Source organism: Nodosilinea sp. E11 (assembly GCF_032813545.1).
Taxonomy (GTDB): domain Bacteria; phylum Cyanobacteriota; class Cyanobacteriia; order Phormidesmidales; family Phormidesmidaceae; genus Nodosilinea.
In genome coordinates this window covers 1,043,184-1,099,411 of sequence record NZ_CP136520.1, presented here as the reverse complement: position 1 = coordinate 1,099,411, position 56,228 = coordinate 1,043,184, and the positions used below count along the sequence as shown (strand labels likewise).

General features: G+C 56.5%; 51 protein-coding genes (1 of these 51 only partly in view). 29 read left to right on the top strand and 22 right to left on the bottom strand.

The genetic code is table 11. The features are described from left to right. Positions 1–558 precede the first annotated feature (558 nt). Genes RRF56_RS07260 through RRF56_RS07245 form a run of 4 tightly spaced genes read left to right on the top strand, consistent with a single transcriptional unit; the run spans position 559 to position 8,795 of the window. Positions 559–1,485, top strand: coding sequence for a hypothetical protein (locus RRF56_RS07260; protein ID WP_317036969.1), 927 nt, complete (start codon positions 559–561; stop codon positions 1,483–1,485). Further along, positions 1,482–5,024 carry a TonB-dependent receptor gene (locus RRF56_RS07255; protein ID WP_317036968.1) on the top strand — a complete coding sequence of 1,181 codons (3,543 nt, stop codon included), beginning with the start codon at positions 1,482–1,484 and terminating at the stop codon, positions 5,022–5,024. Before RRF56_RS07260 ends, RRF56_RS07255 begins: the two co-directional genes overlap by 4 nt. Further along, complete coding sequence (locus RRF56_RS07250; RefSeq protein WP_317036967.1) at positions 5,021–7,105, top strand: OmpA family protein; 2,085 nt, start codon at positions 5,021–5,023, stop codon at positions 7,103–7,105. Before RRF56_RS07255 ends, RRF56_RS07250 begins: the two co-directional genes overlap by 4 nt. 55 nt (positions 7,106–7,160) lie before the next feature. Then, positions 7,161–8,795: a DUF11 domain-containing protein gene (locus RRF56_RS07245; RefSeq protein WP_317036966.1), complete on the top strand. Its 1,635-nt coding sequence runs from the start codon at positions 7,161–7,163 to the stop codon at positions 8,793–8,795. Positions 8,796–8,877: 82 nt separating this feature from the next. Here RRF56_RS07245 and RRF56_RS07240 read toward each other — a convergent pair whose 3' ends face one another. From RRF56_RS07240 to RRF56_RS07230, 3 genes are all read right to left on the bottom strand, one after another. Further along, entirely contained in the window at positions 8,878–9,576 is a 699-nt protein-coding gene (locus tag RRF56_RS07240) for an ATP-dependent Zn protease (protein WP_317036965.1), read from the bottom strand. A gap of 130 nt (positions 9,577–9,706) precedes the next feature. Further along, the gene (locus RRF56_RS07235) at positions 9,707–12,937 is read right to left on the bottom strand and encodes a DUF748 domain-containing protein (RefSeq protein ID WP_317036964.1); all 3,231 of its coding nucleotides are present in this window, start codon (positions 12,935–12,937) and stop codon (positions 9,707–9,709) included. 312 nt (positions 12,938–13,249) lie between these two features. Further along, positions 13,250–14,047: a D-alanyl-D-alanine carboxypeptidase family protein gene (locus tag RRF56_RS07230; protein WP_317036963.1), complete on the bottom strand. Its 798-nt coding sequence runs from the start codon at positions 14,045–14,047 to the stop codon at positions 13,250–13,252. A gap of 196 nt (positions 14,048–14,243) precedes the next feature. Between RRF56_RS07230 and RRF56_RS07225 the strand changes: the two genes are divergently transcribed. The 3 genes from RRF56_RS07225 to RRF56_RS07215 all read left to right on the top strand — a co-directional run bounded on the left by RRF56_RS07225 (position 14,244) and on the right by RRF56_RS07215 (position 16,473). After that, the gene (locus tag RRF56_RS07225) at positions 14,244–15,200 is read left to right on the top strand and encodes an AEC family transporter (RefSeq protein ID WP_317036962.1); all 957 of its coding nucleotides are present in this window, start codon (positions 14,244–14,246) and stop codon (positions 15,198–15,200) included. Positions 15,201–15,204: 4 nt separating this feature from the next. Then, positions 15,205–15,783, top strand: a complete 579-nt coding sequence (locus RRF56_RS07220; RefSeq protein ID WP_317036961.1) for a peptidoglycan-binding domain-containing protein — start codon at positions 15,205–15,207, stop codon at positions 15,781–15,783. 291 nt (positions 15,784–16,074) lie between these two features. After that, positions 16,075–16,473: a CBS domain-containing protein gene (locus RRF56_RS07215; protein WP_317036960.1), complete on the top strand. Its 399-nt coding sequence runs from the start codon at positions 16,075–16,077 to the stop codon at positions 16,471–16,473. 64 nt (positions 16,474–16,537) lie between these two features. Here RRF56_RS07215 and malQ read toward each other — a convergent pair whose 3' ends face one another. Continuing rightward, positions 16,538–18,046 (bottom strand): 4-alpha-glucanotransferase, encoded by a 1,509-nt coding sequence (gene malQ, locus RRF56_RS07210; protein ID WP_317036959.1) that lies wholly within the window; start codon positions 18,044–18,046, stop codon positions 16,538–16,540. 109 nt (positions 18,047–18,155) lie between these two features. Here malQ and RRF56_RS07205 point away from each other — a divergent pair, with 109 nt between their 5' ends. The 4 genes from RRF56_RS07205 (at position 18,156) to gshB (ending at position 21,059) form a co-directional block, all read left to right on the top strand. Then, a complete protein-coding gene (locus RRF56_RS07205; protein WP_317036958.1) occupies positions 18,156–18,602 on the top strand; it encodes an NUDIX hydrolase in 447 nt (148 codons plus the stop codon). A 227-nt stretch (positions 18,603–18,829) separates the two neighbouring features. Then, a complete protein-coding gene (locus RRF56_RS07200) occupies positions 18,830–19,219 on the top strand; it encodes a RidA family protein (RefSeq protein WP_317036957.1) in 390 nt (129 codons plus the stop codon). A 199-nt stretch (positions 19,220–19,418) separates the two neighbouring features. Continuing rightward, positions 19,419–20,024 (top strand): Uma2 family endonuclease, encoded by a 606-nt coding sequence (locus tag RRF56_RS07195; RefSeq protein ID WP_317036956.1) that lies wholly within the window; start codon positions 19,419–19,421, stop codon positions 20,022–20,024. Positions 20,025–20,099: 75 nt separating this feature from the next. Beyond that, positions 20,100–21,059 (top strand): glutathione synthase, encoded by a 960-nt coding sequence (gene gshB, locus RRF56_RS07190; RefSeq protein ID WP_317036955.1) that lies wholly within the window; start codon positions 20,100–20,102, stop codon positions 21,057–21,059. Between the two features lie 2 nt (positions 21,060–21,061). Here the strand turns inward: gshB and msrA are convergent, their stop codons facing one another. Continuing rightward, entirely contained in the window at positions 21,062–21,517 is a 456-nt protein-coding gene (gene msrA, locus RRF56_RS07185; RefSeq protein WP_317036954.1) for a peptide-methionine (S)-S-oxide reductase MsrA, read from the bottom strand. Positions 21,518–21,972: 455 nt separating this feature from the next. On the opposite strand from msrA, the gene RRF56_RS07180 reads away from it, so the two are divergent. After that, positions 21,973–22,767: a hypothetical protein gene (locus RRF56_RS07180; protein ID WP_317036953.1), complete on the top strand. Its 795-nt coding sequence runs from the start codon at positions 21,973–21,975 to the stop codon at positions 22,765–22,767. An 18-nt stretch (positions 22,768–22,785) separates the two neighbouring features. Here the strand turns inward: RRF56_RS07180 and RRF56_RS07175 are convergent, their stop codons facing one another. After that, a complete protein-coding gene (locus RRF56_RS07175) occupies positions 22,786–23,010 on the bottom strand; it encodes a hypothetical protein (RefSeq protein ID WP_317036952.1) in 225 nt (74 codons plus the stop codon). A gap of 232 nt (positions 23,011–23,242) precedes the next feature. Here RRF56_RS07175 and RRF56_RS07170 point away from each other — a divergent pair, with 232 nt between their 5' ends. Further along, positions 23,243–24,001: an IS5 family transposase gene (locus tag RRF56_RS07170; RefSeq protein ID WP_317036951.1), complete on the top strand. Its 759-nt coding sequence runs from the start codon at positions 23,243–23,245 to the stop codon at positions 23,999–24,001. 155 nt (positions 24,002–24,156) lie between these two features. Here RRF56_RS07170 and RRF56_RS07165 read toward each other — a convergent pair whose 3' ends face one another. After that, on the bottom strand, positions 24,157–24,684 hold the full coding sequence (locus RRF56_RS07165) for a hypothetical protein (RefSeq protein WP_317036950.1): 528 nt from the start codon (positions 24,682–24,684) through the stop codon (positions 24,157–24,159). Positions 24,685–25,096: 412 nt separating this feature from the next. Beyond that, positions 25,097–25,315 (bottom strand): helix-turn-helix transcriptional regulator, encoded by a 219-nt coding sequence (locus RRF56_RS07160; RefSeq protein WP_317036949.1) that lies wholly within the window; start codon positions 25,313–25,315, stop codon positions 25,097–25,099. A 263-nt stretch (positions 25,316–25,578) separates the two neighbouring features. Between RRF56_RS07160 and RRF56_RS07155 the strand changes: the two genes are divergently transcribed. Both RRF56_RS07155 and ilvC read left to right on the top strand, forming a co-directional pair. Then, the gene (locus RRF56_RS07155) at positions 25,579–25,737 is read left to right on the top strand and encodes a hypothetical protein (protein ID WP_317036948.1); all 159 of its coding nucleotides are present in this window, start codon (positions 25,579–25,581) and stop codon (positions 25,735–25,737) included. Between the two features lie 138 nt (positions 25,738–25,875). Then, complete coding sequence (ilvC, locus tag RRF56_RS07150; RefSeq protein WP_317036947.1) at positions 25,876–26,871, top strand: ketol-acid reductoisomerase; 996 nt, start codon at positions 25,876–25,878, stop codon at positions 26,869–26,871. Positions 26,872–27,037: 166 nt separating this feature from the next. Here the strand turns inward: ilvC and RRF56_RS07145 are convergent, their stop codons facing one another. Then, the gene (locus tag RRF56_RS07145) at positions 27,038–27,325 is read right to left on the bottom strand and encodes a DUF427 domain-containing protein (protein WP_317036946.1); all 288 of its coding nucleotides are present in this window, start codon (positions 27,323–27,325) and stop codon (positions 27,038–27,040) included. Positions 27,326–27,551: 226 nt separating this feature from the next. Between RRF56_RS07145 and RRF56_RS07140 the strand changes: the two genes are divergently transcribed. The 3 genes from RRF56_RS07140 (at position 27,552) to RRF56_RS07130 (ending at position 30,426) form a co-directional block, all read left to right on the top strand. Then, a complete protein-coding gene (locus RRF56_RS07140) occupies positions 27,552–29,030 on the top strand; it encodes an aminotransferase class I/II-fold pyridoxal phosphate-dependent enzyme (RefSeq protein WP_317036945.1) in 1,479 nt (492 codons plus the stop codon). A 148-nt stretch (positions 29,031–29,178) separates the two neighbouring features. Next, positions 29,179–29,946 carry a hypothetical protein gene (locus RRF56_RS07135; protein ID WP_317036944.1) on the top strand — a complete coding sequence of 256 codons (768 nt, stop codon included), beginning with the start codon at positions 29,179–29,181 and terminating at the stop codon, positions 29,944–29,946. A gap of 237 nt (positions 29,947–30,183) precedes the next feature. After that, complete coding sequence (locus RRF56_RS07130) at positions 30,184–30,426, top strand: hypothetical protein (RefSeq protein ID WP_317036943.1); 243 nt, start codon at positions 30,184–30,186, stop codon at positions 30,424–30,426. A 4-nt stretch (positions 30,427–30,430) separates the two neighbouring features. On the opposite strand, the gene RRF56_RS07125 is transcribed toward RRF56_RS07130, so the two are convergent. From RRF56_RS07125 to RRF56_RS07115, 3 genes are all read right to left on the bottom strand, one after another. Then, complete coding sequence (locus RRF56_RS07125) at positions 30,431–31,585, bottom strand: beta-ketoacyl-ACP synthase (RefSeq protein ID WP_317038345.1); 1,155 nt, start codon at positions 31,583–31,585, stop codon at positions 30,431–30,433. Then, on the bottom strand, positions 31,578–32,309 hold the full coding sequence (locus RRF56_RS07120) for a peptidylprolyl isomerase (RefSeq protein WP_317036942.1): 732 nt from the start codon (positions 32,307–32,309) through the stop codon (positions 31,578–31,580). The genes RRF56_RS07125 and RRF56_RS07120 overlap by 8 nt, the downstream gene beginning before the upstream one ends. A 108-nt stretch (positions 32,310–32,417) precedes the next feature. Further along, positions 32,418–32,984: a photosystem I assembly protein Ycf4 gene (locus RRF56_RS07115; RefSeq protein ID WP_317036941.1), complete on the bottom strand. Its 567-nt coding sequence runs from the start codon at positions 32,982–32,984 to the stop codon at positions 32,418–32,420. 524 nt (positions 32,985–33,508) lie between these two features. Here RRF56_RS07115 and psbD point away from each other — a divergent pair. Beyond that, positions 33,509–34,567, top strand: coding sequence for a photosystem II D2 protein (photosystem q(a) protein) (psbD, locus tag RRF56_RS07110; RefSeq protein ID WP_317035180.1), 1,059 nt, complete (start codon positions 33,509–33,511; stop codon positions 34,565–34,567). After that, entirely contained in the window at positions 34,551–35,933 is a 1,383-nt protein-coding gene (psbC, locus tag RRF56_RS07105; RefSeq protein WP_317036940.1) for a photosystem II reaction center protein CP43, read from the top strand. The genes psbD and psbC overlap by 17 nt, the downstream gene beginning before the upstream one ends. A gap of 180 nt (positions 35,934–36,113) precedes the next feature. On the opposite strand, the gene RRF56_RS07100 is transcribed toward psbC, so the two are convergent. Both RRF56_RS07100 and RRF56_RS07095 read right to left on the bottom strand, forming a co-directional pair. Further along, positions 36,114–36,356 carry a DUF6761 family protein gene (locus tag RRF56_RS07100; RefSeq protein ID WP_317036939.1) on the bottom strand — a complete coding sequence of 81 codons (243 nt, stop codon included), beginning with the start codon at positions 36,354–36,356 and terminating at the stop codon, positions 36,114–36,116. 476 nt (positions 36,357–36,832) lie between these two features. Continuing rightward, positions 36,833–37,699 carry an alpha/beta hydrolase gene (locus RRF56_RS07095; RefSeq protein WP_317036938.1) on the bottom strand — a complete coding sequence of 289 codons (867 nt, stop codon included), beginning with the start codon at positions 37,697–37,699 and terminating at the stop codon, positions 36,833–36,835. Positions 37,700–38,098: 399 nt separating this feature from the next. Between RRF56_RS07095 and RRF56_RS07090 the strand changes: the two genes are divergently transcribed. Beyond that, a complete protein-coding gene (locus RRF56_RS07090) occupies positions 38,099–38,929 on the top strand; it encodes a hypothetical protein (protein WP_317036937.1) in 831 nt (276 codons plus the stop codon). On the opposite strand, the gene RRF56_RS07085 is transcribed toward RRF56_RS07090, so the two are convergent. Continuing rightward, a complete protein-coding gene (locus RRF56_RS07085) occupies positions 38,919–39,419 on the bottom strand; it encodes a histidine phosphatase family protein (RefSeq protein ID WP_317036936.1) in 501 nt (166 codons plus the stop codon). The two genes, RRF56_RS07090 and RRF56_RS07085, sit on opposite strands and share 11 nt — an antisense overlap. A gap of 310 nt (positions 39,420–39,729) precedes the next feature. Here RRF56_RS07085 and RRF56_RS07080 point away from each other — a divergent pair, with 310 nt between their 5' ends. Then, positions 39,730–39,951 (top strand): DUF4327 family protein, encoded by a 222-nt coding sequence (locus RRF56_RS07080; RefSeq protein WP_317036935.1) that lies wholly within the window; start codon positions 39,730–39,732, stop codon positions 39,949–39,951. Between the two features lie 138 nt (positions 39,952–40,089). On the opposite strand, the gene RRF56_RS07075 is transcribed toward RRF56_RS07080, so the two are convergent. Continuing rightward, the gene (locus RRF56_RS07075; RefSeq protein ID WP_317036934.1) at positions 40,090–40,986 is read right to left on the bottom strand and encodes a DUF72 domain-containing protein; all 897 of its coding nucleotides are present in this window, start codon (positions 40,984–40,986) and stop codon (positions 40,090–40,092) included. 132 nt (positions 40,987–41,118) lie between these two features. Between RRF56_RS07075 and RRF56_RS07070 the strand changes: the two genes are divergently transcribed. The 3 genes from RRF56_RS07070 (at position 41,119) to RRF56_RS07060 (ending at position 43,257) form a co-directional block, all read left to right on the top strand. Next, a complete protein-coding gene (locus RRF56_RS07070; protein WP_410510580.1) occupies positions 41,119–42,009 on the top strand; it encodes a polyphosphate kinase 2 family protein in 891 nt (296 codons plus the stop codon). A gap of 173 nt (positions 42,010–42,182) precedes the next feature. Next, positions 42,183–42,572 carry a 6-carboxytetrahydropterin synthase gene (locus tag RRF56_RS07065; protein WP_317036932.1) on the top strand — a complete coding sequence of 130 codons (390 nt, stop codon included), beginning with the start codon at positions 42,183–42,185 and terminating at the stop codon, positions 42,570–42,572. Between the two features lie 46 nt (positions 42,573–42,618). Then, positions 42,619–43,257: a 7-carboxy-7-deazaguanine synthase QueE gene (locus RRF56_RS07060; protein WP_410510579.1), complete on the top strand. Its 639-nt coding sequence runs from the start codon at positions 42,619–42,621 to the stop codon at positions 43,255–43,257. Positions 43,258–43,542: 285 nt separating this feature from the next. Here RRF56_RS07060 and RRF56_RS07055 read toward each other — a convergent pair whose 3' ends face one another. The 3 genes from RRF56_RS07055 to RRF56_RS07045 all read right to left on the bottom strand — a co-directional run bounded on the left by RRF56_RS07055 (position 43,543) and on the right by RRF56_RS07045 (position 46,929). Further along, a complete protein-coding gene (locus RRF56_RS07055; RefSeq protein WP_317036930.1) occupies positions 43,543–44,913 on the bottom strand; it encodes an AtzE family amidohydrolase in 1,371 nt (456 codons plus the stop codon). After that, entirely contained in the window at positions 44,910–45,107 is a 198-nt protein-coding gene (locus tag RRF56_RS07050; protein WP_317036929.1) for a DUF4089 domain-containing protein, read from the bottom strand. Before RRF56_RS07050 ends, RRF56_RS07055 begins: the two co-directional genes overlap by 4 nt. Positions 45,108–45,180: 73 nt before the next feature. Then, positions 45,181–46,929 carry a dynamin family protein gene (locus RRF56_RS07045; protein ID WP_317036928.1) on the bottom strand — a complete coding sequence of 583 codons (1,749 nt, stop codon included), beginning with the start codon at positions 46,927–46,929 and terminating at the stop codon, positions 45,181–45,183. Between the two features lie 269 nt (positions 46,930–47,198). On the opposite strand from RRF56_RS07045, the gene RRF56_RS07040 reads away from it, so the two are divergent. After that, positions 47,199–47,807: a Uma2 family endonuclease gene (locus RRF56_RS07040; protein WP_317036927.1), complete on the top strand. Its 609-nt coding sequence runs from the start codon at positions 47,199–47,201 to the stop codon at positions 47,805–47,807. A 169-nt stretch (positions 47,808–47,976) separates the two neighbouring features. Here the strand turns inward: RRF56_RS07040 and RRF56_RS07035 are convergent, their stop codons facing one another. Then, positions 47,977–49,827, bottom strand: coding sequence for an RNA-directed DNA polymerase (locus RRF56_RS07035; protein WP_317036926.1), 1,851 nt, complete (start codon positions 49,825–49,827; stop codon positions 47,977–47,979). A 167-nt stretch (positions 49,828–49,994) separates the two neighbouring features. On the opposite strand from RRF56_RS07035, the gene RRF56_RS07030 reads away from it, so the two are divergent. Then, positions 49,995–50,783, top strand: a complete 789-nt coding sequence (locus tag RRF56_RS07030; RefSeq protein WP_317036925.1) for a hypothetical protein — start codon at positions 49,995–49,997, stop codon at positions 50,781–50,783. Between the two features lie 98 nt (positions 50,784–50,881). Here RRF56_RS07030 and RRF56_RS07025 read toward each other — a convergent pair whose 3' ends face one another. Together RRF56_RS07025 and alaS are read right to left on the bottom strand one after the other, a co-directional pair. Then, positions 50,882–51,457, bottom strand: a complete 576-nt coding sequence (locus RRF56_RS07025) for a Uma2 family endonuclease (protein ID WP_317036924.1) — start codon at positions 51,455–51,457, stop codon at positions 50,882–50,884. 431 nt (positions 51,458–51,888) lie between these two features. Beyond that, positions 51,889–54,543, bottom strand: coding sequence for an alanine--tRNA ligase (alaS, locus tag RRF56_RS07020; protein WP_317036923.1), 2,655 nt, complete (start codon positions 54,541–54,543; stop codon positions 51,889–51,891). Between the two features lie 322 nt (positions 54,544–54,865). Here alaS and RRF56_RS07015 point away from each other — a divergent pair, with 322 nt between their 5' ends. Both RRF56_RS07015 and RRF56_RS07010 read left to right on the top strand, forming a co-directional pair. Then, positions 54,866–55,720 carry an AraC family transcriptional regulator gene (locus RRF56_RS07015; protein ID WP_317036922.1) on the top strand — a complete coding sequence of 285 codons (855 nt, stop codon included), beginning with the start codon at positions 54,866–54,868 and terminating at the stop codon, positions 55,718–55,720. Between the two features lie 49 nt (positions 55,721–55,769). Beyond that, a protein-coding gene (locus RRF56_RS07010; RefSeq protein WP_317036921.1) for an AzlC family ABC transporter permease crosses the window boundary here: on the top strand, positions 55,770–56,228 show its 5' portion. It continues 219 nt past the right edge of the window; only the first 459 of its 678 coding nucleotides appear in the window; its start codon is at positions 55,770–55,772; the stop codon falls past the right edge of the window.

The following is a 56,228-nucleotide window of genomic DNA, read 5'->3' as shown; positions in this document are numbered from 1 at the left end:
CTTCTAGGGCAATTGTAAAGGAGGCCTGGCAAAGGGGCGATCGCAAAAGGCAGCTAAGAGCTCGTTCGCTGAAGGGCCTCTGTCAATAGTTCACCAAAGTAACTGAGGTTGTCAGTCAGCCGCAGATTTTAGAGAAGGATGATGCGTCGTCCCCTGTTTATCGGCCGCTTTACGGCCGATAAACGCATGGTTTTCCCCGCCCTTATAACTTTCATATAACCTCTGTGGTACGGTCCTTTCGGATTTTGGCCTGTGAACCGAGTCATTCTTCGGCTTGCCACAGCAGCTTAAAACCCATTTGCTTAGCGTAATGTCAGCGCTATTGAAGGCAAAGCAAGGAATCTTTACGGCTTTTCTATGTGTAATCACTGAACTGCTGATATGATTCTTCCGAGGTTTGACAAAAAAGTGGACTTGGCATCGTTAGAACTACGGAGTTCAAGAGAACTACTGCGTTAGAACGACAAAGCTTTAGCCCCAATGGAGTGACAGGGCAGCAGATCGGCATGGGCTGAATTCTGCTGCCAGTGGTGTGAGGAGTTGTCTCAGAGGGTTGGTGTGAGGCGTATTCAGCGAAAACTGTACCGGGGGCTGCTCTTCTTGCTGGCCCTGGTTTTGAGCTATGGCCTCGGCCATATGGGGGCATCGCCGCCGGTGGCTCAGGCTCAGAGCCGGATTTTTATTAACCAGGCGGTAGCGCAGTTCGATGGCCCCCAAGGGCCAGTCACAACCGCCTCTAATGAGACGCGGGTTGGGGAGAATATTGCCCCGCTGCAAATCGTTAAGACTGCCGATCGGGCCGCTGCCGAACCAGGGGATGTGGTGGTCTATCGGCTGCTGATCACCAACCCCTCTAGCCGGGTGGCCACACCGCTTACGGTGACCGACCAGCTGCCCCGAGGGCTGCAATATGTGCCCAACTCGGTGCAAACGACACCCTTGCTGCCGACTCAGCAGGTGCTCACCGACAGCAGCTTAACGCTGACCTTCGCTGCCCTCGACCCCGGGGCATCGGTGTCGGTGGCCTATGCGGTGCTGGTTACCCCCGATGCGGTGCGCGGTGATGGCCGCAACGTTGCTCAGGCGGCGGCTCCGGGCTTTGCCCCAGTGTCGGCTCCCTTCCAGCTAACTATTCGCCCCGGCATTGTGTCTGACTGCGGCACCATTGTGGGCCGAGTATTTGTCGATAGAAACTTTGACGGTCAGCAGCAGCCTGGCGAACCTGGGGTGCCTAATGCAGTGGTCTTTATGGACGATGGCAACCGCATTTTGACTGACCCAGACGGGCTCTTTTCCCTGGCCAATGTGCTGCCGGGATACCGAGTCGGCACGCTAGACCTGTACAGTCTGCCGGGTTATACCCTGGCTCCTAACCTCTATCGCATCGAAGAAAATAGCGCCTCTCGCTTTGTGCGCTTGTCACCGGGTGGCCTAGGCCGCATGAACTTTGCCGTTACACCAACCTTTGGGGAGGAGCAGTCATGATGTTTCTGTCTTCTCGTCTGGCGTCTCGATCGCTAGGGTTGGGGCTGTTAACTACGCTAACGGGGTCGCTGGGGGTCTTGCTGCCCGCCCAGGCCACCCCTGAAACTCTGGGTACAGCAGCCGATTTGGCCCCCGCTGCCCATTCGGGGGCGCTGGTAGATAGCGTCGCTCTGTCTGAGCCTGGGGCCTCGGCTCCAGCGGTAGTCACCGATCAGGCGCTGGCTTGGGAAAGCTCGGAACAGGCGATCGCAGAATCTACCGTGCTCCCGATGGGCTACTTGCCCGAGGTGACTGCCCCCGCCACTGCTCTGCCGGGCACGGCTGTGCCCCTGGCCAACCGCCGCGAAAATTCTGAGCTGTTTGAATTTCAGTTTGGCGGCGATCAGCTGCCCCTCAGCCCGCCGCCCACCCAGCCCCTAGCGCCCGTGGTGGCTCAGCCCGAAGCGGTGAGCTATCAGCTGACCTTGACCCCCGAGCGTGAGGTGCAAATTCCGGCCAACGGGCGATCGGCGCTGACTCTGGTGGGGGCGGTGACGACCGCTGACGATCAGCCCCTAGAGGGTGATGTGGTGGTCACCCTGACCAGCACCGCTGGAGAATTTATTGGAGCCGACTACGATCGCGATCGGGCTGGGTTTCAGGTGCTGGCTCGCCAGGGTGAATTTCGAGCCCAGCTGCGCTCTACCCTCGATGCCCAGCCTGCCACCGTACGCGCCACCATTGATGGCAGAACGCTGCGGGCCTTTGACCCCAGCTTGCGAGAGGGATACCCGGCTTTAGACGCCAGCACCCAGGTGAGTTTCTTTACCGATCTGCGCCCCACGATTATTTCTGGGGTAGTTGACTTTCGAGTGGGCCGGGGCGGCACTAACCTGCTGGGTAGCTTTAGAGATTTTCTCAACCCCGACGCCCTCAATCAGGATGTGGAGGTGAGCTTTACTACCGGGCTGTTTGCCACGGGGGCCTTGGGCGACTGGCTGTTTACCGGGGCCTACAACAACACCCGCGGCCTCAACGATCGCTGCGATGGCCGCAGCCTCTACCGTGACGTGCAGGCCTGTGACCAGACCTACCCGGTGTACGGCGACAGCTCTACCACCGACTTTCTCACCCCCTCCATCGACAGCCTTTACCTGCGGTTTCAGCGCGACTCGCTAGTGCCTGATGCCCGGCCCGACTACTTTATGTGGGGCGACTACGGCACCCAAGAGTTTGCGGGCCGGTCGCAGCAGTTCACCGCTACGGTGCGCGAGCTCCATGGCTTTAAGGGCAATTACACCTTTGGCAATGGTCTTCAGCTCACCGCCATGTACGGCGACAATGTGCGGCCCTTCCAGCGCGACACCATTGCCCCCGACGGCACCAGCGGTTACTACTTTTTGTCGCGGCGACTGGTGCTGCGGGGTAGTGAGAATGTGTTCATCGAAGCCGAGGAGTTCAATCGTCCCGGCACCGTGCTTGAGCGCACCCCCCTCTACCGGGGCGTCGATTACGATATCGACTACGATCGCGGCACCCTGCTGTTTCGTCAGCCCGTGCGCGCCATTGACCTCAACCCCCTGGGTACCACCCTGGTCAAGCGCATCGTCGTCACCTACCAGGTCGACGACGCTTCGGTGAGTGGCAGCCTCTACGCCGGGCGACTGCAATACCAGCCAGCCGGCGAGAACGGTGGGGTAGTCGGGGCCTCTCTGCTGAGCGAAAACCAGGGAGCCCAAGACTTTACCCTCTACGGGGTCGATTTCCTCTGGCCCCTAGGCGATTTGGGCGAAGTCACTGGCGAATTTGCCCGCTCGACCTTTAACGCTGGCACGATTAACAACCAGGGCAACGCCTACCGCATTGAACTGAGCGGCACCCCGTTTGAGGGCATCACCGGCCAGGCCTACTACCGGGCCACTGACAGCGGCTTCAACAACACCGCTACCAGCACCTTTCGCCCAGGGCAAACCCGCTGGGGCGGGCAGGTGCAGGCCCAAGTCGGCCCCCAGACCCAGATTCGCGCGATCATCGATCAAGAGCGCAACCTGGGCACAGCTACGGCCATTCAAACGGCGGCCTCAGGGCTGCTGCGGCCCGGCCAAAATGCGATTCAGGGAGGGCAGATCGATAACACCCTGACCGAGCTGCGGGCCGGAATCGCGCAGCAGTTTGGCAGTGCCACCCTAGGGATCGATTTCGTTAACCGCAACCGCGACGATCGCATTGCCAATACGTCGACCAATGCCAATCAACTGGTGTCGCGGCTGAACCTGCCCCTCACCGCTACCCTCAGCGCTCTGGCCCAAAGCGAGCTTAACCTGGGCACCACTGACCCTCTTTACCCCACCCGCAATGTGGTAGGGCTAGAGTGGGCGGTGCAGCCCGGTGTTAGCCTGCGCTTGGCCCAGCAGTTTCTCTCGGGGGGCAGCGGGCCGGGGTCGGTGACCAGCCTCGACACCCTGGTCGATTACGAACTCGACGACAACACCACCCTCACCAACCGCTACTCGCTGTTAGGGGGCTATAACGGGGTCACAGGCCAGGGTGCGATCGGTCTAAACCACCGTCTGGCCTTGGCTCCGGGGCTGCGGGCCACCTTTGGCTTTGAGCGCATCTTTGGCGATGGCTTTAACTTGACCGGGGCTGGGCAGCAGTTTGCCCAACCCTTTGCCGTGGGCCAGGGAGCCTCTGCCCTGGGCATCCAGGCCGCCACAGTCTACTCGGTGGGGCTAGAGTATACCGACAATCCCGACTGGCAGGCCAGCGGGCGGGTTGAGTACCGCGATTCGCCGGGAGCCAGCAACTTAGTGTTGGGGGCAGCGGCAGCGGGGCGAATTTCTGACTCTTTGACGGGGCTGGCTCGCTTTGACCTGGGCAACTTTGCCAACCAAACCATCACCGATCGCCTGGGCAATAGCAGCAGCCTGCGCCTGGGGCTGGCCTACCGCAACCCGGTGAGCGATCAGTTTAACGGATTGCTCAGCTACGAGTTTCGCAACAACCCCAGCAGCACCCCCGACAGCATTCTTCAGGGAGTGAGTTCTGAGGCTCAAGACCACACGCTGTCGCTGGAGGGCATTTATGCCCCCAACTACCAGTGGGAGTTTTACAGCAAGTATGCGCTGCGGGCTAGCTCCGCTAATCTGGCCCAGGATTTTGGCTTCTCGAACACCATTCACCTGGCTCAGCTGCGGGCTACCTACCGCTTTGCTTTCCGGTGGGATGTGGGGGCCGAGGTGCGCTACGTGGGGCAGCCGGTGATTGGCTACAACGAAACCGGCTTTGCTCTCGAAGCGGGCTACTACCTCACCCCCGATGTGCGGCTGGGGTTGGGCTACAGCTTTGGGGCGGCCAACGATGGTTCGTTTACCGGGGGCGGCGGCTACCGCTCGGCCAGTGGCCCCTACTTTGGCATTACCGCCAAGGTCAACCAGTTGTTTAACAGTTTTGGCGTGCAGCCGGTGTCGCCGCCCCAGCAGCAGGATTCTTACGTAGACCAAGAGGCCCTGATCGACAGGCCCGATGTAACGGGCATGGCCCCAGGAGGTGAGCAATGATTCAGCGACAGTGGATAGGATGGGGCGCGATCGCCTTGGTAGCGCCTGGAATCGTCGGGATCATGGCTCCGGCCCTCGGGCAGGAAGGGCTAACGGCCTACAGCTTAGTGGTCACCAGCCCCCTAGATGGCCCCGTAGAAGCCGACACAGCGCTGACCCTGCGGGAAGCCTTGGAACTGGCCAATGGCACCCTCACCCCCGAGGATCTGAGCGAGGCAGAACAAGCTCTGGTGGAAGCATTGCCGGCGGGCCAGGGGTCTCAGATTAGCTTTGCCCTGCCTGACGGGCAAACCGCGATCGCCCTGGTCGATCTGCTGCCCGAGATTGTTGTCCCTAATCTGGTGATCGACGGCACCACCCAGGCTGGCTACGATGCCGAGGCAGGGCTCGATCCTAAATTTCCGCCTGCGCCTGCGGTCAGTTTGACGGTGGCTGAGGGCAGCGAGGTGGCTCGCGGCCTCACTATTGCCGCCGACGGGGTGACGGTGCGCGGGCTGAGTATCTATGGCTTTCGCACCAGCGATCGCGCTACCCAAACTACGCCGCCTTCCGATATTTTTGTCAGCGCCCTGGCTCCACCGGTCGACGCCAGCCCCCTCAGCCCAGTGCTAGGGCTGTTTCGCCTAGAAGAACCGGAGGCCGCCCCGCGCGGGGTGGTAATTGAGCAAAACTGGCTGGGTTTGCCCCCCGATGGCGAGTTTCCGGCGGTGCCCTCGGCCTTTGGGGTGACGGTATTTAACGCAATGGAAACTACCATTCGCAACAACCGCATTCAAAACCACGACGGCAGCGCCATTATTACGGGCTTTCGAGCCGACGGTTTGCAGGTGAGCGAAAACGCCATCATTGGCAACGGCCTGGCGGGCATGCCCGACGCTATTCGCCTAGAAGGCACCATTGCCGACAGCGCCATCACCGACAACTTGATCTGCGCCAACGACGGCAGCGGCATCTATCTGTTTAAGCCCGAAGGGTCGGCCCAGATCACCGGCAACGCCATTCAGTACAACGGGCGGCGGTTTGAGCGGGCGGCGGTCTACCTAATGGGCAGCGATCACCAGCTCAGCGACAACTTCATTGGCTACCAGCCGGGGCCAGGGGTGGTGGTCACCGCCTATCCCGAGAGCCACCGCAACCTCATGCGGGGCAACCGCTACGCCGAGCTTGACGGCCTCGCCATTGACCTCAACACCCAGGGCAATACTGGCGTCCAAGACTTTCAAATTGGGGATGGACCAAACCCACCCCGCAATAGCCACCATCGCCGCCGCGAAACTGGCAACGCGGCGATTAACGCTCCCCAATTTGACAGCTACACATTTACCGCGGGGGCTGCCCAGGTGAGCCTGACTGGCACCGCTGATCCAGGTACTGAGGTTGACCTCTATCGAGTTGAGGAGCCGGGGTTTCCCTACAGCCCTCTGACCGAGCGCTTGGGCACGGTGACTACCAGTCCCGAGGGCCGCTTTAGCGCCAGCTTGACCCTGCCGCCCGGAACTCGGGTGAGTGCGATCGCCACCGATCCGGCCTTTGGCACCTCAGAACCTGCCGCCATCGCAGCTGTGGCCGCCGCCGATGGCACCGTGCCCCAGCTGCCTGCTTCCCCCCTAGAGCTGCCCAACTGCGATCCGCCAGTGCCGCCTCCGGCTCCCGAACCCGCCGAGCCGCCTGCGCCCCTAGAACCCCTGCGACTCGAGATTCCGCGCAACATTCACTTTGCCCTCGATCGCTCTAATATCAGCTCCGAGAGCGCAGCGGTGCTCGACCAAATTGCGGCAACTCTATTGGAATATGACTTCCTCACCGTAGAGCTGCACGGCCACACCGACCCCCGCGCCAGCGCCGCCTATAACCTGGCCCTGAGTGAGCGCCGCGCCCTCGCCGCCCGCGACTATCTGATTCGCCGAGGCGTACCCCTAGAGCGGATGCGGATTGTGCCCTTTGGCCTCACCCAGCGCCGCAGTGATGAACGTTCGCGGCTGGCCTACGCCCGCGATCGCCGGGTGGAGTTTATCTTCACCGACCTGCGCGGTCTAGAGATTATCTTTGTCGACCAAGAGGCTGACCTCCAGCTTGAGTAAAAACAGATCCCTGTGTGACCTGCAAGTGCCTTATTTACCCTCACCCCTGTCTGTTATGCATCAGTCTGCTATACTCCCGCTGCAATCCAGAAATGGGCAATCGAGCTATGCTGTGCTTCCCACATTCTTGGGCAGTCGTTTAACTGGTTTGATTGCTGGAGTTGCACTGACTCTAGCGATCGTCTTTGGTGGAGCAACACCGGCCTTTGCACAGCTAGCGGCGACTCAGCTAATCACCACCAACCAACCGGCGGCTCAGTCGCCTACCAGTCCTGTTGCTTACACAACTCCTTGCGATACACAGTCTTTTCCCGGTTGTACCGGCACAACTATTGATGTCACCTTTGGGGTTGGCAGCAACATTGTGCTCGATGCTGTCATTGCCGGGGGCAGTCGGTTTGAACCCGCAGCAGACTTGCTGCCACCAATTGGCTTAGCCCAAACCGTTATATTTCGTCGCAACGCGCTATTTACCCCTGAGCGAGAACTACTTTTCCTTCAGCAGGCTACCGTTGCTCCAGATGCGATAACGTTGGCTGCTCAGCTTGCGGCTGGCATTGAGGATGCCATGTTGAGCAATATTATTAATCGGGGTATCGACAACGTTTTCAACAATATCACTGAGCCTGCTAGCCCAGAGGTGCAGGTCACCAGCAACAATATTGAGAGAATTGACTATATTATTCCTGCTGGTCTCTCAGTTCCCCTATCAGAGCAGGGGAATGTGGGATTTTTGATTTTAGAACGAGGCGGTAACGATGCCTTCCAAATTGCGGCAATTACAGCTTTAGACGCGAACGGTGATCCATCTGACTACGGCCCGCTGCTTTCTGTCCCTAATACGGCCTGGGGCAATAGCAACGATGTGGCAATATCGACAGCCGTGTTCAGGCGAGATAATCTAGCTGATCCTTTTCAGCCGTCTCACCTAGCCCCCCGACGAAATAACGGTATTTTCCCTACACAACCTGTGCGAGGCATCGTTTTCACGATTGAGTCTTTGGTGACGGCACCACAAAATGCAAGTCCTATTTTTGGCTATTCACTGTTTGCACCTGACGTCACTGGGGCAGGCACACAGTTGGTTGCCTTCAACACCTTCCCTCAAACTACCGATAACCAAGTGGGTGGGCTCGATCTGATTGCTGGTGGCTTTGGCCTGGTCCGGCGAACGACGACTTTGGTTCCAACCGGCAGCCTCGCTCTGGTGAAGCGGATTACCAACCTGTTTGGGCCATCGCCGCTGCCCGACTTCAGCCAGGTGGTGGGTAATGGTGCCGCCTTAGCCCTGCTGCAAAACAACGGTCTGGGGCAGGGGCTAGATGTGATCAATGACCCGGTGGTACAAACGGGCAACGGCATTGAGTACACCATTTATCTTGCCAATGCGTCGACCGGCACGGCGGCCAATACCGTGGTGTGCGATCAAATTCCATTGGGCACCACCTTTGACCCCAATGGCTATGGGTCAGGCTTGGGCATTCAGGCGATCGCGGCCTCTAGCCCCGCAGGGCCAGTGGTCAACTACACCAATGCTGCCGACGGTGACCCCGGCACCTTCTTTGCTCCAGGAGCGGCACTTCCCCCCTTCTGTGGCACCAACCAAGGCAATGGCGCAGTGGTGGTTAACGTGGCCGATGTCACCGCCAACCAGGTCGGACTGATTCGCTTTAGAACCACGGTCGATTAGAACGGCGACACTGTAAGCTCCAACCCTGAGAGAGAGGGCGTTACTCCATGGAGTGACGCCCTCTTGCTCGTTAGCTGGTTCGCTAGCCTGCCACTTCTAAAGATTCAGGCTGGTGCTGGGCAATGATGTCGCAACAGGTGGCGACGGGGGCGCGATCGCCCATGGCGACCACCAGGGCATCAAAGGCCTCGCGGTGCTTTTCAATTAGGGTTTTGGCCTGAAGGGTGGCCCAGCGCTGTTTGATCACCCCTTCGGCGGGCGATCGCCCCAGGGCACCCCAAAACAGGCCTAGGGCGCGGCTGTCGTCATCACCGCCGAGGGCATCGCCGTAGATCAACTGCTCGGCGGCAATGCCCGCCATCCACACCTGGCAATAGCGATCGATGCCTTGGGGGCTGAGCCGGTCCGGGGCCGCAGTGGCCGCATCGCTAGGGCCAAAGACTACGCCTCCCTGACCGGGCAGACCCTGTCGCCAGGCTTCCCAGGTGTTGAGCGTATAGGCTTCTACCGGAATATCGAGCAGCACCGCCGTCAAAAAGTGACCCGCTTCGTGGTGCAGCACTCGCTGCCGGTGCTCGGGGGAGGCCCAGGCCACAGAGTCCATCAAAATATTGCCGATGCGCCCCCCCAGCCCCAGCTGATCAAGGCTAAACAAGCCCAGCCCCACGGCCACAAACACCGCCACGATCGCAGGCGATAGCTGAATGATCGGCCCTAGCAGGCTGGCCATGGTAACGCCAAAGATGACCACGGCAATGGTGTTGAGGGTGGTGTCGCGCATGGGGTCTCCAAAAAACGATGCTGAAGCTGAAGCCAGTCTAGGCGGGCTCCAGTTTGGGCGGGCTTCAGACCGAAGCACTCAGCCCTGTGCTGCTTTATGGTAGCGAGGATGGTGGGCCGGGGCCAGGGCTTCAAAAGATGCCGGCTTCCAGTTGTTTGGCGGTTTGGAGCTTGCTCTGGAGGCGATCGCGGCCCGCCTCCGAATGCTCAATGGGCACCGCCTCTAGCAGGGCCGGGAAGACGAGCGCGGTCCAACTGTCGGGCAGCGGGCAGTGGGTACGGCCCCGCCGCAGGCTGACCCGCTGGGTTTCGGCCTCCCACACAAAGGCTGTGGCGGCCCCCAGGGCGATCGCGGCAAAGTAGGGTTCGGTGGGGCAACTGGCGGCGTCGGCCCCCTGGAGCGCAGGCGATCGAAAGCTGGGCCGTCCGACGGGCTGAAAGCTCACCCGATGGTCGTGGGCCTGGATACCTAAGCGGGTTGCCTCCACCTGAATGCCCTCTACCCCCACCACAAACAACAGGTCGCGGCGAAACTCAGGGCTGGGAAACCCGACCTCCTGGAGCGCGGGGGGCAAGGACGCACGCTCTACCCCAGCGGACAGCAGCGCCCCAGTGAGCAAAATTCGCTGAAACCCGGCTACATCCCATTCGGTGATTAGGCCCTGGGCCAGCGCCCCCTTGTAAAGCCGCACCAGGGCTCGCAGGCGGGGCGCATCGGCGACATTGACGGCGATTAGCTCCTGCACGTTGAGGGTTTCTTGACCGTAGGCTCGCAGAGCCGCCTCGCTGCCGCCATAGACGGCGATATCGGGGGCTTCTCTGAGATAGATCGCCAGGCTGCGACGAAAGCTCTGGTAGCGCGGGTCGGCTGGGTTGGCCGGGGCAAAGGCCTGATCGATCAGTCGGGCCAGGTGGGCCTGGAACCCCACGGCTTGCTTGAGGGTGGCACTGACGCCAATATCTTCATCGGCAATCACCAGGGCCGTGTAAAAGGCCTCGTGCTGGGTGGCTCCCTGCTGGGCTAGGTGTCCGTAGGTGCTGATATCGGCGGCGATCGCCCCAAAGCGACGAGCCAACAGCGGCTCTTTGCCCGCCAAAATTTGCCAAAAACGAGGGCTAAAGGCGTGGTCTTTGAGCACCGCAAACAGAATGCGATCGCCCCCCGGCTGCTGGTCGGCCTCGTGCAGCAGTTCTAGCAGTAGCAGCCGACTGTTCTGGTATGCCTGCTCCAGGCTATAGCCCGCCTTCTCCTGGCGCGACACCATCACCGACAGGGTGTTGCCGCCGTTGAGGTGGCCAGCCCCCCCTGGAAATAAATGTTTGCCCATGCCTACCTCGGCCCAGTCGCGATCGCTAAATTGCAGCAGGGCAAACCCCAGCTCCGCCTGGTGGGCCGTCGCCAGCTGCTCCATTTTGCTGGTGATTGTGGTGCGTAGAGCGTGCTTGTCTAGCTCATTTTGCTCGATGGCAGCAGCCAGCGATCGCAGCGACTCGGGGTAAATGGCTGCCCCATCAAACCGCATCATGCCCAGGGCCAGAGCGATCGCGCCCTCCTCCGCCCCAAAGGTGACATTGGGAATTTTTGACATCAGCTCGGGGCTGCTCGACAACCGCCGACTCTCCAGCACGGTGGAAGCATTGAGCTGTTTGAGCACAGCGAATCGGGCCAGCTGCCCTGTGGTGCCCAGCTGAGCTAGCAGGGGCCGGGTGAGTAACTGCTGCATTGAGAGCAGCTGCTCTCCGGCCCAAAACGAGCCCACGGTACCCGCTCCAGCGGTGATTGGGCGGGCATCGGGGTGGCGCAGCAGCGGGTCGTGCAGCGTGCGCAAAGAATGGTCCAGCATCCACAGGGCTTCGCTGGGGTCAAGCCCGGCCGCCCGGCTCGACTCGACGTAGACCGGCACAAAATAGTCTAAAAAAAAGCGATCGGTATTGAACCGATCGCCCTGGCGGTAGGAGAGCAGGCGACCCTTGGCCAGATCGGCGGCGATCGCCGTGACGTAGGGGTTGGTCTGCAAAAACCAAAAAAACTTGCGATCGAGGGCGGGGGTGAGGCGGCTGCCCAGGGTGGCGATCGCCCGCTGGTAGGCCGCCGCCGACAGGGGCGGTACCACGGTGCCATCGCTGAGGGTAAACCAGGCTCCATCGCCTCTAAACTCGTAGGTTGCCCCCTCGATGGGCGCAATCCAGTCGCGGGCGGGCAGTGCCTGGGCCTGCATGCCTAGGGCCACCGCCACTAGCCCCAAATCTAGGGGCAGGTGTCCCGGTGGGGTGAGAGCAGGATCGGGCTGCACCGCCAGGGTCGGTTCTTTAAAAGAGCCGCTGAGCTGGGCCTGCCACTGCCAGGGCTGGGTGGGGGCTAGGGGCAGGCGATCGCCCACCAGGGGCCGCAACGCCTCTGGGGCGACGGGTGGTATCTGGGCCTTGAGGTCGTAGCCCTCGTTCAGATCTAGGCTACCGGCCGCCGTCAGCACCAGGGGGCCGACGGCGGCCTGGGTATCGCTCAGGGTCAGCCGTTGGCCTTGAAACGTCAGCCTGCTGTGTAAGTGGCCTAGGGGGGTAGTCAACTGCCCCCAGGCTAGCTGGCCCTCCTGCACCACCACCGTTCCTCGCAGGTCGAGGGCCTCTAGGGGCGGCCTTGTGGCACTGGGCAGGGGCGTGGTCAACGTCAGGTCGCTGCTGAGCACCCCCGCCTCGATCGCGATCGCTGGCGGCAGGGCCAGATTGAGGCTAGCCAGCGGCAGGTCGTCGGCTTGCAGGGCGGCCTGAAGCGATCGCTGGGCCAAATCTACGGTGCCGTAGGTCTGAACATGGCCCTGATCGAGCACTCCTTCCAGCCGAAAGGTCACCGGGCCAGCCGTCTGAGTCGGCGGCTGGCGCACCATCGCCTGCAAGTTGTCAATAACGACGGGTGCCTTGGGAAATGCCGTGTCAGCGGGGGGCTGGAGGGTGAACCGGCCATCTTTGACGTGCAGCGCCGCCAATTTCACTCGCCTGGCGGGGGCGATCGGCCCGCCAGGGCGCTGAGCCCAGCCCGAGAGGCCGCCTGCCTCAGGTAGCACCACTGCCAGATCGGGCCGTACTAGGGTCACGGCCAGCCGCAACTCTTGACGGTGCAGCAATGCTGCCCAGTCGAGCAAAACGACTATCCGATCGATCTGGCCTTCCAGGCCCTCGGACTCACCGCTAGAGAGGGTCGTTTTGCCAAAAACAACCCCCCACTGCGCCACCCCTCGCACACCGCCCAGCTGTACGGGTTGATTGAGCGACCTGGCCAAGGATTGCTCAAGCTGGCCATGCAGGGTTTTAAGCCCCAGTGCTCCGCCCAGCAGCCCCGCCATCACCGTCCAGGGAATTGCCATTCTGGCCGCTACTGTGAACCACGCCCTGGGCTTGAGCTGAACAAGGTTTTGACGTGCAAGAGCCATAAATCAAGGAGTGCCAGGCAGAACAGCGGAGGTAAGCCCTAGTCACCTAGATTAGGACATCCAGAAACCTAAGAGCGTTCGAACGTTTAAACGTTGCTAGGGGGAAATGTCTTAACCGGATTGGCTATAGCTATAATCGCCTGAAACAATTTTTCTAGCTGCTGGGCATCGCTTGCCCTGAGGTCGCTAGAATCGCGGCGTCAATGCTGGTATCTGTTTTCCCAGAAACCGCCTCACGCTTTGGGCCTACTCGCTATAAAACGTTTCGAGGCTGGTGCGATCGCCCACAAAACGCCAGTGCCAAGGTTCAAAGGCTACCCCCTGAAAATTGTCTGCCGGAAACGATAGCTCATAGCCGTAGCGCACCGCGTTAGTCTCCATCCACTGGTAGGTGCGGGTGTCGGCAAAGCCATCGTTGAGGTGGGTGCCCGCCTGGTTGCCGTCGCCCACGTCGATGGCGTAGCCGGTATGATGCTCGCTATAGCCCGGCGGGGCGCTGACCTCGGCTCGGGTTTGGGCGTCTTGACCGCGCTGGGCCTTGAGGTTAAAGAAAATTGTCTCCTGCTCAGCCTGGGAGCGAAACCCCGACAGGGGCACCAGACGAATACCTTCCTGGGCCGCCGCCTGGGCCATCGCTTCATACTCGCTGGCCGCCGCCGATCGCAGTCGAATGCTGCGGTTGGCCGACAGAGTGACCAGATCGTCGGCGGGAGCCTCCTCAAAGGCGCGATGACCGAGCAGCAGCCTGCGGCTAGAGGGGGCCAGCTGCACCGCCACATCGAGATCGCTAACGTTAGAATTGGTGCCGTTTGCCGTGTCTGCCGAACGGTTGACCATGGTTTCAAAGGGCCGAGCAAACTCGACCGCAGAGAACCCGTTAGTCTGATACCAGGCCACCAGGCCACCCGCCGTCAAGGCCAGCAGGGTTAGACCCAGAACGCGCCGTAGGAGCCGCGTGCGCCGTAGCCAGGGGGGCTGGGCTGCGCCCTCAGGGTACAGGGGTAAATCGCGGGCCGCTTGGGGAATATCGTCGATGGGAGACATGGTAACTGGCTGAGTACCCGGCAAAACTCTACCCATTATGGCTCTTTCGGGGCAGCGTGATGGCCAACAACTTACCTAAAAAGCGATCGCAACTTCTAGGCAGACCTGTCACAATCCCAGGGCAGGGTACGTGAGGGTTGCTATTGTGCCACCGCTAGGAATTTTAATCCGCCTCTATGGTCCGATTGGGACCGGGGTGGGTGTTGGGATTGCGCTGGGTGCCTTGCTTTACCGCTTTGCCCCCCACCGGGGAGAACCCCAGGGGCTCTACTACCAGGTGCCCCTGCGGCTGGGCCGGTTTTTGTTTTGGGTGGGCATTCCCCTGAGCATTATTGGCTTTATGCGGCGGGCCGATCTGTCGGGCAACCTGTACCTGGCTCCGGTGGTGGCCTGGGGTGCCATTCTGCTAGGGCTGGGGTGCAGCCGCCTGTGGCTATCGGTGCACCAGGTGTCGTGGTCGCGGCCCACCCAGGGCAGCTTTTCTCTGGCGGCCATGCTGGGCAATACCGGCTACATTGGCTACCCGGTGGTGCTGCTGCTGCCCCAGTTGGGGGTGAGCGTGTTTGGCTGGGCGCTGTTCTACGATGCCCTTGGCACTTTGCTGGGGTCTTACGGGCTGGGGGCGATCTTAGCCGCTGAGATGGGCGGGCGTCCTCAGTCGCCCCTGGATCTAACCGGGGCAAGGCCAGGAATGCGCCAATGGTTAAGCAGGCTACGGGCCGTAGGGCAAAATCCGATTATTCTGGCTTTCGGCCTGGGGCTGTGGTTAAAGACCATTGCCCTACCGGCTTGGCTTGACTCGGCGCTGTATCAGTTGGCCTGGGTGATTGTGGTGCTGTCGCTGGTGCTGATGGGCTTGCGTATGCAGCAGCTGCGATCGTGGCAGCATGTTCATCGGGCAACCGCCGCCGTGGCGATTAAGATGCTGGTATTGCCCCTGGCCGTGGGCCTGGCTCTAACCGCTCTCGGGGTTGATGGCCCCGCCCGCCTGGTGATGATTTTGCAGGCGGGTATGCCCTGCGCCTTTTCTAACCTGGTGCTGGCCGAGGCCTATGACCTCGATCGCGATCTGTCGGTCGCCTGCGTAGGGCTGAGTTCGGCCAGTTTGCTGTTCACCTTGCCCCTCTGGCTATGGGCGTTTTCTGGGGAGTAACACCATGACGAGCCGATGGCTAACGCCGGTCTTCCGCAGCGGCTTTCTATTGCTCTGCGGGCTATGGCTGGGAACCGGCGGTGACCTGGTGCCTTTGGCGCTGGCTCAGGAGCCGCCCTTGGCTAGAGTGCTGCTTCAGCCCGGCGATCGCGGTCCCGAGGTGGGTCAGCTTCAGCGCCAGCTAGCTGAACTGGGGTTTTATGCTGGGGAGATCGATGCCATTTTTGGTGAAGATACGGCTGCAGCGGTGCGATCGCTCCAGCAGCAGCAGACTATCCCGGTAGACGGCCTCATGGGCGCTCAAACCTGGCTTGCTCTGGCTGCCGCCCAAGCCGCCGCCAGACCGACGCTACCCTTCCCCTTGATTGCTCAAACCGTCAGCTTTACGCCCTTGATCGTGGCTCAGCCCGCTCCACCCCCCTCTGCCCTCTGGCTGGGGCTGATGCCCCTGGTGCCGATCACGGGCGGATTGCTGACTTACCTAAAACAGCGCCTTCAGCGGCGGCTTAGCCCGACTCAGCTTTCCAAAACTCCCAAGTTCTCCGAGCCTCCCAAGCCGCCTAAGCCCCCCCCATGCCGGTAGATGCTGTCGCCAGCTGGTCGGTACCGCCCCCGGCAGTATAAAAACCTGTAACGTTTCGGGGCCTGTAACGTTTCGGGGCCTGTAACGTTTTGGGTCACGGGTCACGGTTTCAGCCCCTCGAATCCCGCAAATATAAAGAAAAAGTACAAAAACACCCCCTGATCCCCGCCCCAGAGGTCACGATGTAGGGAGCGGATTCCGTTCACGGCTAATCGTCCATCATGGCCTGCATCGGTGCTCAGACCGCTGTCGGTGTTTCACCCTTAACCCCATCGTTTCCTGGAGAGCTCTATGCTAACCGTCGCTAACATCATGACCCCCTACGCCACCACCATTGCCAGCGGAGCCACCGTGGCTGAGGCCATTGACCTGATGCAGCGACAGCAAATTCGAGCCCTTTTAGTCGAGCACCGTTCCCAAGAAATGCCCTTTGGCATGGTAACCGAGCGCGATATTGTCTACACCGTTGTTGCTCGTGGCCACAATCCCGAAAAGGTGCTGGTGCAAGACATTATGCGACAGCCTTGCATCTCCCTTGAGCCTGGCATGACCATTCAGGAGGCTTCCCAGATGCTGTCAGATACGGGAGTACAGCGTGCACCGGTGGTACAGGATGGTCAGCTATTGGGGGTGATTTCTGTGACCGATATTTTGATGCGGGGGATGCCGGCAACGGCGTTGAGCCGCTAAAAGCGGATCAGGGGGAGCCGGATTGGATCAGCACTAGCGATCGCCAGCATCCCCACCCACTCCCTTACTCGCCTTGGGGGGCTCGGTTAGACAACTCCGTCAGCATCCGCAGGCGATCGCGCATGTCATCGGTCAGGGCCTCGGCCTCATAGCGCCAGGCCCAGTTGCCCTCCGACTGGCCGGGGGTGTTCATGCGGCAGTCGCTGCCATAGCCCAGCACGTCCTGTAACGGCACAATCGCCTGGTTAGATACCGACATCAGCGCCAGGCGAATCATCGTCCAGTGAATGCCTTCGTCACTGAAACAACCGAGATACTGCATCAGGCGATCGCGCTCGTAGTCGGGCATTCGCTCAAACCAGCCCAGGGTGGTGTCGTTGTCGTGGGTGCCGGTGTAAACCACGCTGTTGGGCACATAGTTGCACGGCAGGTAGGGGTTGTCGCTGCTGCCACCAAAGGCAAAGTGCAAAATTTTCATCCCCGGAAACTCAAATGCGTCCCGCAGAGCTTCTACCTCAGGGGTAATCAAGCCTAGATCTTCGGCCATAATCGGCAGTGTTCCTAGCTTTTGGCGCACAGTTTCAAACAGCTCGGTGCCTGGGGCATCAATCCACTGGCCATTCATCGCGGTGTCTTCGCCAGCGGGCACACCCCAGTAGGCTTGCAATCCTCGAAAGTGGTCAACGCGGATGATATCGACGTAGCCCAGCAGCGCCGTGATCCGCTGAATCCACCAGTGAAAATCGCGGTTTTGCAGTTCTTCCCAGTTGTAGGTGGGGTTGCCCCAGAGCTGCCCGGTTTCGCTGAAGTAGTCGGGCGGCACCCCCGCCATCAGCGCCGGGGCCAGGGTGTCGTGGTCGAGCATAAAGTTGTGGGGAAACGCCCAGACATCGACGCTATCGTGAGCTACGTAGATGGGAATATCGCCGATGATCTGAATCTGGCGATCGCGGGCATACTGCCGCAGCGATTGCCACTGACGGTGAAACTCAAACTGCAAGAATTTTTGGCAAAAAATATCGCTAGCCAGCTTTTCGCGCCATTCGTCCATGGCTTGGGGGTCGCGTCGGGCCAGGGGCTCGGGCCAATCGGTCCAGCCTGCGCCGCCGTGGGCATTTTTCAGCGCCATAAAAAAGGCAAACTCATCGACCCAAAAATGGCTCTCTGCGCAAAATGCCTCTAGGGCCGCTTTGTCGTCCTCTGAGGCAATTTCGTTAAACCGGCTGGCTGCCCGCTCTAGCAGGCGCATTTTGATCGGAATGATCTCGTCAAAATTTACCCGGTGGGGTGAAAAGTGCTCTAGGTCGTGCAGTTCGTCGGGGTACAGTAGCGAGCGATCGCACAGCACCTCCAGACTAATCAACAGCGGATTGCCCGCCATAGACGAATAGCACAGGTAAGGCGAATTGCCGTGGCCCGTTGGCCCCAGAGGCAGCACCTGCCAAAGCTGCTGACGGGTAGCCGCCAAAAAATCTACAAAGTGGTAGGCTTCAGGCCCCAGGTCACCAATACCAAATCGGCCTGGCAGCGACGTGGGATGCAATAGGATGCCACTGGCTCTGGGAAAGGGCATAGTCAGCTCGGTTTAATTCCAGTTGACTCTAACATGGCCCACGGAAGCGAGACGGCTACCCAGAGAGTTATTTTGATTTCAGAAAAATTTTGTCAAGCGATCCCTATAAATGACCTCCTACCGCAACCCTGCCCCCACCGTTGACGTCATCATTGAGCTACTGCACCACCCCCACCGGCCCATCGTGCTGATCGAGCGCCACAACGAACCCCTGGGGTGGGCGCTGCCCGGCGGCTTTGTCGACTACGGCGAAAGCGTTGAAACCGCCGCCCGCCGCGAAGCGCAAGAAGAAACCGGCCTCACCATCACCCTGGTCGAACAGTTCGCTGTCTACTCTGACCCCGCCCGCGACCCCCGTAAGCACACCCTCAGCGTCGTATTTCTCGCCACCGCTACCGCCGACCCCGTCGCTGGCGATGACGCCAAAACCGCCGCCATCATCAACCCCTGGGAACCCCCCCAAGATCTTTGCTTTGATCACGATCGCATTTTGCGCGATTATTGGCAGTACCGTTTCTACGGGCACCGGCCCCGATTTGGCACTGATTTGGATTGATTTAGAGAATATAGAGATATCCATGGGTGGATACTTGACTTAAAGCCGCTGTAGGTTGGGCACTGCCCACCATTAGGAAACTAATCTTTCAGAAGTTACCCTAGGCACTGCCCACCATTAGGAAACTAATCTTTCAGAAGTTACCCTAGACAACCGTTATCTACCCATCCACCCATCCACCCCCTACCCATCCACCCCCTACCCATCCACCCCCTACCCCCCACCCCATGCAACGCACCATCATCAACACCCCCAATGCCCCCGCCCCGGTCGGCCCCTACAACCAGGCGGTGGCCGTGAGCGGCCAAATGCTGTTTGTCTCGGGTCAAATTGCCCTTGATCCAGCGACTGGCACTCTAGTGGGCGAAGGCGATGTGGTAGCCCAGACCGAGCAGGTGATTGCCAATCTCCAGGCCATTCTCACCGCCGCTGGGGCCAGCCTTGACCATGTGGTCAAAACCTCGGTGTTTCTCAAAGACATGAACGACTTTGGCACCGTCAACGAGGTCTATGCCAAGTACTTCGGCGGCGATGACGCTCCGGCCCGCGCCTGTGTGGAAGTAGCGCGGCTTCCTAAGGATGTCGCCGTAGAAATCGAGTGCATTGCGGTGCTGTAGGGCCAGGTGTCGTAACGTAAGCGCAATTTCTGGATGTTTCTGCCTGCCCTATCCATCGGTGACGCAAACCTATGGATGGGGCAGCTCTAGCCCAACTATGTCGATGTCAGCCTTTGGTGTATCTAGGGCCACACCCATGACAGAGCCTGTGAGAGCCTGTTGAGATCTACTTTAGAGGTGGACTCAACAGGCACTTGCCATGTTTTCAGGCCAGATCAAAACTCAGACCTCCACTCAGTCTCTGGTTTACGATGCCCCTGCCATGCCGCGACAGAGGCTGAGCCGCAAGCTACCCCGTAAGCCGTTGCCTCAACGCGATCGCAACATTTCCCTTACTCCGAGCTTGGCCGAACGCCTGAGGCAGGAGGTTGATAGCGACCTGGTTCGCACCCACGACCTGAGCATGCAGGTAAAAACTCTGCCCAACATTTCTCAAGCAGAGCGCGCTCCTGACCTGATGGTGCTCACCCCCGAATTGGCCGAAAGCCTCAAAGGTAGCGCCAGGTTGATTACCCTGGAGATGCCAAACCCACTGCTGGTGGTTGAAGTCGTCAGCCCCTACTCCAACCCCTGCGACGACAACTATCGACGCGACTACATTGAGAAGCGCCAGCAGTACGAGCAGCGCTCCGTTCCCGAATACTGGATTGTAGACCCCACCGCCGCCCAGATCACCGTGCTGGTCCAAGTACCCCACGATGGCTATCGGGGGCGATTGTTTCGAGGGCAACAACGGATCGAGTCATCGGGTTTTCCTACCTTAAGTTTGACCGTCGACGGGTTGTTTGCCCTGGGGGCTAAATAGCACCCCTTAGCTATGTCTCATGGTGAACCAGTGCGTGGGATGCTAGAACTCTATTTGGAGTATTGAGCATCCCCCGTGAAGATTGCATTCATTATCGACCCCATCCACCGCCTTGACCCCGGCCACGACACCAGCGTTGCCATGATGGAAGCGGCCCAGATTCGTGGCCACGAGGTTTGGATTATGGCCGCCAGTGCCCTAAGTGTGGTGGCAGGCAAGGCGCTGGCGCTGATGCACCCGGTTAAGCTGACTCCCGTGCAGCTTGTCGATGGGCTTTGGGCCGCTGCCACTCCCTGGTTTGAGCTGGGCGACGCGGTGCAGCGCCCCCTTGAAGATATGGATGCGGTGTTTATGCGCACCGACCCGCCCGTGACGGTGCCCTACCTCTATGCCACCTATATTCTCGACTATGTTGACCCAGCCAAAACTAAGGTGATCAATGCCCCCAGCGGGCTGCGGGCGGCAAACGAAAAAATGTATGCTCTGCAATTTACCGAGGCGATTCCCGAAACGATTGTCAGCCAGAGTAAGGCGGCGATTCGCGAGACGGTGGAGCGCTGGGGGGCGGCGGTGCTGAAGCCTCTAGGCGGCAAGGCGGGGGAAGGCATTTTGTTTTTGCAAGCAGGCGATCGCAACCTCAACTCTATGGTCGAGATCAGCACCCAGCAGGGCAGAGAGCCGGTGATGGTGCAGACCTACCTGCCCGCCGCTAAAGACGGCGACAAGCGCATTATTTTGCTCAACGGCGAACCGATTGGCGCGGTCAACCGCATTCCCACCGGCAGCGAGTTTCGCGGCAATATGGCGGTGGGGGGCCGGGTGGCCAAAGCCGACATCACCGATCGCGAACTCGATATTTGCCGCCAACTGGCCCCCACCCTGATTCGTGACGGGCTCTATTTTGTCGGTATCGATGTGATCGGCGGCTTTCTCACTGAGGTCAATGTCACCAGCCCCACCGGCATTCGCGAAGTCGATCGCCTCGACGATGTGCGCCTGGGTGATCAGGTGATCGCCTGGGTCGAGCAGGGGTAGGTTTAACCAAAGTATCGCTGGTGTTCTGCTGAGGCAAGCCAGTAGGCACTGGCGGGTTCGATCTGGGTGACGATGGGCTGGGGATAGTGGCCCGAGTCTTGCAGGGTGTTTTTGGCCAGGCGGGCGGCTTTGCCTTGCTCGGGGGTGTGGCAAAAAATTACCGAGCGGTACTGCTCGCCGCGATCGGCCCCCTGGCGGTTGAGGCTGGTGGGGTCGTGGATGCGCCAAAAGGTATCGAGCAGAGCGTCGTAGGAAATCTCGGCGGGGTCAAACTGCACCTGACAGACTTCGGCGTGGCCGGTGATGCGAGAGAGCACGTCGAGGTAGCAGGGGTTCTCGAAGTGGCCGCCCATGTAGCCGACGGAGGTGTCGATTACGCCGTCGAGTTTGCGAAAGGCGGCTTCTACGCCCCAAAAGCATCCGGCCCCAAAGGTGGCGAGTTCAGCAGTAGCGGTCATTGGTTTAGAATCTTTAAGAAAACGCCCTCTCTAATTGTAGGAAGACGTTACAGTCCTTGTCACAATTGCAGCGGGCCAGCGATCGCAGGGAGTTGTTAGCCCCAAAGCCAGCTATGGAAAATGCTATGGCCGTGATAAGCAGACGTTTGCAGTGAGTGCTTTTCAGTGCATCATTGCTCTAGGTGAAGAATCCCACGTTTACTAACTACTGTTGCTGGCGATATATAGCGGTTCTTACTCGGATGAGGTAGGGGGCATCGCTCTAAACCTAAAAACTGCAAGGCTTCTATGAGTGAAGCTGTACCTCATCCGTCCGGTAGCCGCTATAAATGTATTTGGGAAGCTGTTGTATGATAACTCTTAGAAAAATGGCTATATATCCTTTCACACAAGATAGTGCCAAACAAGATGAATTCACTTCCTAAAAGAAAAAATACTAAGAGAAACAGTCTAAAATGAGCGACAGAAATGAAGAAGATGTCCCAGAAAAGAACAGTTTTACCGAAAAAGCTATTCACTTCCTATATGGTCGTGAATTTTTAATTCCGCTAACACTTTCTGCTTTCTTTATCGTACTAGCATCCGGCACTCAACTTAATATTCTTGGATCTGAGATAAAGCCAGGAGAAAGTACTCTTGAAAAAGGGATACTATTGGCAGTAGCAATTGCCTGTCTTTTAGCAACTGCTTGGATGTTCACGAAGAATAAGCAGGGCTCTACTGAGTCTACAAGAAAACATCCTACAGCGTTTGATCAAGAAAGTCTTATTAGCGTTCAAGAGATCAAGGCTAAAAATAGCAACACAAACGTAGAACTCTTTCAAGGAATCGACAGAAACTTGAGGGGTATTGGGAATCAGAAGATTGTTGCCAGAAGCTTGTCTGAATGGCTGAATGCTAAAAAAGAAAAAGAAAGATGGGCCGAAAAAGCCACACTTATAACACTTTCAATGTACAGAGACTTTATACCCGTCAGCAAGGACAAGGAGATTCAGCAAGACATGGAGTCTTATCTTAATATAATTTGCCTGTCTTTAAAAACAGGCGAAAGGCCTCGATTGAGAAAGTCTCGAGCATTAGAAGAGAAAACGCCTTACGAAGGATTGCTCAATTTTTTGGAACAAGAAATATTGAAATCATACGATAGCTCAAATGAAATCGGTATTGTCTTACAAGATAATAAAGAAACCGCTCGAAGGTATCTAACTCACTTTATAAGCGAACTTAAGAACGATCTTAATCGACTGTAATTTTTTAAGGACATTCAGCTATGTAAAATCCTCATCACTTTCTATCTCAAATAGAATTTCCGAAATCTTATTAACTAGCTCAGGACTTTTATATGAAGCAACTCTTTTGACTAATTCCAGAAGGCGAGTTAGAAGCTCATATATCTCATCGTTGAAAATGAACTCGCCACGATCAATCTTTTCTGATAAAAAGCTGTTTATTTCTTCAATTTCAGTTGTTATTTCCTGGGCATTCATGTACATGTATTCTAGCTCCTTGCCTGAGGCTTGCATTTCAGTATTCAGTCGCCCAACAATGAATCCGGATAAAATAGGGCGTTTTCTGAAATACGGCTCACACAAGTCAAAATCTTGACCTGAGTAGCAAGAGGCTCGAAACCCACTTTCTAAGAGGGCGTTTGAGAAGTTAATTGGGCAGTAAAAAAGCTCACACGGTCTAGGCTGAGATTACTAAGATTACAGCCCCGTGAGAGCGATGAGTAAAGCCTACACCAGCAATTTGACTCGTGACCAGTTTGAGTTGATTGAGCCGCTACTGCCAGCGGCGAAGCCGGGAGGACGACCCCGAAGCGTTTGTCTGTGGGCCGTGCTCAATGCCATTTTCTATCTGGTGGCTCAAGGGTGTAGTTGGCGGGACTTGCCCGGCGACTTTCCGGCGTGGCAAACGGTGTACACCTACTACCGTAACTGGGTCAAAGACGGTACCTGGGATGCTCTCCATGACCGTCCCGAGAGCCCGTCGGAAGTGATTTTGGACAGTCAAAGCGTTGCCGCCGCACCGATGGTGCATCGCTCAGTGGGCGATGACGTGGCCAAAGCGACCAAAGGACGAAAGCGACATCTGGTGGTCGATACCCTGGGCTTGATGATGGCCGTTGTGGTCACCGCCGCTAGCGTTCCCGAACGAGCCGGAGGTCAACAGGCCCTGCAAAAGCTCCATCAGATGGGTGAACGGGCAGCACGGGTCTATCTAGTCTGGACCGACGGCGGGTATAGCGGCCCCATCTTTTTGCAATGGGTCATGGATACCTTGGGTTGGATTGTCCACGTCGTCTTGCGACCTCAAGAATCGAAGGGTTTTGTCTTGCTCAAAAAACGCTGGGTGGTCGAGCGCACCTTTGGCTGGTGGCGCTGGTCTCGTCGCCTGGTTCAGGATTATGAGCAGCTGCCTGAAAACGCCGAAGCGATGCTCCACATTGCCATGATTCGCATTATGCTCAGGCGCTTGGCCTAATTCGCTACACCCCTAACCCTTTTCAAACGCCCTCTAAGAAGTGCTCTAAATTGCATTCTTGAGTGAAAGCCGCAAAAGATCATCTACGACAACCCTTCCAACGTTTATCACCGATAGCTTGAGTGTTTAAATCAAAAACTAAACTGGTTGAGGGATTATATTGGCTGGTTTTGGCGCAGCAACTGGATTGGCACCCTTAATGACTCTTCAACATAGGGAGTTAAAGCCGTAGCGGCAGCGTTAACGCTTCTAAGTAAGAAAGACCAATATTTTGGACGATTAGCTTCGTCCAAAAGTAGAAAATTACGATACTCCAGCAAGGTATAGTACACATCAACCTGTTGAGATTCTGCCAACTTTTGAATGCAAGCATCACGTATGATTTCGTTATGCCCCTCCTTCATTCCAGTGATAAGAGCTGCTAATGCAGATTCACGTTCCCAAACATTATTTTCATGAAGATGCTTCGCAAGAATTTCTGGTATTGCAAAATCTAGATATTCATGATTATAGCTAGATGTCATGATCTGACTTATGGCCTCAAATGCTTCTTTAGAAGCATTTGAACAGAGCTTCTCAATTAAAGAAACTTGAATAGTTGCCATTTCATTGTAGTCAAAGTTTTTAGCTGCTTGATACTGGCAAACCAGATCCTGAACTAGCTTTTTTGAAGAGAAAAGCATAAAAGAGGTCCTTAAACTTCAAAATGATGTGGTAAAGCACCCTGAGTCCTTGCACAAGAGAAGTAATCTAGAAAATCCTAAGTATGTATCGCACTTGAGCACAAAGAACATTTGTACTATAGCTTATTTGTTCTTGGTTTCTTCTCTACAAGTGTTAAGAATCTGTAGAGTTCCTCGCGTCGGGTGTGTGAATGCCTTCTCAGCACTTGTCATGTAGGGCAGTGATTAACCGTCCAAACCCTGTGAGGCTTTGACTTTCAGTTGCCATCAATAACTGTGATCAACGGTCGTCGGCTGATCTTAGGAAGGACAGTTGTGGCTTGTTGAACTGTCCGTAACACTAACTGTTCTCGTTTGACAGACTCATCTCTTTAGATTCAATCGTTTGAGAGATGCTTCCCAACATGCAACTCTACTTCGTCGTAGCGATCGCTAACTCATCCAACGTACAGCTAAGAATCTCCAATAGCTTTTGAACCTGATAAACCGTCATTTTGGGCGGATTATCGCTGGTTTCCCATACGTAGACCGTTTTTTCGGTAATTCCTAGTGCATTTGCCACCTCGCGGCGGGTCAAACCTGCACGGGTACGCAAATCCATCAGCGTGGCTTGCTGACTTTGGCCAGACATACTATACTGCTCGGTAATTACCGCTCTGTATAGAAAGAACGGTATGGTTTCTCGATCGCCTTAAAGTTCTCTTCATGGCGACTCGATTCCACAGTGTCGCATTCTGCAATGAATTTCGCACCCTTCGGCAGTTTCTTGCGGCAAACGACCTCCGAGTTTTTTAAAAACTCGGAGGTCTGGATTCCCTCCATCACAGCGAAATCTATAACCTGCCACCCTCTAGCAACCCACCCAGCGCAGAGCCCGCCGACCCCCGCGAACCCGTGCGCGTCATGCTCATCGGCACCGCCACCAACATGGAGCTAGTCATCGCCCCTCTCCACAGCATCGGCTTCGCCGAACCCCGCGCCGGTCGTAAACCCCAGCTCGACCCCCTCACCGGCCAGCCCATGCGCATTCTCACCAAATGGATTCGTCGCTAGAGAGCTGGCTAATCTACCCAATGCCAATTGCCGCAGACCAGATCATGATTTGAGAGATTTTGGCTAGCCCCCTAAGTTTGGTAGAATCAAGAGCTTGCTAACAAAACACCGCAGCCCGTCAACTTCAAGGAGAACCCCATGGCCCGCATGTATTACGACAGTGACGCCAACTTAGACTTGCTCAACGGCAAAACCGTCGCCATTATCGGCTACGGCTCCCAGGGCCATGCCCACGCCCTCAACCTCAAAGACAGCGGCGTCAACGTGATTGTGGGTCTGTACGAAGGCAGCCGCTCCACCGCTAAGGCCGAGGCCGAAGGGCTGACCGTCAAGCCCGTCGCCGATGCCGTCAAGCTGGCCGACTGGATCATGATTTTGCTGCCCGACGAAGTGCAGCGCACCATCTATAAAGAGTCTATTGCCCCCAACCTCGAAGCGGGCAACGTGCTGCTATTTGCCCACGGCTTTAACATCAACTTTGGCCAGATTGTGCCCCCCGAAGATGTCGATGTGGTGATGGTGGCCCCCAAAGGCCCCGGTCACCTGGTGCGCCGCACCTACCAAGAGGGCCAGGGCGTGCCCTGCCTGTTTGCGGTGTATCAAGATGCTACGGGTCAAGCCCGCGATCGCGCCATGGCCTACGCCAAGGGCATCGGCGGCACCCGCGCCGGTATTCTCGAAACCACCTTTAGAGAAGAAACCGAGACTGACCTGTTTGGTGAGCAAGTGGTGCTCTGCGGCGGCCTCAGCGAGCTGATCAAAGCCGGATTCGAAACCCTGGTAAATGCGGGCTACCAGCCCGAGCTGGCTTACTTTGAGTGCCTGCACGAAGTCAAGCTAATTGTGGATCTGGTGGTCGAGGGCGGTCTAGCCAAAATGCGCGACAGCATCTCTAACACCGCTGAGTACGGCGACTACACCCGTGGCCCCCGCATCATCACCGACGAAACCCGTGCCGAAATGCGCAAGGTGCTGAAGGAAATTCAGACCGGCCAGTTTGCCCGCGAGTTTGTGCTCGAAAGCCAGTCGGGTAATGCCGGGTTTACCGCCATGCGCCGCCGCGAAGCCGAGCACCCGATTGAAGAGGTGGGTAAGGATCTGCGGGCCATGTTTAGCTGGCTGAAGAAAGCGTAGTAGTAGAGAGGTGAAGAGGTGAAGAAGTGAAGAAGTGAAGGGGTAAACCCGGCATTACCTCTTCACACCTTCACCTCTTCACGCCTTCACCTCTTCACGCCTTCACCTCTTCACGCCTTCACCTCTTCACGCCTTCACCTCTTCACGCCTTCACCTCTTCACCTCTTCACACTTCTACCTTCACCTTATTGCTGTAAAACGCCACGTAGCCCTTGATGTTGTTCGCAGCAGATTTGGGCTCGGCGTAGTACCAGGCGGCACCGGCATTGGTTTCGCCATTGACCACGATGTCGTAGTAGTTAGCGGTGCCTTTCCAGGGGCAGCCGGTGGTTTTGCTGATCGACTTAAAGTAGTCCATATTCAGCGAGTCGGGGGGGAAGTATTGGTTGCCTTCCACGACTTCGCAGGCGTCGCTCTCAGCCAGTACAACGCCGTTCCAGGTAGCTTTTGCCATGGGATATTCTCCAGATCTGCATCTCAGACTATAGCGAATCTGGCATGGGTAGCGCGGGCGGAGATCCCCCTGCCCCCTTAATGAGATCCCCCCTGCCTCCCTTTTTAAGGGGGTACATGATGGGTGTTTGACGGCGAAAAACCGGGGAATCAGGTTTTGCTTAAAGAACATCTCATCAAGAACGCAAAACGCTACACGGCCAGACCTGTCGATCCCTTGCGCAGCCATGCTCGATCAGTCGCAAACCCCTATTCTCTCGGCGTTGCAGGCCAGTAGCCAACGGCCCCATGCGGCGTTTTATGCGCCGGGGCACAAGCGGGGGCAGGGGGCATCCCTTCGGCTGAGAGAATTACTGGGGGAAGCCGCGCTGGCGGCGGATTTGCCCGAGCTGCCGGAGTTGGACAATCTGTTTGCCCCAGAGGGCGTCATTCTTGAGGCGCAAGAACTAGCTGCTGAGGCCTTTGGAGCCGATCGCACCTACTTTCTTGCCAATGGTTCGACCTGCGGCATTGAGGCGGCCATTCTCGCCACCTGCGGTCCGGGGGACAAAATTATCGTGCCGCGCAACGCCCATCGCTCGGTGGTGGCGGGGCTGGTGCTGGCGGGGGCCATGCCGGTGTTTGTGGCTCCAGAATACAGCTCAGACCTGGGTTTGGTGCTGGGGGTAAAGGCCGAAACGGTGGCCGCTGCCCTGGCCCACCACCCTGACACCCGCGCGGTGTTGCTGGTGTCGCCCACGTACCACGGGGTTTGCTCGGATGTGGGGGCGATCGCAGCCCTAGCCCATTCCCACGGCATTCCCCTCCTCATCGATGAGGCCCACGGCCCCCACTTCGCCTTTCACCCCGACCTGCCCACCCCGGCGCTGGCTCTGGGGGCTGACCTGGTAGTGCAGTCAACCCACAAGGTGCTGGGGGCGCTGAGCCAGGCGGCGATGCTCCACACGCGGGGAAACCGCCTGGCTCAGCCCCGTCTGCAAGCGGCCCTCCAGCTTACCCAATCCACCAGTCCCAATGCTTTATTGCTGGCGTCGCTCGATGCGGCCCGTCACCAAATGGCGACTGAGGGCAAGGCGCTACTGTCTAACACCCTAGATCTAGCCCAGCAACTGCGAAGGGAACTGGCGGCAATCCCCGGTTTGGGGGTGATGGACACGGCGGTGACCGCTTTCTCTAGCGTCAGCGATCTAGACTTGACCCGGCTGACGGTGGATGTGTCGGGCCTGGGGCTAACGGGGCTAGAGGCCGATGACATTCTCCACAACGAACTGGGCGTTACCGCTGAGCTACCGGAGCTGCGGCACCTGACGTTCATCGTCAGTCTGGGCAATGCTCTGGAGGATGTGCGGCATGGTATAGCAGGCTTTCAAACCCTGGCAGAGCAATCTGCTGGGCAATCTGCTGGACACCTGGCGGCCGTGAACACAGGGTGGCAACAACTCCCGATCGAACAAGATGTGTCCTTCACCCTGCCCGTGGTGTCGCCCCGCGAGGCGTTCTTTGCTGCGATCGAAACCGTTGGCGCTAGCGCTGCTCTGGGTCGCATTAGTGCCGATACGATTTCGGCCTACCCCCCTGGCATACCGGCTATTGTGGCGGGGGAACTGATTGGCGAAGCTGCGATCGCCAATCTCACTGTTATCAAACAGCAGGGCGGCTATGTGACCGGCGGCGATGCCCCAGAAAAATTCCGGGTCTTAGCCTGACTACGCGAATAATCTGCCCTTAGATAGTCTGATTGATCAAACGATCGACCTATGGTTGAAGATGCGATATTTAATCGATACTCAATATCAGCGACTGTATACTGAATACAGCCTCCGGTGATGGGCTTCTAAAGGACACTCGGGCATCATGGCTCTACAGGAATCGGTGACGGCAACTATCATCCGGCTGAAGGATCGACTCAATCGGCGGTTGGCGACAGCGGACGGACTGGGGGCACTGCTGGGCAAAGATGCCAGCCCCGATCTGCCCAGCCCCAGTGTCATCATTGAGTACATCGTGCCGAGCAACAAAAACTGGGCCTTTCGCAGCTGGCACCGCCGTATGGTGAAGACGGCCCAGCGATCGCAGGGGTTCTTGCGAGCCGACCGCTATCGTCCTCTGGCCGTGCAGAAGGGCTGCCTCAAGTGGTACACGGTGCTGCACTTTGAGCAGCCCGACCAGCTGCGGCAGTGGTTGCAGTCAAGCGATCGCGAGGCTCTACTCAAAGCTGGGCGCGACATTTTTATGTCCTACAAATTCACCTCCTTTGAGACCGGCATGCAGGGCTGGTTTAGTAACGAAGCCGGGGCCGAACTGAACGGGCTTGGCCCCCCGGCCTGGAAAGAAATTCTGGCGGTGGTGCTGGGCCTGTACCCGATCATCATGGTGCAGGGCTTTATTCTCGAGCGTCTGGGCCTGTTTGAAGACTGGGACCCCGCCAGCGCCATGCTGGCCAATAACCTGATTACCACCTGCGTCTTCACCCTGGTGGTGATGCCGCGCATTGTGCGGTGGCTCAATTTTTGGCTGCGGCCCGCCCACCGTCGCGCCTCTATGGGGGTAGAAGTGGTAGGCACCGTTGTCACCGTGCTGGCCATGGCGGCGATGGTCTATGTTTTTAATGAAATTGCCTAGGATCAAGGCTTGGTTTTGAAGGCTGATTGTGGAGTCGTCATCTTGGCTGTTCACCTTCTTGAGTCGGGATGAGCTGGATACCTGACGGCCAAAGCTGCCTCTGGTGGCGGAAGGCCCCAACATCGAGCTATCTGCAAACCCTTCGTGATCGCTGTAACAACTCTGGGCGGTACCTTGGGATACTATGGCGTGAATTTGCTCAAATTTTTCGTTATCCCCTAAAGGGCTTCAGATTCTATGGATTCTCTGTTTAATACTGTCGATTCTCAACTGGTGCTGCTTGTGGCGGCGATCGCCGTTGTGGTTTTAGCATCCCAGCTGTTCTTCAGAATCTTGAGCGTCGGGCTGGTCCCCCTCGCTGGCATGGTGGTAATTGTTGCCGCCCTGCAATACCTGTTTGGCATTCCCCCCAAGCAGCTTTGGTTTGAGGTCAGTCACCTGCCCCAGATGGCCATGAAGTTTTTTAGCAGCTTCGGCTAAACCGCTAGGGCTGCTTTCGCCCTAAAGCCAGCACCCCATTCTGACCCCCAAAGCCAAAGCTAAAGCACAGAGCCGCGTTCAACACTGTGGCAGTTGGTTCTATCACTAGGTTGGGATAAATACTCTTGCCGCGATCGCCCACATTCGGCGGCAGCACTCCGTGCCGCAGCGCCAGCAGACACAGCGCCGCACCGATCGCCCCCGAGGCTCCCAGCGTATGCCCCGTCGCTCCCTTAGTCGAACTCATCCACGGCAGCTGAGCAAACCCCGACTCGATCAGCCGTACCTCGTGGTCATCGTTGAGCTGGGTACCTGTGCCGTGGGCGTGAATATAGCCCACCTGATCCGGGTTTAGGCCGCTGTAATAGAGACAATTCTTTAGGGCCAAACGGCTACCCCTCAGCTCTGGGTCTGGGGCGGTGCGGTGGTAGGCGTCGGCACTCAACCCAGCCCCCAGAATGTGGCCATAGGGAGGTGGCCCCGATCGCGCCCGCCAAGCCGCCTCCGATTCCAGCACCAGCACCGCTGCCCCTTCCCCCAGTGCCAGCCCTTCTCGCTCTGGGTCAAAGGGATAGCAGCCCGTGGTGGCTAGCGCCCCTAGCTGCTCAAAGCCCGCCAGGGTGAGCGGTGTAATGGGCGCTTCGGCGGCACCGACAATGGCGCGATCGCACTGCCCCCGCCGCACCAATTCGTAGCCCTGAAAGATTGCTGTCAGCCCCGTGGCACAGGCCGCCATCGGAGCCAGCACCGGACCGAGGGATTGGATCTGGCGGGCAACGGCGATCGCCCCCATATGGGGCAACGACTCCAGCCAAGGATTCCCGGCCCAGTCGGGCTGACGGGCCATACGCTCCCAGCGACTTTGAAAGCTGCGGCTAGAGCCAATCACCACGCCACAGTCTGGCAGAGGTAGATCTAAGTGGGCATCGGCGATCGCCTCGGCCACCGCCAACCCCAGCAAATCCTCCAAATCGGCGGGCGCATTGCCCACCATGGCCAAAGGGCGAGGCGGTAGCTCCGAGAACGGCTGCCCCATATGAATGCCCGATTTCCCCGCCAGCAAACCCTCCCAGGTCGAAGCTGCTGTAGTACCCAGGGCTGTGACCAACCCCAATCCGCTGACAACAACCCGCTGCCCCTTGAGGTTCTGCCTACTCAGTCCTGAGATTCTCCAGCCCGTCGATTACCCGCGCTGACTCGATGCGATCGCCCTGTTGAATGGCATCCACTACATCCATGCCGCTGGTGACGTAGCCAAACACCGCATAGCTGCCGTCCAAAAAGGGCAGCTCCGCCAGGGTGATATAGAACTGAGCCGAGGCCGAGTCTACCGCCTGCGATCGCGCCATCGCCACCGCGCCGCGCGTGTGGGGCAATTCAGGGGTTTCTGCAATCCGAGCCTCTTCAAAGGTCTGGCTATAGATCGGTTCTGCTGCCCCAGCAGGCTTAATTTCTAACGGCACGTAGCGAGGGGCCTGGGTGTCAGGATCGACAAAGCTGCCGGTCCCCAGCTGTTGGGCGGGCACATTGGGGTCTTTGCTCTGGGGGTCGCCGCCCTGGGCCACAAAAGGCTGGGGGTCGCGCACCACCCGGTGAAACACCAGGTCGTCGTACACACCCCGATTGACCAAGTCCACAAAGTTACCGGCGGTAATAGGGGCATTGGCACCGTCTAGCTCCATCACAATCGGGCTGCCGTTCACCACCATTTCCACCGTGGCGGTGCCGTCTAACACCGGCAGACCAGATGGAGCTGCCGCTACGTCTGCCACCCCAGGGGCCGGGGACGCATCGCCAGTCGGTGTTTCCAGATTGGCGGAATTGGTGCAGGCACCCAGCCAGAGGGTGAGTGCAGCCGCCAGGGCCAGGGTAAAAGGGCGCATAGAGAGAGCCATCAGTAGATCGATTCCTAAGAGTTCAACCGACCCCCCATGTTATCTCACGGCATTGGCAACGGGGGGAGGGCTATCGAGTTCTGGGAGAGCAAACGCCTACAGCCCTTCTAAGGGCACCTGCAAAAACCGCGCCAGTTCAGCCCCCTGATTCTCTAGGTCAGCTAGCGGAATCGGCTGCCCAACACGGGTTAGAGGAATATCGGGCCGCCCTTTAATCCGCAGGTAGAGGGTACGTTTGGGATTGAGCCCTTCCTTGATGGCTACCCGAACTGCCGTCACTTCTTGTAGAGGATGCTCGATTTCAATCAGACGATTTTCGCCCCAAAACCCGTGGCGCACGATCTGAAGTCGATTGCTGTCTTTATCAAAACTGTTGTAGCCACCACCTACGTTCAGGGCAATCACCACCCACAGAAAGGTCGCTAGCCCGATCGCGACTACCCCGTAAAAGCCCATGGCAATTCCTTGGGGAATAAACACCAGCTGGGTGGGGTCGGCAAAGGGCAGCAGATTTTTTTTCAGGTAGCTAGAGGCTCCGGCCAGGGCAAAGCCTAGCCCACCCAGGGTTAGCACCGTAGCCCAGAAAATATTGCTCAGGCGACGGGCTCCCAGCACAGTGCGCTGCAAAAGCTGAGGTTGAGTCGAAGAAATGGAGGCGGTCATAGATATTAACGAGGGAAATTATTGACAAATGCTAAGGAAAAGCAGTCAGCTGGCCGGGGCAGACATCAAATTTGGGTCGCGTTGGGAAGCACTGGTTCTCATCAAACCCTACCCTTAACCAACCCCAGCCGTCGTTATATGTACAACGGGTAGATCTAGTCTAAACCCCAGCGGCCCTCCGTCGATCAGGGCACCGGCGCTTTACCCCGGTCGCCAGGGCAAAGGCTCGAACGATTAGCCTGAGAATTTACATGTCAGATTGTAAAAATTTAGAACACTCCTTATCATAAATAGAAACCTGGCCTCTCGAAGCTTGCTTCAGGGGTTGCTGGTGCGACTCAAGCAAGGGGGATCGTTATTAGGTGAGGAATTTTTTCGTCCTGGCTCTAATATCTGGAATACTTAGTAGTTATTAACCCCTGCTTTGAGGTGATACTCTGCCAGACCCGGTTCCCCCTAGAACTGGTTTGGATCCAACAGAGTCGCGACCTTATGGATTGGATGTCATATAAAGAGGATTTGACATGACCATAGCAATGGGACGCGCGCAAGCCCAGCGAGGATGGTTCGACGTCCTTGACGACTGGCTAAAGCGCGATCGCTTTGTGTTTATCGGTTGGTCCGGCATCTTGCTGTTCCCCTGCGCCTTCATGGCGGTAGGTGGCTGGCTGACCGGCACCACCTTTGTGACCTCCTGGTACACCCACGGCCTCGCGTCGTCATACCTGGAAGGTGCCAACTTTTTGACCGTTGCCGTTTCTACCCCCGCCAACAGCCTGGGTCATTCCCTGCTGCTGCTGTGGGGTCCCGAAGCCCAGGGCGACCTCGTCCGCTGGTTCCAACTGGGCGGGTTGTGGAGCTTTGTTGCTCTACACGGTGCCTTCGGTCTGATCGGCTTCATGCTCCGACAGTTTGAAGTGGCCCGATTAGTGGGTCTACGGCCGTACAACGCCATCGCCTTCTCGGCACCGATTGCGGTATTTGTCAGCGTCTTTCTGATGTACCCCTTGGGTCAGTCGAGCTGGTTTTTTGCGCCTAGCTTCGGCGTAGCGGCGATTTTCCGATTTCTGCTGTTCTTCCAGGGCTTCCACAACTGGACCTTGAACCCCTTCCACATGATGGGAGTAGCGGGTGTCTTGGGTGGAGCGCTGCTGTGCGCCATTCACGGAGCCACTGTTGAGAACACCTTGTTCAAAGATGGTGAGAACGCGAACACCTTCCGAGCTTTTGAGCCGACCCAGGCTGAAGAGACCTACTCGATGGTGACGGCGAACCGATTCTGGTCGCAGATTTTTGGTATTGCCTTCTCCAACAAGCGCTGGCTGCACTTTTTCATGTTGTTTGTGCCGGTTACCGGCCTGTGGATGAGTGCGGTGGGTGTCGTGGGTCTAGGTCTAAACCTGCGGGCCTACGACTTTGTGTCGCAAGAGATTCGGGCGGCGGAAGACCCCGAGTTTGAGACCTTCTACACCAAGAACATCTTGCTGAACGAAGGTATCCGGGCCTGGATGGCACCGACCGACCAGCCCCATGAGAAGTTTGTATTCCCCGAAGAGGTACTCCCCCGTGGTAACGCTCTCTAGCAACTCGTATATTGCTGGGCGCGACCAAGAATCTACCGGCTTTGCCTGGTGGTCTGGTAACGCTCGCTTGATTAATTTATCTGGCAAGCTGCTGGGTGCCCACGTGGCCCACGCTGGTCTGATTGTGTTCTGGGCAGGGGCTATGACCCTGTTCGAAGTCGCTCACTTTGTTCCCGATAAGCCTCTGTATGAGCAGGGCTTTATTCTGTTGCCTCACCTGGCCACTCTGGGCTGGGGCGTTGGCCCTGGCGGTGAAGTGATCAACACCTTCCCCTACTTTGTGGTTGGTGTACTTCACCTGATTTCCTCCGCTGTGCTGGGTCTCGGTGGTGTTTACCACGCCCTACGCGGCCCCGAAGTACTGGAAGAGTATTCTTCCTTCTTCGGCTACGACTGGAAAGACAAGAACCAGATGACCAACATCATCGGCTACCACCTGATTCTGCTGGGTTGTGGTGCGCTGTTGCTGGTGCTGAAGGCCTGTGTCTTTGGCGGTGTTTACGACACCTGGGCACCGGGCGGTGGCGACGTGCGCGTCATCACCAACCCCACCCTCAACCCCGCTGTGATCTTTGGCTACTTGCTAGGGTCTCCCTTTGGTGGCGACGGCTGGATCGTCGGCGTCAACAACATGGAAGACATCATTGGTGGCCACATCTGGGTTGGCCTGATCTGCATTGGCGGCGGCATCTGGCACATTCTGACCAAGCCTTTCGGCTGGGCGCGACGCGCGCTGATTTGGTCGGGTGAAGCTTACCTGTCCTACAGCCTCGGTGCTCTGTCGCTGATGGGCTTTATCGCCTCCTGCTACGTGTGGTTCAACAACACCGCTTATCCCTCTGAGTTCTACGGCCCCACCAACGCCGAGTCGTCTCAGGCTCAAGCGATGACCTTCCTGGTGCGCGACATGCGCCTGGGTGCCAACATCGGTGCAGCCCAAGGCCCCACCGGTCTAGGTAAGTACCTGATGCGCTCGCCTACCGGTGAGATCATCTTCGGCGGTGAAACCATGCGCTTCTGGGACTTCCAAGGTCCCTGGTTGGAGCCCCTGCGTGGCCCCAACGGCCTTGACCTCGACAAGCTAACCAACGACATCCAAGATTGGCAGGTGCGCCGCGCTGCTGAGTATATGACTCACGCGCCCAACGCCTCGATCAACTCGGTGGGTGGTGTGATCACTGAAATTAACTCCGTTAACTTCGTGAACCCCCGCCAGTGGCTGTCGACCTCCCACTTTGTGCTGGGCTTCTTCTTCCTGATTGGCCACCTCTGGCATGCTGGTCGCGCCCGCGCGGCGGAAGCAGGCTTCGAGAAGGGTATCGATCGCGAATCTGAACCCGTGCTTGCTATGGGCGACCTCGACTAACGGTAGAGGTTAACCCATCGGGCTAAACAAAAAGCTCCTGCCCTAGGGCAGGAGCTTTTTTAGTGATTTGTATCAAATCCGAATTGCACAACCCCGATTCCCAAAAGGCCATAAAGCCCAGGGCATGCCAAGTCTTGCAGCGACAAAAAAACCGCCGAGTCAGATCAGCGGCGGGTCACGTCAATAGATTTCAGGTTCGGGCAGGGGAATGGCGAAATTTGAGGGGTCGTTGAGGTAACGAATAGTATCTTCTTCGAGCCGATGAATCAAATAGGGTTCGAGGGCATCGGAATGACGCAAGGCGGCCAAATAGCCTTCGAGGTAAAGGCGTAGCTCGCTGGTGCGATAGCCTCGGTTCCACTGGTCGACGAAGGCGTCGGTGATGCGCTGATAGTACCGAACAGCTTTTGGATCCTGAAGCATGGGAGGTTGACCTGAACTCGGCAGTGGCTAGGGATAGATCACGCTCTACGTTTAAATTTTCCCCGAAAGGGTGAAAACTTTACCGGGTTTCTTAACTTACCTTTATACGTATCTTTATACACTGTTTCCTGACGGGCCGGGAGTGTGGATTATGACACTCTCTTCGGTGATGGACCTAAGTGATGAGCGCGCTTTAAGGGGCGCTGAGAGACTGGACTTTGGGTCGCTCTGAGAGAGCACCGTCTGGTCAGCGGCTAGGGTCTTGTGCGCGATCGCACCCCGTTTTTAGTATTCCCTAGTATAGGCCTGGGCTAGTTATGCCCGAATCTGCCGCTGGTCTGGATTGCCGACAGCGGCGGCTGTATCCTCAGCGGGATTGCCCAGTCTGGCGCTGCTGCCCCAGCCATCTTGGGGGGTTCTAGCAAATGGCTATAGAGCTGCTTGAGCCACTTTTTTCTGTAAGTCGGCTGCGATGGTCAGGGTTGCAGGGCGAGAAATTCGGTTATGAAAGCGTTGACCTGCTGGGGTCTCTCTTGCTGCACCCAGTGGCTGCACTGGGGAATGTATCGCAGTCGTAGATTGCTGACGTATGCTTCGGTGCCGGTGGAGAGTTCTTTGCCGAGGGCGGCATCGTCTTCGCCCCAAATCATCAGTGTCGGCACTGCGAGCACACCCCAAGACTGTTGCCACTGGCCACTGAGGGCAAAGGCCCGGTAGTAGTTGACCATGGCGGTGAGGGCACCGGGTTTGGCAGCGGCGGTTTTGTAACGGTCTAGGTCGGCATCGCTAAAGGTGCTCTTGTCAATCGCCATACCCCGCAGAGCCTGCTCGATCAGCCAGTAGTTGCCCGCTTGCAGCAGCAGTTCGGGCAGTAGTGGTAGCTGAAAGAGGCCAATGTACCAGCTTTTTATCAGCTGCTGGGGGGTCCGCAGCCCCTCGGCAAACTTCGCCGGATGGGGAATGTTCATCACGATCAGGGACTCAAGTAGTTGGGGGTAGGTGTAGGCAAAGGCCCAGGCGATCGCGCCCCCCCAGTCATGGCCTACGAGAATGGCGCGATCGTATCCAAGGGCCTCAATTGCGCCGCGCACATCGTCTACCAGAACATCTAGGCGGTAGGCGTCTAGCCCTTCGGGCTTATCGCTGTCGTTGTAACCACGCAGATCGAGGGCAACGCAGGTGTAGTCGGCGGCAAAGGCGTTGAGTTGGTGCCGCCAGGAGTACCAAAACTCTGGAAAGCCGTGGAGAAAGAGCATCAGTGGCCCCTGACCCTGGCGCACATAGTGTAGGCGCACGCCGTTGGTGCTGAGGAAATTGTGCTGGGGGCTGACTCCTGTTGTCATGACATCTCTAAGCTCACTATTTTTTCACTATACCGAGAACTCTGGAGCTGGGTGAGAGGTACGGGTTAGCGAGAAGTTGTCTCGATTAAGCCAGTTTCGTCGATGCAAATATCGTGATTATGACAACACATTTCTTTGGGTCAGAATAAACCGGATTTGGTTTCTGTGCCCTGTAAAGGGTAGAGAGCGATGAGCTTTTGATCCTGAGATAGGGGCCTTGAAGAGTTTTTAGCTCTCTAGCCCCGGGTAATTTGCCCTGTCGCTAACCCTAGCAAGCTTGCTTGAGCAGCTAACGATGTCTCTTTGGGCACTGGCCTTGATGGGACGGTTTACAGCTGTTGTATTCATGGGATGACCTAGGGGTTTGCCTTCGTCACGTTCCTTGCGTTTGTTCCTGAAATGACTTCACTCGATGACCTCACGCTGCTGCAGTGGTTTGTGTCAGGGGATGCCACCCTAGAGGCAAACCAATCGCTGCGCATTCAGCCTGCTAACAATCTGCGCCAGCTGATGAGCCGCCGGGGCTCGCTGTTGGCCACGGCCTACGATGCAGCCTTGCCACCGCGCATAGAGGTGCGCCCCAATACCGACTACACGGGCGTGCTGCACCAGATTCTACTTGATCATCACTTCATCCCGACGGGACAGGGTAAAGAGCGTCAGGTCATAGACTACGCTCACTATCCCATCCCTGATGGTTACCGCATTGTCTATGGACCGTCTCGCCAGCTTTGGAAGCTGTGGTGGTCGCACGCGAGTCGGTTGCGCGATCGCCAGCTTCAGTTCGATCTGTTTGTGCTGGTCAAACAGCAGTGGTATCCCGTGCGCGAAATTGCCATCAACAGCGGCACCCTCTACATTGACACCCTGCGCGGAGAAACCGTTCACCACGGTGATGACATGATGGTTTGGCTAGAAAAAGATGACCAGGGGGAGGCCGAAAAAACCTGTTTTTGGACTCCGCCAGTAGCGCTGCCCAAGCCTGCCACTGCGCCAGCACCTACGTCGATGGCGGCAGCCCAGGCAACCGTAGACCCCAACCTGGCACCGTTGGTGTATGCCTTAGATGGCAAGGTCTATGTCCAGACGGCCAGGGGAGTTGTGATTGTTGAAGGGCAAAACCTGGCGGCCTCGCTGGCCGTTCCAATCACATCAGAGTCTCCCTACCCCAATGCAGACTCTCATTCAAAACAGACGGCCCATGCGGGCAAAACCCACCTCACTCGCTAACAATCAACCGGGGAGGCATGAGCCATAGCAGCGTGCCCCGGCCCGCTTCGACCTGTGGCCAGGTGGCAACCTCAAACTCGAGACAGGCCATGGCCGCTGTGGGCATGTGCACCGTACCACCCCCCATAAAGTAAGTGATGGCGTCGGACCAGGTCGGTTGATGGCCAACCAGCATGACAGAACGGTGGTGGTTAGGCAGTTGGTGAAGGATCTCTAGCACCTGCTTAATCGATGCTTCGTAGAGGTCGTCGGTGACGGCTTGGGGGCAGCTCCAGCCTCCGGCTTCTGCGGCTAGTTCTAGGGTAGTGCGAGCCCGCACCGCCGACGAGGTGATGGCTAAATCAGGTACTTTGCCGGCTGCTGCCAGCAGTTTGCCCATGGCTTTGGCGGCAGCTATGCCTCTCTCGGCCACCGGGCGATCGCGATCGCGACCATAGCTGGCATCCCAGTTAGATTTGCCGTGGCGAAAGAGAATGAGTTGTTTGGTCATTGTCAACGAATAGGTCTGTGTCGTGGCTCCAAGGGCGATCCAAGGGCGATCGGCCCTTGCTCACCTTAGGAGATTAGCCGGAGGGATTCAATGTATTAAAGTTGCATATCCGTAACAATTTTCCGAGTGCCGCCCGAGGAAATTACAGCATTTGTTAATGGCACAGCCAGAAGATTAAGGGGAGAATAAGCGAGAGCTGCTAGCCAAACCCTAAAAACTATCAGTAAACTGGGATACGGAATCTAAAGATTCTTGTCTGGCTTATTTGACATATGTCTTGGCAGCTCCTCGTTGTTACTGGTTTTTAGGCATGCTACAGTCCCTCCACTATTCCATCGACATCATTCGTGACGAAGCTCGACAGCTGGTTCAAAAGGGTGTTGTGAGCCGTCAGCAGCCCATTTATACCCTCTGCCGCCACATTCCGGCGCGAGAGTGGGCCTTGGTAGAGGCCGAGCTAGAGTCTTCGGGGTTCTTGCTGCGCGATCGCGTTGGCGACCTGATGGGCCGCGAAGACTGGGAGAACGACTAATACAGCCGTAGTCACTGGGGTTAGGACATCCTGAACCCTAAGAACGTTCAAACGGTCTTAGAGAAAATGTCTTAACCGGACTGGCTACAGCTCTATCAGCCGTCCGTAGGCTCTAAAGCTTCCTTTAAGAAAAAACTATCATCCAAACAAACTGAGCTGGGCTGGGGCATCGTCGTCCTCAGCCCTTTGCTTTTCGGCCCGATCCCACAGTAGCTCGGGCAGCTTGGCCCCCACCTGCTGTAGTCGGTGATAGACCTCGCGGGCCACCGCAGGCGACTTGGCCTCCTGGGGGCAGTGGGCAAAGAAATAGATATCTGTGCCCGACCCTAGCCACTGGTGCAGTCGGGGCACCCATTCGTCAAAGTAGGGCTGGTTGTAGGTCAGATCGGGGTGGCTGATGTAGCGAACGATGGTGAAGGGAGCAGTCACCTCGGGCTGGAGGGGCACCCTGGGTTTCTTGCGCTCTGAACCAATCTGCGGGTCGTCGTCAGGGGTGTTGATGCAGTCGTAGATCGGGCGGGTATCGAGCAGTACCCGGCCCACCCCCAGGCTGGTGAGCATTTGATTGAGTCGAGCGGCGTAGGGGTCGGCAAACCAGCCCAGGTGGCGCACCTCCACGGCAATGGGGTGAGTTTGCCGGGGCCAGTGGGACAAAAATTCTCGCAGGTCGCCCAGCTGCTCGGGGCTGTAGGTGGGCGGCAGCTGAATGAACAACGGCCCCAGTTGCTCGCCCAGGGGAGTGAGGGTCTGAAGAAACTGGTGAGATGCGTCGATAAAGGGCACCAGCTTGCCTTGGTGGGAAAAGGCGCGGGGCAGCTTGGGGCAAAACCGAAACCCTGGGGGCATGGTCGCCGCCCAGCGCTCAACGGTTTTGGCGTCGGGCATAGAGTAGAAGGTGGTATTGCCTTCAACGGCGGTCATGCGATCGCCATAGAGCCGCAAAAAATCCCCCGCTTTGCTGCCTTTGGGATAAAAATCACCCACCCAGTCTTTAAACGCCCACACCGCACACCCGGTAAAGTAATTCCCCGCCATCACCCCTCACTCCTTCGTTTCAACAGCATCACCCCTACCCATCCATCCATCTACCCTAAACGTTTATTAAATCCTGGGTAACTTCCCCTAAAACGCGTTTACCTGAAGGAGATGCCCTCTAAAACCTTCGCCATGGACTATGACGCTTTTCTGGACAATCTGAATCCAGACGCAATGCGGGTTCAGCCCGGCAGCCAGGTCAAGCTCCAAGACTTTGACGCTGGCTTTACCGGTGACTTTGAGAAAAAAGCGGCCAAAGAAATTCTTCGGCAAACCGTTGAAGACCTGGCCAGCCTCCAGGACGTGCTCTACGCCCAAAACACCTACGCCCTGCTGCTGATCTTCCAGGCGATGGATGCGGCGGGTAAAGACAGCACGATCAAAAACGTGATGTCGGGCATTAACCCCCAGGGCTGCCACGTGGTCAGCTTCAAGCAGCCCTCCAGTGAAGAACTCGACCACGACTACCTGTGGCGGGCCAGCAAAGCCCTGCCCGAACGCGGCAAAATTGGCGTGTTTAACCGCTCGTACTACGAGGAAGTGCTGATCGTACGGGTACACCCTGAAATTCTGAATACCCAACAGCTGCCTGACAGTGTGAAAAGCAAAAACCTGTGGCAGCAGCGGTTTGAAGACATCAACAACTTTGAAAAATATCTGGTCAACAACGGCATCTTGGTGATGAAGTTCTTTCTCAACGTGTCTAAGGAAGAACAGAAACAGCGGTTTCTCAAGCGTATTAACCGCCCCGACAAAAACTGGAAGTTTTCGGTTGGCGATGCCAAAGAGCGTGGCCATTGGGACGACTACCGGATTGCCTATGAAGATGCTCTCAGCCACACCAGCACCGACTGGGCACCGTGGCATATTATTCCGGCTGACCACAAGTGGTTTACCCGGATGGCGGTGGCCAACTTTATTCGCCAAAAGCTCCAATCCTTAGACTTGGCCTACCCCGTGCTAGAAGAGCACCATTTGGAGCGGCTACAGGAGGCGAAGGTGATGCTGAAGCGTGAAGAGTAGGCGGTAAGACGGATCGGGTAGGCTCAACTTATAGAGTCAATCAACTCAAATTCACATTTCCCGACGCTATATCTAGATTTGTTCTAGAATAGCAAGCCCCATCTTGAGGGTGATTGTTAGCAACGCTCTCAAGATAGAATGCTTGTACTCCAGCCTGACTGAAGCCATACCTTATGCCCAAGTGGACCGTCAAAACAGAATTTTCCTTTGATGCAGCCCACTACATCAAAGACTATGACGGCCCCTGCGGACGGATGCATGGGCATACCTATCGCGTGCGGATTGAGGCTACTACATCTCAACTGAGGGCGTCAGAGTTTTGCCCCCATCCGGTCATGGTGGCTGACTTTCGGACCTTGCGCTGGGCCAAGAAAGACCTGCTTAAGGGTGGGTTAGATCACTGCCTGCTAAATGATGTGCTGCCCGAAGGCTACGAAACCACGGCTGAGATGATTGCCCAGTACATCTATGACAAGACGAAGCAGTCTCTGCCTGAAGGCATTCGGCTAAAAGTGGCCGTTTCTGAAACGCCGAATTCTTGGGTTGAGTATGAAGATGACTGACACTCAAGGAGGCATCCAGTCGGGTGCTGTTCACGCTATGGATACAATGACCTTCCCGACCACGGTTCCTCAGACAGCCGCAGCTTCACCCTTGGCGCTGCCCATTGTGGAAACGTTCCACTCCATTCAAGGGGAGGGCCTGTGGGCGGGCACCAGTGCCTGGTTCATTCGGTTGGCCGGGTGTGACGTGGGTTGCCCCTGGTGCGACACGAAGCCATCGTGGAACCCCAAGCGCCATCCGCTGAGAACCCTTGAAGATTTGGTTGCGGAAGCCCGATCCGCCAATCCTGCCATTGTCGTGATCACCGGGGGAGAGCCGTTGATGCACGATCTTTCTGCTCTAACTGGGCAACTCAAAGAGGCGGGTCTTGAGACACACCTTGAGACATCAGGTGCGCACCCCTTTAGCGGCACCTTTGACTGGGTGACGTTTTCGCCCAAGCGATTTAAGCCTCCCCATGCCAGCATTTATGCCCATGCCAGCGAGCTTAAGGTTGTGATTGGGGATGAGGTGGATTTGGCATGGGCCGAGCAGCAAGCCACCCAAGTGTCATCCACCGTGGCCAAACTGCTGCAACCCGAGTGGGAAACACCTGGCAGCCGCGATCGAGTATTGGCCTACGTCTTAGACCATCCCCAGTGGCGCGTTAGTCTTCAAACTCATAAATTCTTAGGGGTTCAATAACTACGCCATAACCTAAAGCCATCGTCCTAGTGCGCAGGAATCTGTAGATACTTACACTAAATCCGACTGGGCTAGCCCCGGTTGGGCTGGGCAAACACCGTTTGCCCCTACGCAATCCGCCGGTTGGGAATCGGGCGTACGGAACTCGGATTTGCTCTAAAAATAACCCTGAGACGGTGCATCGCTGCGCGGATGCCCCCTACAATTTTCATCGTTGGGGGTGTCGTCTTGGCGACATAGACGATTGGTATGAGGACCCATCCACCCATCCACCCATCCACCCACCTACCTGCTTACCCGCCCACTCTCCAAGCTCGCAGCGACTCGAAACAACTTCGCCTCCTGATACGGGGCAGCGATCAGCTGAATACCGACGGGCATCTGGCCGGGGCGATGGATGGGCACCGAGATCACCGGCAGACCAATAAACGAGAGGGGCTGGGTGTAAAAGCCCAGGTGGGGGCGCAAAGGGTAGCTGTCGCCGTCAATGTCGATTGTGGTTTGGTCGAGGGGTGGGGCAACGCAGGGGGTGGTGGGGGCGATCAGCACGTCGTAGTGCTGGAAAATTTCGCGAACGCGATCGCGGTACCAGCGCCGCAGCCTTTGTGCCTGCACATACCAGGCGGCAGGGATCATCGCTCCAGCTAAAAAGCGATCGCGCGTGGCCGGGTCAAACTCCATCGGGCTCTGTCGTAGTCGCTCCAGATGTAGCTGACTGCCCTCGCAGGCGGTGATGATGTAGGCGGCGGCCCTGGCCCGGTGGGTTTCAGGAAATTCTACCCGCTCAGAGATGCCTAGGCTTTGAAGCACTTCGGTTAAAACGTCGCGCACCAGCGGCTCCATGCCGCGCTCAAAGTGCCCGCCCAACTGGGCCAGCCGCAGCCCTTCAATTCCTTGGGTGAGTACAGGGGCAACGGGGTCTGGGGGCTGTTGGGTACAGACAGGGTCGGCGGGGTCTGGCCCCTGCATGGTGTCGTAGACCGTAGCTAGGTCGGTGAGGGTCCGGGCCATTGGCCCCACGTGGTCTAAACTGCTCGAAAACAAAAAAGCCCCGGCCCGCGACAGCCGCCCGTAGGTGGGCTTGAGGCCATAGACGCCGCACAGCGAGGCGGGCACGCGAATCGAGCCATTGGTGTCAGAACCCAGGGCAAAGGGAACTAACCCCGCTGCCACTGCCGCCGCCGACCCGCCCGAGGAACCGCCCGCCATGCGGCTGGGGTCGTGGGGGTTGGGGGTGGTGCCGTAGTGGGCGTTGATGGTAACAAAGCCGTAGGCGTACTCATCCATATTCAACGTGCCCACCAGCACCGCCCCGGCCTGCTCTAGGCGAGCGATCGCCGTAGCATCCTGCACCGCTGGAGCATTGCCACCGTTAAGCTTAGCCCCCGCGCTCGTGGTGATGCCCTCGATGTCGAATAGGTTTTTGACGGCGAAGGGAACGCCCGCCAGGGGGCCAGGGTCGTGGCCTGAGGCGATCGCACGATCGATGGACTGGGCCTGCGATCGCGCCCGTTCTGCTACCACCTCCGTAAAGCAGTTCAGCGATGGGTTGCGGGTGGCGATATCGGCCAACGTCGCATCTACTACGGTCGCAGCAGACCGTTCCCCAGCTTTAATGGCGGCGGCTAGGGCCAGAGCATCGGGCGGTTGGGTCATGGTTCAAAAGTGGCGGCACTTTCGACGGTATCGGGCAGCGGGAAGGTGAGCACGGGCTGGGCGATCGCAAAAATATGCTCCACATTGGCCACTACCCCCGGCTTAATCTCATTGGGAATAGGAAGCTCTAGAAGCTTTGCCATGGCCTCAACGTAGGCCGTGAGATCCATAGAGTCAGCGGGTTCGATGCTCATACACGCAGCCACACCAGTAACGTACCTTTCTACAATCTCGCCTCTTCCCCAGAAGGGCAAGGGCGGCCCCGGCCTACCGCTTGTCGGCACCCAATTCGCCCAGCAGCTTCGAGCTAAACAGCCCCGCTGCCTCTTGCTGAATTGCAGTGTATTGGTCAATCACCGGCTGCACCGCCGCCTCTTCGCGCTCCACATAATCGTAAAATTGGGTGAAAATTCGCTCTACCTCTTCGTAGATAATCCCCAGCTTTTCGTTGAGGCGGGTGGCGATCTCTTCTTGAAATCGGTCTTTTTCGCTGTCGAGGGCCTGCTCAAACTTGGTAATGATGCGGTTGCGCTGCCAGAGCATGCCGATCGCCAGCACGATCACCCCCACTCCGGCAAAGGCAATGCCGATCGCGCTCAAGATCGCCTCGGCCACCGCAAACTCAAGGATGTGCAGAATGGTGCCCGCCACCGCCATCACTGCGCCGCCGACAATCTCGTTGGCCAAGTCGCCCGCCTGGGTGGCCAGCATATCGCCCAGGCCATGGTTGGCCATGAGGTTATTCACCTTGGCTCGCACGCTGTCGATCACCTCCTGGCGACGCTCCAGCACTTTGAGCGAAATGTGGCTGCTCTCTAGCCGGTGGCTCTTAACGCTCTCCAGATCTTGGTTAAGGCCGTCGAAGAGCTGGCGAATGCCATCGACAAAGTGCTGCGCCCCTTCTTGGGAAACCTCTTCTAGCGAGGTGCGCAGGTCGCGGGCACAGCGCTCCTGAAAGTCGTCAATCCACGCCTTCATGGAGGCGTCTTGGTTAAACAACCCTACAAACGATCGCCGTACCACCATGGGCACGGTCAGGCTCTCGCGAAAGTCGCGCTTGATGCGGGCCGAGATTACCTCATAGCGGGCGGCTAGGCGATCGGCCAGGGTGTTGATCTCGTAGCGCGATCGCGCCCGGCCCGCATCAATTTTAGAGCGAATGCTCTGGGCGGTGGCGCGATCGGTGGCTAGCTGGCGGTTTAGCCCCTCCACGTCGCCGTTGAGCAGATCAATAATCTGCTGGGTGGTCTGGCTGACCGATCGCAGCTTGATCTTGTAGCTCTCCCCCGACGACACCATGGCTTGAATGTACTGGCGCACCGGCTCAAAACCGCTGTTGACCGTATCGCCCTCCTGCTCCAGCGCCGCCGAAGTGGGGAAGATGATTGGGGCTTTAATCTGCTTTTGGTAGGCGTATTCTTTCACCCGCTCGATGTTGGTTTGCAGATCGGCGGGGCGCAGCAGATCGGCCTGCTGCAAAATAAACACCACCTTTTTGCGCCACTCGGCGCTGACAAAATCGAGAAAATCCCAGGCGCTCTTTTGGTAGGGGTTTTTGGCAAACAGCACAAAGAATGTCAGGTCGCTGTTGGGAATGTAGCGCTCGGTGATGATCTGGTGCTCGTCGATTACTGTGTTGGTGCCTGGCGTATCGACAATTGAAATGTCTTGCAAAATCGCGATCGGTCGGCCAATCTTGCGCAGGCTGGGCTCGACCTGCTCGACAAACGCTTGCTCGGCGTAGACAATCTGCTGAATCGAGTCGGTGCAGGGTTCGATGTCGGTGGCGCAGACTTCAGCGTCGAGCAGGGCGTTGACAAAGCTGCTCTTGCCCGCTTTGACTTCGCCTACCACCACAAACAGAAAGGGCTCGTTGATGTTGCGGCGCAGGTTATGGGTGGTGAGTTGCAGGTTGGGGTTGTTGATGGCGGTGGCCAGGGCCTGCACCCGCTCTAGCAGGTGATCGAGGTCAGCCCGGTAAGCTTGGAGCTTTTTGTCAATAATTTGGCTGGCCACGGCATATCTCCTTAAACCTCGCTAGGCCGCGCTGGCCTCACCTTAAGTATCGCACGGCCAGAATTTTGGGCGGTCTTCCGTTTGGGTGGCATCTGCCCTCTAAGGCGTCGGACGAAGATTTAGCTTGGGACATGAGGAACTTCAGCCTGAAAAGATCTACCTTGAGGAATCAGAATTTGCCCAACTGCCGAGGCAAAGGCTTTGGATGTTAAATATCTCCTAATTCCCTACTATTGGTTTATGACAGCTTGGCTCTGGGAGTAGTCTCTATGACTCAAACTTCATCGTCGCTGATACTTGGCGTTGACGAATTTCTTACCCGCTATGGCGATAACCCTCGCTATGAACTGGCTGATGGAGAGCTAATTGATATGGAACCTACTGGCCTTCACGAAGCCACTGCCGGAAAAGTTGCCAGTCAGCTCAGTATTGAAATCGATCGCCAGGGCCATCCGTGGATTATTCCCCGCACTTGTTTGCTGCGCCCGTTTGCTGATGTTGCCACGGCTCGCCGCCCGGACGTGGTGGTGCTTGACGAACCGGCTCTGGTACATGAGCCTCTGTGGGAACGTGAACCTGTGATTACTCTGGGCACTTCGGTAAAGCTGGTGGTGGAGGTGGTGAGCACCAATTGGGAAACGGATTATGCCCGCAAGGTGGAGGAGTATGCCCTGTTTGGCATTCCAGAATATTGGATTGTGGATTATCGGGGTTTGGGCGGGCGGGTGTTTATTGGCAGCCCTAAGCAGCCTACGTTTACGGTGTGTCGGCTGGTTGGCGAAGACTATCAACAGCAGCAGTATCGACTGGGTGAAGCGATTGATTCGCCATCGTTGCATCATCTAGCTCTACGGCTAGATGATGTTATGCCCTGTTAAGCTTGGCCCTTATCTAGAAGCGGCATAACTTAGGCAAAGATTGCGATCGCCCAATTCATAATCAATCTACCTTTTGTAGCAAGCCGGGTTTAGAGATGAACTTGGAGTTTGGCTGATACTTGTACACTCTAAAGGCGCTAGTACTAGACAACCATTGTGCATAAAAATTTTAATCAATATAAGTATCTATCCATTTAATATACCAAGGATCGCTAAAGCTTTCTCTGATTTTTTCTTGAAAAGAATATTTTTTGTATTTGAATGCGTTCGATCCAAGAAAAGAAAGAAGAATTAAATATTTTGGCAACGGATATATCTTTTGCTTCTGTGTTGGGAATAAATAACTATTTAGTCTGAAAGGCATTTTCTTAAGTCCTCGGATGAATTTGATATTGCCAGCTACTGAAGCGGAATCTTCTATGCCCCGAGTTAGTTCTGCATCTAAAAAATCTATCGCACGATCCTGCCTAAAATCCATGTATCTCGGAACAACTGAAACCACCTGTCTACTAAGAAAATTATCGCTTTTCCAAACAGACTCTGTACTTTGGATTAGGCCAATTATTTCATTTGGCTTGAAATACTTTGCCGCAAACCAGATTAAACAGTAATAATTCATCGAAACATCGTCCAATGACCTTATAACTAATGAAATTCTGTTGATGTAGCTTACACTTTTTTCATCTGTGTCAATTTGCCAATCAGTTAATAATTTTACTATATAGAATAAGGCAACACCATCATATATTCTGACTTCCTTTAGGATTTCCTCGACTATCTGAGCAGCAGATTCTCTGTAACCTAATGCTTCAAGATAATAAATCACATTCTTCCTGCACCCTGGCCTGCGAATGAAAATATCTTTAGCGTCCCTCAAAAAGAATTCTGATCTCAACTTGCCAAAAATTGTTAGAAACCTTTTTATGGTTTTTTCCCATGCTTTTAGGCTTGTTTCATCTTTGATGCCTAGATAGCGATCGTATAATTCTTTTTCTAATTCTTCGTCGCTAGTTTTAGAGTTGCTAGAATCCTCAAATTTCTCATGTTCTCCATCGGTTAATATTTTTTCTACAGAGTCAAGATATTCATGGGTATCAATCATAAAATTTCTTGCAACTTCTTCGGCCGTATAAATATTTGTTTTTCCGAGATTTAAGCTTAACCCTCTACTTTTCAGAACATCATTCGTGTCGCTTAGTGTAATGCAAGCTTTATCAAAAGAGTCAACACCAAAGTTTATGTCGTCCATCCATCTTACAAAACATCCGTCTGTGGCTTCATTTAGAACCTCGTCAACCTCATACAAGAGAGCGTGAGCCAATAATTTCGGAGCTTCCAAATTAATTACAGGCAATCCTTTTAATGAGGTTGGCAAATAATCAGGAACCCAAGACAGTTGCTCGATCATATTAAACAAAAGATCTAAGACAACTTCAGGAACAGAAACGTAACTGGAGATTATGTGTCTTAATTCTCTTATCCCGATATTCTCATAGTAGTTAGCCAGATCAGTTACAACTGTATATTCATTTTGTTTGCTAAACTTCCAGATCTCCTTTTGGAAGTTTTTCCATTTATTTCGCCATCCATACTCATCCTTTTCCGTCCGCCAATCGGGCATTTTTTTGGGGTTTTTGCTATCTCTAGTATAATAAGACCTACTTGTTGGTTGAGCCTTCAGCAACTGCTTAGCTAAACCCATGTCAACTATTGTTTGTAAGACCAATGCATCTGAAGGACTCAAAAGCAAAATGTGCCTACAAACACCGTATTTTTTTTCTAATTTATATATCAAAGGTCCAGTAATTCTGTACTGAGCATCTAAAATCTTTTTCTGAATTAACAACGCCTTATCTTCAATGTTAAAGTTAAAATCATAATAATCATGTAAATCTAGTATGTCCAAAGAGCGCAATTGATCACGGACAACACCTCGCCAAGTATCAACTAAATTCTGAACATGAAATACTGACTCTAAATCTTTGGATCGAAGAATATGAAATCTTTTAGTAACTTTCATTCCAAAATCCTAGCTTCAAATATTCTCTAAAAATGATATACAAAATAATGAAACTTAAATTGATAATTTATACTTATTCGGTATTGCAGCAAGATGGTTGCGAGCACTATTTACTAGTTTAGCTCCTACCATCTTTACTTTACCCTTACTCTTTCTGCCTGACGACAATGACAAAAGTTATTTTGTATATTTTGCTGCTTTTTCTAGCCCTTTGTTCTCTTTTAGTTTCCTCAAACTCGTACTTTGTAAGCGTAGTGCTAGGAGTTATTTCATCAATAATAATTTTGCTAGCAGATCTTTTGGTAGTTAATTCTGAATATTACAAGCTTATTTCAGTGCGACTGCTGTATAGAGATAAAAATATCAGGATGTCAATTTCTTACCTATTCAGGATAAAGGTTGAGGGCAAATACTTATTAATTAGGGGGAAAAGATTTCCTCAGTTTCAACCTGTCGGCGGTGTATTTAAGCGTTATGATTCTTCGATCAGTTTTTTTCAAGAAATTCATGCACTAGATGATGATCTGATACCAATTGATGCGGATAGCAAACGTGATCTGCGCATACGATTGAAAGGTAGGTATCTCCTTAAATTCATGAAATGGTTTGACAGTAGAAAGAATCGAGAGATTTGCGGGTGGAGAGAATTTTATGAGGAGTTAGTAAAGCCTAGAATCTTCCCAGAAGAACTTTTCCCTTTTGTTAAATACCAATTTATAAAGAGGCATATAAATCCTATACGGTATTCAGATTTTTCGCAATCCTATGAAATTTTGGTAGCAGAGATATATGAAGTAATTTTAGATAGAGAGCAGGAAAGCTTTCTCCAAGATACTATTCGAACAGGTATTTCCGATTGCATTTGGGTTACAGAGGAAGAGGTGTTGAGGCGAGGTGCAATGCCAGGTCATGACTATACACTAGCTATTTCTGAACATTCAAGATGGATTATCTAAATATATGACACGTTTCAAAATTCCCAAACTCTGCTTCTGTAGGCTCAACCCAGCTGTCAGTCGCTCAGTAGGTAGCTAAACACCTCCTCCCGCAATCTCTACCCCTCCTCAATAAACCGCACCTCCTTATAGAGCAGTTCAATCGGGCCTTGCCAGTCCACACTGGCAGGGCTCAGAGTTTCTGCCTCTATGTAAGTCTGCAAATCCCAACGACGAGACGAGATCCGGCGATAGCGATCAACACTAATTTTGTCAGAACTGATCAAAACGTATTCTTGCAGGGTGGGTATTTGGCGATAGTGGGTAAATTTGTCGCCCCGGCCATAGTCAGCAGTACTCGGCGACAGCACCTCCACAATCAAACTGGGGTAGCGAATGAGTTTAATTGCGTCGCGGTCTCGCCCATCGCAGCTCACCATCACATCGGGGTAGTGGTAAGGCCCATTTTGAGAAACCTCCACCTTGACATCTGCCATCACCACCAGACAGCCCTTGCCCCGCAGATGGGCTTTAAGCGCAGACGCTAAATTCAGCGCAATTTGGTTGTGGGGAATCGTCCCCCCCGTCATAGCAAAGACTTCCCCGTTCACATAGGCGTACTTAACGTCCTGGGTAGATTCCCATTCCAGGTACTCCTGGGGAGCCATTGGGGTGAAGTTGAGCCTTGCGATCATAGGTTTTACCAATCCCTTGTACGCTGAGCCTCTTGTATTGACTCTGGTAAGGTCATTGGGCGTCGTCTCCAAGAGAGCCTGCCCCTAGGATACCTAATGCCTATGGAGAAGATCCCTGGGTTCTGCAAGAACCCAGGGATCTGATTTGCCGCTAATTCAACTGTCGATATCGCAGTAGGAAGCTAAACACCTCGCCCTGCTCTGGGGTTAATCAAAATCCCCGATCGCGGGATCGTCACCCAATGGCGCAACCACTCTGGCCGGGGCCTGGGGTTTGCCAGGCGCAGGAGATTTAGATCCCTGGGTTCTCGAAGAACCCAGGGATCTGGACGGGTAAAACACAACATAATCGGGTTCCTTTCAGAAACCTACTTGCGCGGCCCGAAAGGTTTGCCGTCGCCCCAGCCACCTCAAGGTGAGATTGACAAGCCCTAGCCTAGAGTTTCTAGCAGCTGTTGTTTGGCACTCTCTAACGCTTCCGGCAGCTTAGCCGCATCGCGCCCGCCCGCCTGGGCCAGGTTGGGCCGCCCGCCGCCGCCGCCGCCCGTGAGCTTGGCGATGCCGCCGATAAACTTGCCCGCTTGCAGCTTTTGCTCGATCACCTCGGGGCTAAAGGCCGCCACTAGGCTCACCTTCTCAGGTTCGGGCACAGACCCCAGCACTACGGCCCCGGCCCCCAGCTTTTGCAGCAGGCGCTCGGCGGCGGTCTTTAGGGCTTCGGCGCTGACGCCCTCTATCTCGGCCACGATAATTTTGACAGAGCCGACGGCTTCAGCCCGCTCTAGCAGCTGGTCAGACTTGAGTACCGCCAGCTCCGACTTCAGCGCCTCCAGTTCTTTTTGAGCGGTTTTGAGGTCGGTTTGCAGCGTGGTGACGCGATCGCTCAACTCCTCGGGCTTGGCCTTAAAGCGATCGCTCAGATCCCGCACCACGGCGTCGCGCACGTTCAAATACTCCAGCACGGCGGGGCCAGCGACGGCCTCAATCCGGCGGGTACCCGAGGCCACCCCGGCCTCAGCGATAATTTTGAACAGCCCAATTTCTGCCGTGTTGCTGACGTGGGTGCCGCCGCACAGCTCCATCGACACGCCAGGGAAGTCGATCACCCGCACCTCGGCGCTGTATTTTTCGCCAAACATGGCGATCGCACCCTTGGCCTTGGCCTCCTCCAGCGCCATCACGGTGATCTCCCCTTGGTGGCCCTCGGCAATCCAGGTATTCACCTGGGCTTCGACCTGCTGCACCTCGTCGGCAGTCAGGGCGCGGGGGCAGTTAAAGTCAAACCGCAGGCGATCGAAAGCCACCAGCGAACCGGCCTGAGAAATGTCAGGGTCGACCAGCTTTTTCAGTGCTGCTTGCAGCAGGTGGGTCGCGGTGTGGTTGGCCTGGGCACGGCGGCGGCAGGCGCGATCGATCTGCGCTGTCACCTGGTCGCCCACTGTTAGGGAACCCCGCTCGACTTTGCCAAAGTGAACGAAGAAATCGCCGTCTTTTTTAACATCGTGGACCCGAATCACCAGGTCATCGCCCGAGAGGTAGCCGCGATCGCCCACCTGACCGCCCGACTCAGCGTAGAACGGGGTCTGGTTGAGCACCACCTGAGCCTCTTGGCCCGCCTCAATGCGATCCACCGACTTGCCACCCAGCAGCAGCGCTTCCACTTGGCTGGTGCTGCTGGTGTCTTTGTAGCCCAAAAACTCGGTCGAGTGAATGTGCTCCGCCAAGCTGTCGAGGCTGCCCTGCACCGTCAGGTCAATGGTTTCGTGGGCATCCTTCGAGCGCTGGCGCTGTTCTGCCATCGCCGTTTCAAACCCCGGCACATCTACCATCAGCCCCTGCTCTTCGGCGATCTCCTGGGTCAGTTCTAACGGAAAGCCATAGGTGTCGTAGAGCACGAAGGCATCGGTGCCCGAAATTTGCTTGGTCTTTGAGCCGCTTTCTCGCTGAAGAATGTCGGCCAGCAGCTTTTCGCCCCGCTCCAGGGTTTCGAGAAAGCGAGACTCTTCGCGATCCAACTCGGCTTTGATCACTGTCTCGCGCTGGCGGGTATTGGGGAACGGTTCCTCCGCTAGCTGAATGGCGCTTTCGGCCACCTTACTAATAAATGCGCCCTCAATGCCAATCAGCCGTCCGTGGCGCACCACCCGCCGAATCAGCCGCCGCAGAATGTAGCCCCGCCCCACGTTGGAGGCGGTGATGCCGTCGGCAATCATGTGGACAACGGCGCGCACGTGGTCGCCGATCACCTTCAGCGATACCTGAGTCTTTTCGTCAGACCTGCCGTAATCAAGCCCGGCTAATTCTGCCGCTGTCTTGATGATCGGCAAGATCAGGTCGGTTTCGTAGTTGTTGGGCACCTGTTGCAAAATCTGGGCCATGCGCTCTAGGCCCAGGCCGGTGTCGATGTTTTGGTTTTGCAGCGGGGTGAGGGTGCCCTCGGCATCCCGGTTGTACTGCATAAACACCAGGTTGTAGAACTCGATGAAGCGCGAGTCGTCCTCCAGATCTATATCGTTATCGCCCAACTCAGGGTGAAAGTCGTAGTAGATCTCTGAGCAGGGGCCGCAGGGGCCGGTGGGGCCAGAGGTCCAGAAATTGTCAGCTTCATCCATCCGCTGAATGCGGTGAGCCGGAATGCCGATCTGGTCGCGCCAGATGGCAAAGGCGTCATCGTCTTCGCGAAAGACGCTCACCACCAGGCGATCGGCGGGCAGTTTGAATACTTCGGTCGAGAGTTCCCAGGCCCAGGCGATCGCCTGCTCTTTGAAATAGTCGCCAAAGCTGAAGTTGCCCAGCATCTCAAAGAAGGTGTGGTGTCGCGCCGTGCGACCCACGTTCTCAATGTCGTTGGTGCGAATACATTTTTGCGAGGTGGTGGCCCGGTCAACATCCGCCGGGCGCTGGCCCAGAAAAATCGGCTTGAAGGGCAGCATGCCGGCAATGGTCAGCAGCACGGTGGGGTCTTCGGGCACCAGGGACGCGCTCGGTTTGATGGCGTGGCCCCGCGCCGCGTAAAACTCCAGAAACGTCTGGCGAATCTCTGCGCCGGTCATTTTGGTGGAGATCGAGGTGGGGGACTGTGCCATGGGACGGGGAAGAGTTGGGTGAGTAAAGGACAACTTTAAAGATCTAAAGATCCATCGTAGGGTGCATTAGCGCAGCAATGCACCATGCTTAGTCAACCGTAGGGGCAGTCGCAAAGCGATGCACCTTCTAGAAGACCTTGCCAGCGTAAGCCTTCAGGGCAAGGTGAACAATCAACTCACCTGAATTTAACGTCTAGGGTAAATAATCAACCTGACCTGAACTTCTATTTTGACCGATGATTGCAAATTGCGAAGCGCACTCGGTCAGATCTTTGTCTGGCAAAATCGTGGGAGCACGCCGATCGCAGCAGAGGCAGCAGCGATGACCCAAGAAACCGTGAAATTTTGGCAGGTGCCCGAGGCCGACGATCTAGAGCTGCTGCGGGCCACCTATATTCGCCACTGCTTTGCTCGCCACACCCACGACACCTTTGCCGTAGGCGTGATTCAGCAGGGCACCGAGGTGTTTGCCTATGGCGGGGCCACCCACCGGGCACCGATGGGCAGCGTGGTGTTGATCAACCCCGGCGAACCCCACACCGGCCACGCCGCCGATGCTTCGGGCTGGACCTATCGCATGCTCTACCCGGCGGTCAGCCTGCTGCAACGGTCCATGTCGGACGGGGCGAAAACTGGGGCGGGCGCGATCTATTTTCCTGAGCCGGTGGTGCAAGACCCGGCCCTGCGGGGGTGGCTGCTGCGATCGCACCAAGCCCTAGAGCACCAGGCCCCTCGCCTCGAACAAGACTCGCGCCTGCTGTGGACTTTTGCCCAGATGATTGCCCGCCACGCCGACCACCGGCCCCCCTGGCGATCGCTCGGTCACGAACCCCGCTCGATTGCCCAGGCGCGCGAGTACCTAGAGGCCCACTACAGCGAGAACCCCACCCTAGAGGACCTGGCGGCGATCGCCCACCTCAGCCCCTTTTACTTTTTGCGGGTGTTTCGCCAGCAGGTGGGGCTGCCGCCCCACGGCTACCTCAACCAGGTGCGCTTGCGGCAGGCCAAGCGACTGCTGGGGCAGGGCAGGGCGATCGCCACGGTGGCCCACCTGACCGGCTTTGCCGACCAGAGCCACCTGACGCGGCAGTTTAAGCGCACCTGGGGGGTGACGCCGGGGCAGTACCAGCAGCGCAATTTTGTTCAAGACCGGGGCGATCGCCCGACGCTAGGGTAAAGCCAAGCTCACCGTTTGAAGCCCCTAACTTGGAGACTCTACCAGCGCTATGAAAGCATTTTTGCAGGGGTGCAGCCGCGCCCTGGGCATTGTGGCCGGGTTCTTGCCCATTGCCATGAGTTTTGGTGCAATCTCGGTGCAGGCCGGGCTGCCCGCCACCGCCGCCGTGGGCATGTCGGCCTGGCTGTTTGCCGGGGCCGCCCAGTTTGCCGCCGTCGAGGCCGTTCGCCAGGGGCTGTCGGGCTGGAGCATTTTGCTCACGGTTTTTATCATCAACCTGCGGCATATTCCTATGAGCCTGGCGGCCCAAAAGCTCTACGGCAAATTTGGCCGCTGGCAGCAGTGGCTGCTGGCCCAGGGCATGATCGACGAAACCTTTGCCCTAGAGCTGTGCGATCGCGCCCACCCGTTCCCCTACTACCTGGGCATTCACCTGTCGTGCTGGGGGGCCTGGGTGGTGGGCACGGCCCTGGGCTGCTGGGTGGGGCTACAACTGCCCGAGCGGTGG

What these genes read in the sequence shown, in the direction of transcription:
- RRF56_RS07255 (WP_317036968.1), top strand. Translation starts at nt 1,482, where the DNA reads ATGATGTTTCTGTCTTCTCGTCTGGCGTCTCGATCGCTAGGGTTGGGG.
- RRF56_RS07250 (WP_317036967.1), top strand. Translation starts at nt 5,021, where the DNA reads ATGATTCAGCGACAGTGGATAGGATGGGGCGCGATCGCCTTGGTAGCG.
- RRF56_RS07245 (WP_317036966.1), top strand. Translation starts at nt 7,161, where the DNA reads ATGCATCAGTCTGCTATACTCCCGCTGCAATCCAGAAATGGGCAATCG.
- RRF56_RS07240 (WP_317036965.1), bottom strand. Translation starts at nt 9,576, where the DNA reads ATGCGCGACACCACCCTCAACACCATTGCCGTGGTCATCTTTGGCGTT.
- RRF56_RS07235 (WP_317036964.1), bottom strand. Translation starts at nt 12,937, where the DNA reads ATGGCAATTCCCTGGACGGTGATGGCGGGGCTGCTGGGCGGAGCACTG.
- RRF56_RS07230 (WP_317036963.1), bottom strand. Translation starts at nt 14,047, where the DNA reads ATGTCTCCCATCGACGATATTCCCCAAGCGGCCCGCGATTTACCCCTG.
- RRF56_RS07220 (WP_317036961.1), top strand. Translation starts at nt 15,205, where the DNA reads ATGACGAGCCGATGGCTAACGCCGGTCTTCCGCAGCGGCTTTCTATTG.
- RRF56_RS07215 (WP_317036960.1), top strand. Translation starts at nt 16,075, where the DNA reads ATGCTAACCGTCGCTAACATCATGACCCCCTACGCCACCACCATTGCC.
- malQ (WP_317036959.1), bottom strand. Translation starts at nt 18,046, where the DNA reads ATGCCCTTTCCCAGAGCCAGTGGCATCCTATTGCATCCCACGTCGCTG.
- RRF56_RS07205 (WP_317036958.1), top strand. Translation starts at nt 18,156, where the DNA reads ATGACCTCCTACCGCAACCCTGCCCCCACCGTTGACGTCATCATTGAG.
- RRF56_RS07200 (WP_317036957.1), top strand. Translation starts at nt 18,830, where the DNA reads ATGCAACGCACCATCATCAACACCCCCAATGCCCCCGCCCCGGTCGGC.
- RRF56_RS07195 (WP_317036956.1), top strand. Translation starts at nt 19,419, where the DNA reads ATGTTTTCAGGCCAGATCAAAACTCAGACCTCCACTCAGTCTCTGGTT.
- msrA (WP_317036954.1), bottom strand. Translation starts at nt 21,517, where the DNA reads ATGACCGCTACTGCTGAACTCGCCACCTTTGGGGCCGGATGCTTTTGG.
- RRF56_RS07180 (WP_317036953.1), top strand. Translation starts at nt 21,973, where the DNA reads ATGAGCGACAGAAATGAAGAAGATGTCCCAGAAAAGAACAGTTTTACC.
- RRF56_RS07175 (WP_317036952.1), bottom strand. Translation starts at nt 23,010, where the DNA reads ATGTACATGAATGCCCAGGAAATAACAACTGAAATTGAAGAAATAAAC.
- RRF56_RS07170 (WP_317036951.1), top strand. Translation starts at nt 23,243, where the DNA reads ATGAGTAAAGCCTACACCAGCAATTTGACTCGTGACCAGTTTGAGTTG.
- RRF56_RS07165 (WP_317036950.1), bottom strand. Translation starts at nt 24,684, where the DNA reads ATGCTTTTCTCTTCAAAAAAGCTAGTTCAGGATCTGGTTTGCCAGTAT.
- RRF56_RS07160 (WP_317036949.1), bottom strand. Translation starts at nt 25,315, where the DNA reads ATGTCTGGCCAAAGTCAGCAAGCCACGCTGATGGATTTGCGTACCCGT.
- ilvC (WP_317036947.1), top strand. Translation starts at nt 25,876, where the DNA reads ATGGCCCGCATGTATTACGACAGTGACGCCAACTTAGACTTGCTCAAC.
- RRF56_RS07145 (WP_317036946.1), bottom strand. Translation starts at nt 27,325, where the DNA reads ATGGCAAAAGCTACCTGGAACGGCGTTGTACTGGCTGAGAGCGACGCC.
- RRF56_RS07140 (WP_317036945.1), top strand. Translation starts at nt 27,552, where the DNA reads ATGCTCGATCAGTCGCAAACCCCTATTCTCTCGGCGTTGCAGGCCAGT.
- RRF56_RS07135 (WP_317036944.1), top strand. Translation starts at nt 29,179, where the DNA reads ATGGCTCTACAGGAATCGGTGACGGCAACTATCATCCGGCTGAAGGAT.
- RRF56_RS07130 (WP_317036943.1), top strand. Translation starts at nt 30,184, where the DNA reads ATGGATTCTCTGTTTAATACTGTCGATTCTCAACTGGTGCTGCTTGTG.
- RRF56_RS07120 (WP_317036942.1), bottom strand. Translation starts at nt 32,309, where the DNA reads ATGCGCCCTTTTACCCTGGCCCTGGCGGCTGCACTCACCCTCTGGCTG.
- RRF56_RS07115 (WP_317036941.1), bottom strand. Translation starts at nt 32,984, where the DNA reads ATGACCGCCTCCATTTCTTCGACTCAACCTCAGCTTTTGCAGCGCACT.
- psbD (WP_317035180.1), top strand. Translation starts at nt 33,509, where the DNA reads ATGACCATAGCAATGGGACGCGCGCAAGCCCAGCGAGGATGGTTCGAC.
- RRF56_RS07100 (WP_317036939.1), bottom strand. Translation starts at nt 36,356, where the DNA reads ATGCTTCAGGATCCAAAAGCTGTTCGGTACTATCAGCGCATCACCGAC.
- RRF56_RS07095 (WP_317036938.1), bottom strand. Translation starts at nt 37,699, where the DNA reads ATGACAACAGGAGTCAGCCCCCAGCACAATTTCCTCAGCACCAACGGC.
- RRF56_RS07090 (WP_317036937.1), top strand. Translation starts at nt 38,099, where the DNA reads ATGACTTCACTCGATGACCTCACGCTGCTGCAGTGGTTTGTGTCAGGG.
- RRF56_RS07085 (WP_317036936.1), bottom strand. Translation starts at nt 39,419, where the DNA reads ATGACCAAACAACTCATTCTCTTTCGCCACGGCAAATCTAACTGGGAT.
- RRF56_RS07080 (WP_317036935.1), top strand. Translation starts at nt 39,730, where the DNA reads ATGCTACAGTCCCTCCACTATTCCATCGACATCATTCGTGACGAAGCT.
- RRF56_RS07075 (WP_317036934.1), bottom strand. Translation starts at nt 40,986, where the DNA reads ATGGCGGGGAATTACTTTACCGGGTGTGCGGTGTGGGCGTTTAAAGAC.
- RRF56_RS07070 (WP_410510580.1), top strand. Translation starts at nt 41,119, where the DNA reads ATGGACTATGACGCTTTTCTGGACAATCTGAATCCAGACGCAATGCGG.
- RRF56_RS07065 (WP_317036932.1), top strand. Translation starts at nt 42,183, where the DNA reads ATGCCCAAGTGGACCGTCAAAACAGAATTTTCCTTTGATGCAGCCCAC.
- RRF56_RS07060 (WP_410510579.1), top strand. Translation starts at nt 42,619, where the DNA reads ATGACCTTCCCGACCACGGTTCCTCAGACAGCCGCAGCTTCACCCTTG.
- RRF56_RS07055 (WP_317036930.1), bottom strand. Translation starts at nt 44,913, where the DNA reads ATGACCCAACCGCCCGATGCTCTGGCCCTAGCCGCCGCCATTAAAGCT.
- RRF56_RS07050 (WP_317036929.1), bottom strand. Translation starts at nt 45,107, where the DNA reads ATGAGCATCGAACCCGCTGACTCTATGGATCTCACGGCCTACGTTGAG.
- RRF56_RS07040 (WP_317036927.1), top strand. Translation starts at nt 47,199, where the DNA reads ATGACTCAAACTTCATCGTCGCTGATACTTGGCGTTGACGAATTTCTT.
- RRF56_RS07035 (WP_317036926.1), bottom strand. Translation starts at nt 49,827, where the DNA reads ATGAAAGTTACTAAAAGATTTCATATTCTTCGATCCAAAGATTTAGAG.
- RRF56_RS07030 (WP_317036925.1), top strand. Translation starts at nt 49,995, where the DNA reads ATGACAAAAGTTATTTTGTATATTTTGCTGCTTTTTCTAGCCCTTTGT.
- RRF56_RS07025 (WP_317036924.1), bottom strand. Translation starts at nt 51,457, where the DNA reads ATGATCGCAAGGCTCAACTTCACCCCAATGGCTCCCCAGGAGTACCTG.
- alaS (WP_317036923.1), bottom strand. Translation starts at nt 54,543, where the DNA reads ATGGCACAGTCCCCCACCTCGATCTCCACCAAAATGACCGGCGCAGAG.
- RRF56_RS07015 (WP_317036922.1), top strand. Translation starts at nt 54,866, where the DNA reads ATGACCCAAGAAACCGTGAAATTTTGGCAGGTGCCCGAGGCCGACGAT.